This is a genomic window from Paradesulfitobacterium ferrireducens, assembly GCF_017310645.1.
Classification (GTDB): Bacteria; Bacillota; Desulfitobacteriia; order Desulfitobacteriales; family Desulfitobacteriaceae; genus Paradesulfitobacterium; species Paradesulfitobacterium ferrireducens.
Map to the genome: position 1 here is coordinate 1 of NZ_JAFLRH010000025.1, position 57671 is coordinate 57671.

55 protein-coding genes and 1 pseudogene (1 of these 56 running past the window's edge) are annotated in these 57671 nt (G+C 49.9%); 3 read left to right on the plus strand and 53 right to left on the minus strand.

The genetic code is table 11. The features are described from left to right. Window positions 1-274 precede the first annotated feature (274 nt). The 8 genes and pseudogenes from J0X21_RS09865 to J0X21_RS09900 form a co-directional block, all read right to left on the minus strand. A pseudogene (locus J0X21_RS09865) lies at window positions 275-1168 on the minus strand (IS3 family transposase); the annotation flags it as partial. A 20-nt stretch (window positions 1169-1188) separates the two neighbouring features. Then, window positions 1189-1476, minus strand: coding sequence for a transposase (locus J0X21_RS09870; protein ID WP_206812040.1), 288 nt, complete (start codon window positions 1474-1476; stop codon window positions 1189-1191). 156 nt (window positions 1477-1632) lie between these two features. Beyond that, the gene (locus tag J0X21_RS09875; RefSeq protein ID WP_206812041.1) at window positions 1633-2871 is read right to left on the minus strand and encodes a multidrug effflux MFS transporter; all 1239 of its coding nucleotides are present in this window, start codon (window positions 2869-2871) and stop codon (window positions 1633-1635) included. A 13-nt stretch (window positions 2872-2884) separates the two neighbouring features. Further along, window positions 2885-4717, minus strand: a complete 1833-nt coding sequence (locus J0X21_RS09880) for an ASKHA domain-containing protein (RefSeq protein WP_206812042.1) — start codon at window positions 4715-4717, stop codon at window positions 2885-2887. Window positions 4718-4790: 73 nt separating this feature from the next. Then, window positions 4791-5342, minus strand: coding sequence for a DUF2284 domain-containing protein (locus J0X21_RS09885; RefSeq protein WP_206812043.1), 552 nt, complete (start codon window positions 5340-5342; stop codon window positions 4791-4793). 129 nt (window positions 5343-5471) lie between these two features. Next, on the minus strand, window positions 5472-6449 hold the full coding sequence (locus tag J0X21_RS09890; protein ID WP_206812044.1) for a uroporphyrinogen decarboxylase family protein: 978 nt from the start codon (window positions 6447-6449) through the stop codon (window positions 5472-5474). Between the two features lie 33 nt (window positions 6450-6482). Further along, window positions 6483-7115 (minus strand): corrinoid protein, encoded by a 633-nt coding sequence (locus tag J0X21_RS09895; protein WP_206812045.1) that lies wholly within the window; start codon window positions 7113-7115, stop codon window positions 6483-6485. 36 nt (window positions 7116-7151) lie between these two features. After that, the gene (locus J0X21_RS09900) at window positions 7152-7955 is read right to left on the minus strand and encodes a methyltetrahydrofolate cobalamin methyltransferase (protein WP_206812046.1); all 804 of its coding nucleotides are present in this window, start codon (window positions 7953-7955) and stop codon (window positions 7152-7154) included. 233 nt (window positions 7956-8188) lie between these two features. On the opposite strand from J0X21_RS09900, the gene J0X21_RS09905 reads away from it, so the two are divergent. Beyond that, window positions 8189-9448, plus strand: a complete 1260-nt coding sequence (locus J0X21_RS09905) for a PucR family transcriptional regulator (RefSeq protein WP_206812047.1) — start codon at window positions 8189-8191, stop codon at window positions 9446-9448. 221 nt (window positions 9449-9669) lie between these two features. Here the strand turns inward: J0X21_RS09905 and ppdK are convergent, their stop codons facing one another. The 6 genes from ppdK to J0X21_RS09935 all read right to left on the minus strand — a co-directional run bounded on the left by ppdK (window position 9670) and on the right by J0X21_RS09935 (window position 17841). Then, a complete protein-coding gene (gene ppdK / locus J0X21_RS09910) occupies window positions 9670-12318 on the minus strand; it encodes a pyruvate, phosphate dikinase (RefSeq protein ID WP_206812048.1) in 2649 nt (882 codons plus the stop codon). Beyond that, complete coding sequence (locus J0X21_RS09915; protein WP_206812049.1) at window positions 12311-13132, minus strand: pyruvate, water dikinase regulatory protein; 822 nt, start codon at window positions 13130-13132, stop codon at window positions 12311-12313. Before J0X21_RS09915 ends, ppdK begins: the two co-directional genes overlap by 8 nt. 103 nt (window positions 13133-13235) lie before the next feature. Continuing rightward, the gene (locus J0X21_RS09920; protein WP_328812680.1) at window positions 13236-13871 is read right to left on the minus strand and encodes a helix-turn-helix transcriptional regulator; all 636 of its coding nucleotides are present in this window, start codon (window positions 13869-13871) and stop codon (window positions 13236-13238) included. Between the two features lie 491 nt (window positions 13872-14362). Next, the gene (gene glyS / locus J0X21_RS09925; RefSeq protein ID WP_206812050.1) at window positions 14363-16441 is read right to left on the minus strand and encodes a glycine--tRNA ligase subunit beta; all 2079 of its coding nucleotides are present in this window, start codon (window positions 16439-16441) and stop codon (window positions 14363-14365) included. Between the two features lies 1 nt (window position 16442). Then, the gene (glyQ, locus tag J0X21_RS09930; RefSeq protein ID WP_206812051.1) at window positions 16443-17333 is read right to left on the minus strand and encodes a glycine--tRNA ligase subunit alpha; all 891 of its coding nucleotides are present in this window, start codon (window positions 17331-17333) and stop codon (window positions 16443-16445) included. A 331-nt stretch (window positions 17334-17664) separates the two neighbouring features. Beyond that, window positions 17665-17841 (minus strand): Spo0E family sporulation regulatory protein-aspartic acid phosphatase, encoded by a 177-nt coding sequence (locus J0X21_RS09935; protein ID WP_206812052.1) that lies wholly within the window; start codon window positions 17839-17841, stop codon window positions 17665-17667. A 149-nt stretch (window positions 17842-17990) separates the two neighbouring features. On the opposite strand from J0X21_RS09935, the gene J0X21_RS09940 reads away from it, so the two are divergent. Continuing rightward, entirely contained in the window at window positions 17991-18431 is a 441-nt protein-coding gene (locus J0X21_RS09940) for a helix-turn-helix domain-containing protein (protein WP_206812053.1), read from the plus strand. A 112-nt stretch (window positions 18432-18543) separates the two neighbouring features. Here the strand turns inward: J0X21_RS09940 and J0X21_RS09945 are convergent, their stop codons facing one another. The 26 genes from J0X21_RS09945 to J0X21_RS10070 all read right to left on the minus strand — a co-directional run bounded on the left by J0X21_RS09945 (window position 18544) and on the right by J0X21_RS10070 (window position 43869). After that, entirely contained in the window at window positions 18544-19023 is a 480-nt protein-coding gene (locus J0X21_RS09945) for a DUF4342 domain-containing protein (protein WP_206812054.1), read from the minus strand. Window positions 19024-19030: 7 nt separating this feature from the next. Continuing rightward, the gene (gene recO, locus J0X21_RS09950) at window positions 19031-19798 is read right to left on the minus strand and encodes a DNA repair protein RecO (RefSeq protein ID WP_206812055.1); all 768 of its coding nucleotides are present in this window, start codon (window positions 19796-19798) and stop codon (window positions 19031-19033) included. 83 nt (window positions 19799-19881) lie between these two features. Beyond that, window positions 19882-20535, minus strand: coding sequence for a deoxyribose-phosphate aldolase (gene deoC / locus J0X21_RS09955; protein WP_206812056.1), 654 nt, complete (start codon window positions 20533-20535; stop codon window positions 19882-19884). 55 nt (window positions 20536-20590) lie between these two features. Continuing rightward, window positions 20591-21496, minus strand: a complete 906-nt coding sequence (gene era, locus J0X21_RS09960) for a GTPase Era (RefSeq protein WP_206812057.1) — start codon at window positions 21494-21496, stop codon at window positions 20591-20593. 356 nt (window positions 21497-21852) lie between these two features. Beyond that, window positions 21853-22290: a cytidine deaminase gene (locus J0X21_RS09965; RefSeq protein WP_206812058.1), complete on the minus strand. Its 438-nt coding sequence runs from the start codon at window positions 22288-22290 to the stop codon at window positions 21853-21855. 43 nt (window positions 22291-22333) lie between these two features. After that, a complete protein-coding gene (locus tag J0X21_RS09970) occupies window positions 22334-22720 on the minus strand; it encodes a diacylglycerol kinase family protein (RefSeq protein WP_206812059.1) in 387 nt (128 codons plus the stop codon). Between the two features lie 6 nt (window positions 22721-22726). After that, the gene (gene ybeY, locus J0X21_RS09975) at window positions 22727-23215 is read right to left on the minus strand and encodes an rRNA maturation RNase YbeY (protein WP_206812060.1); all 489 of its coding nucleotides are present in this window, start codon (window positions 23213-23215) and stop codon (window positions 22727-22729) included. Window positions 23216-23232: 17 nt separating this feature from the next. After that, on the minus strand, window positions 23233-25461 hold the full coding sequence (locus tag J0X21_RS09980; protein WP_206812061.1) for an HD family phosphohydrolase: 2229 nt from the start codon (window positions 25459-25461) through the stop codon (window positions 23233-23235). Window positions 25462-25495: 34 nt separating this feature from the next. After that, window positions 25496-26494 (minus strand): PhoH family protein, encoded by a 999-nt coding sequence (locus tag J0X21_RS09985; RefSeq protein WP_407947643.1) that lies wholly within the window; start codon window positions 26492-26494, stop codon window positions 25496-25498. Next, a complete protein-coding gene (yqfD, locus tag J0X21_RS09990) occupies window positions 26481-27659 on the minus strand; it encodes a sporulation protein YqfD (RefSeq protein WP_206812063.1) in 1179 nt (392 codons plus the stop codon). Before yqfD ends, J0X21_RS09985 begins: the two co-directional genes overlap by 14 nt. Beyond that, entirely contained in the window at window positions 27652-27939 is a 288-nt protein-coding gene (locus J0X21_RS09995; protein WP_206812064.1) for a YabP/YqfC family sporulation protein, read from the minus strand. Before J0X21_RS09995 ends, yqfD begins: the two co-directional genes overlap by 8 nt. A 202-nt stretch (window positions 27940-28141) precedes the next feature. Then, the gene (locus J0X21_RS10000) at window positions 28142-28594 is read right to left on the minus strand and encodes a GatB/YqeY domain-containing protein (RefSeq protein ID WP_206812065.1); all 453 of its coding nucleotides are present in this window, start codon (window positions 28592-28594) and stop codon (window positions 28142-28144) included. A gap of 14 nt (window positions 28595-28608) precedes the next feature. Next, window positions 28609-28785: a 30S ribosomal protein S21 gene (gene rpsU, locus J0X21_RS10005; protein ID WP_206812066.1), complete on the minus strand. Its 177-nt coding sequence runs from the start codon at window positions 28783-28785 to the stop codon at window positions 28609-28611. Between the two features lie 74 nt (window positions 28786-28859). Beyond that, complete coding sequence (locus J0X21_RS10010) at window positions 28860-29204, minus strand: histidine triad nucleotide-binding protein (RefSeq protein WP_206812067.1); 345 nt, start codon at window positions 29202-29204, stop codon at window positions 28860-28862. Between the two features lie 69 nt (window positions 29205-29273). Continuing rightward, entirely contained in the window at window positions 29274-30632 is a 1359-nt protein-coding gene (gene mtaB, locus J0X21_RS10015) for a tRNA (N(6)-L-threonylcarbamoyladenosine(37)-C(2))-methylthiotransferase MtaB (protein ID WP_206812068.1), read from the minus strand. Window positions 30633-30928: 296 nt separating this feature from the next. Further along, complete coding sequence (locus tag J0X21_RS10020) at window positions 30929-31666, minus strand: RsmE family RNA methyltransferase (RefSeq protein WP_206812069.1); 738 nt, start codon at window positions 31664-31666, stop codon at window positions 30929-30931. A gap of 1 nt (window position 31667) precedes the next feature. Then, window positions 31668-32594, minus strand: a complete 927-nt coding sequence (prmA, locus tag J0X21_RS10025) for a 50S ribosomal protein L11 methyltransferase (protein WP_206812070.1) — start codon at window positions 32592-32594, stop codon at window positions 31668-31670. 8 nt (window positions 32595-32602) lie between these two features. Next, the gene (gene dnaJ, locus J0X21_RS10030) at window positions 32603-33739 is read right to left on the minus strand and encodes a molecular chaperone DnaJ (protein ID WP_206812071.1); all 1137 of its coding nucleotides are present in this window, start codon (window positions 33737-33739) and stop codon (window positions 32603-32605) included. A 114-nt stretch (window positions 33740-33853) separates the two neighbouring features. Next, a complete protein-coding gene (gene dnaK, locus J0X21_RS10035; RefSeq protein WP_206812072.1) occupies window positions 33854-35692 on the minus strand; it encodes a molecular chaperone DnaK in 1839 nt (612 codons plus the stop codon). 26 nt (window positions 35693-35718) lie between these two features. Further along, complete coding sequence (gene grpE, locus J0X21_RS10040; RefSeq protein ID WP_206812073.1) at window positions 35719-36351, minus strand: nucleotide exchange factor GrpE; 633 nt, start codon at window positions 36349-36351, stop codon at window positions 35719-35721. A 43-nt stretch (window positions 36352-36394) separates the two neighbouring features. Next, the gene (gene hrcA / locus J0X21_RS10045; RefSeq protein WP_206812074.1) at window positions 36395-37432 is read right to left on the minus strand and encodes a heat-inducible transcriptional repressor HrcA; all 1038 of its coding nucleotides are present in this window, start codon (window positions 37430-37432) and stop codon (window positions 36395-36397) included. Between the two features lie 86 nt (window positions 37433-37518). Continuing rightward, window positions 37519-38727: a radical SAM family heme chaperone HemW gene (gene hemW, locus J0X21_RS10050; RefSeq protein WP_206812075.1), complete on the minus strand. Its 1209-nt coding sequence runs from the start codon at window positions 38725-38727 to the stop codon at window positions 37519-37521. 9 nt (window positions 38728-38736) lie between these two features. Continuing rightward, window positions 38737-40542, minus strand: a complete 1806-nt coding sequence (gene lepA / locus J0X21_RS10055) for a translation elongation factor 4 (RefSeq protein WP_206812076.1) — start codon at window positions 40540-40542, stop codon at window positions 38737-38739. A gap of 72 nt (window positions 40543-40614) precedes the next feature. Continuing rightward, window positions 40615-42177, minus strand: coding sequence for a murein biosynthesis integral membrane protein MurJ (gene murJ, locus J0X21_RS10060; protein ID WP_206812077.1), 1563 nt, complete (start codon window positions 42175-42177; stop codon window positions 40615-40617). A gap of 106 nt (window positions 42178-42283) precedes the next feature. Then, the gene (spoIIP, locus tag J0X21_RS10065; RefSeq protein ID WP_236006199.1) at window positions 42284-43369 is read right to left on the minus strand and encodes a stage II sporulation protein P; all 1086 of its coding nucleotides are present in this window, start codon (window positions 43367-43369) and stop codon (window positions 42284-42286) included. 167 nt (window positions 43370-43536) lie between these two features. Then, complete coding sequence (locus J0X21_RS10070) at window positions 43537-43869, minus strand: phage holin family protein (RefSeq protein ID WP_206812078.1); 333 nt, start codon at window positions 43867-43869, stop codon at window positions 43537-43539. A 223-nt stretch (window positions 43870-44092) separates the two neighbouring features. On the opposite strand from J0X21_RS10070, the gene rpsT reads away from it, so the two are divergent. Next, window positions 44093-44365 carry a 30S ribosomal protein S20 gene (rpsT, locus tag J0X21_RS10075; RefSeq protein ID WP_206812079.1) on the plus strand — a complete coding sequence of 91 codons (273 nt, stop codon included), beginning with the start codon at window positions 44093-44095 and terminating at the stop codon, window positions 44363-44365. Between the two features lie 254 nt (window positions 44366-44619). Here the strand turns inward: rpsT and holA are convergent, their stop codons facing one another. The 13 genes from holA to J0X21_RS10145 all read right to left on the minus strand — a co-directional run. Beyond that, window positions 44620-45627 (minus strand): DNA polymerase III subunit delta, encoded by a 1008-nt coding sequence (gene holA, locus J0X21_RS10080; RefSeq protein ID WP_206812080.1) that lies wholly within the window; start codon window positions 45625-45627, stop codon window positions 44620-44622. Window positions 45628-45938: 311 nt separating this feature from the next. Next, window positions 45939-46370 carry a DUF488 domain-containing protein gene (locus J0X21_RS10085; RefSeq protein WP_206812081.1) on the minus strand — a complete coding sequence of 144 codons (432 nt, stop codon included), beginning with the start codon at window positions 46368-46370 and terminating at the stop codon, window positions 45939-45941. A 131-nt stretch (window positions 46371-46501) separates the two neighbouring features. Beyond that, a complete protein-coding gene (locus tag J0X21_RS10090; protein ID WP_206812082.1) occupies window positions 46502-46828 on the minus strand; it encodes a nucleotidyltransferase family protein in 327 nt (108 codons plus the stop codon). After that, window positions 46825-47259 (minus strand): nucleotidyltransferase substrate binding protein, encoded by a 435-nt coding sequence (locus J0X21_RS10095; RefSeq protein ID WP_206812083.1) that lies wholly within the window; start codon window positions 47257-47259, stop codon window positions 46825-46827. Before J0X21_RS10095 ends, J0X21_RS10090 begins: the two co-directional genes overlap by 4 nt. Window positions 47260-47334: 75 nt before the next feature. After that, window positions 47335-49767 (minus strand): DNA internalization-related competence protein ComEC/Rec2, encoded by a 2433-nt coding sequence (locus J0X21_RS10100; RefSeq protein ID WP_206812084.1) that lies wholly within the window; start codon window positions 49765-49767, stop codon window positions 47335-47337. Then, on the minus strand, window positions 49764-50435 hold the full coding sequence (locus tag J0X21_RS10105) for a helix-hairpin-helix domain-containing protein (protein ID WP_206812085.1): 672 nt from the start codon (window positions 50433-50435) through the stop codon (window positions 49764-49766). The genes J0X21_RS10100 and J0X21_RS10105 overlap by 4 nt, the downstream gene beginning before the upstream one ends. A gap of 89 nt (window positions 50436-50524) precedes the next feature. Next, window positions 50525-51808: an NPN-dependent 2-hydroxyacid racemase, LarAH10 family gene (gene larAH10, locus J0X21_RS10110; RefSeq protein WP_206812086.1), complete on the minus strand. Its 1284-nt coding sequence runs from the start codon at window positions 51806-51808 to the stop codon at window positions 50525-50527. 312 nt (window positions 51809-52120) lie between these two features. Next, window positions 52121-53563 carry a (Fe-S)-binding protein gene (locus J0X21_RS15730; protein ID WP_236006200.1) on the minus strand — a complete coding sequence of 481 codons (1443 nt, stop codon included), beginning with the start codon at window positions 53561-53563 and terminating at the stop codon, window positions 52121-52123. 4 nt (window positions 53564-53567) lie between these two features. Further along, the gene (locus J0X21_RS10125) at window positions 53568-54956 is read right to left on the minus strand and encodes an FAD-binding oxidoreductase (protein WP_206812087.1); all 1389 of its coding nucleotides are present in this window, start codon (window positions 54954-54956) and stop codon (window positions 53568-53570) included. Between the two features lie 89 nt (window positions 54957-55045). Continuing rightward, window positions 55046-55744 (minus strand): ABC transporter ATP-binding protein, encoded by a 699-nt coding sequence (locus J0X21_RS10130; protein WP_206812088.1) that lies wholly within the window; start codon window positions 55742-55744, stop codon window positions 55046-55048. Beyond that, window positions 55744-56481, minus strand: coding sequence for an ABC transporter ATP-binding protein (locus J0X21_RS10135; protein ID WP_206812089.1), 738 nt, complete (start codon window positions 56479-56481; stop codon window positions 55744-55746). The genes J0X21_RS10130 and J0X21_RS10135 overlap by 1 nt, the downstream gene beginning before the upstream one ends. Continuing rightward, window positions 56468-57424, minus strand: a complete 957-nt coding sequence (locus tag J0X21_RS10140) for a branched-chain amino acid ABC transporter permease (RefSeq protein WP_206812090.1) — start codon at window positions 57422-57424, stop codon at window positions 56468-56470. Before J0X21_RS10140 ends, J0X21_RS10135 begins: the two co-directional genes overlap by 14 nt. Before the next feature lie 13 nt (window positions 57425-57437). Continuing rightward, window positions 57438-57671, minus strand: the final stretch of a protein-coding gene (locus tag J0X21_RS10145; RefSeq protein ID WP_206812091.1) for a branched-chain amino acid ABC transporter permease. Its footprint extends 648 nt past the window's final position; only the last 234 of its 882 coding nucleotides appear in the window; its start codon lies off the right edge, out of view; it ends in the stop codon at window positions 57438-57440.

Below are 57671 nucleotides of genomic sequence, written 5' to 3' on the forward strand. Positions count from 1 at the left end.
AGTAGAATACAATATTCCGATTCTTTTAATCGAAAGGATAGTGACGGTGTTGCATCTACAAAATACTCAGCATGGTTTGAAAAATAATCGGAATACATCAAATAACGGAATATGCCCTAAAATTCCGATATCGGAATTTTAGGGCTCTGCTGGAGAGCAACCTGAGCGCCCAACTGGTTTCTGCCGGAGGAAGGGAACGGATGTTTTTCTTCCTCTCCTTCCTTACGGGCAGAACCAAAGCGATAAACTCCAGGGGCAAAGCCCCTGCCATTTACTAAGATGCTTTCAGATTACCTGAGGCAAGTAACTGTTCTCGGTAATAGTTTGAGCGCTTGATTAAGGGAGGGTAACCACCGTTGGTGGTGTAAATTCGTTTCCTGTTATAGTAGATTTCAATAAATCGAAACACCATGCTTTTTACAGTCTCCATCCTCAGAGTTTCTGTTTTGACCTTATGGATGAGTTCTTTCTTGAGGGTTGCAAAAAAGGACTCCATCCGGGCGTTATCGTAGCATTTTCCTGTACCGCTCATGCTCTGTATCGCTCCATACTTGGCCAATGTTTCACGGTAAGCCCTACTGGTATATTGGCTTCCCCTATTACTATGGAACAGCATTCCAAAGGCTTGATACTTCTTAGCTGCTGAAGTGAAAGCATCGACACAAAGTTCTGCCCTCATATGGTTTGCCATTTTTAATCCAACAATCGCTCCGTCAAAGCAATCTAGAATGCCGGCTAAATAAAGCTTGCCATCAGCTGTTGGGATTTCAGTGATGTCACCAAGCCATTTTTGATTGGGTGATGAGGCGCTAAAATCCTGTTGAATTAGGTTCTCACTGGCTTGTGCTGCGGGATCTGCCTTAGTAATTCCTTTGGCATGGAACTTTTTCCTGAACATGAGATGATGCTCTTTGCAAAGCTTAAGAACCAAATAATAGCTCCTGGTATAGCCATGGAAAAGCTTCAAATCCAAATAGATTCGATAGGGTCCATAGTCCTCATTTTCTGCACGAATCTCACGGATCTTAGCCAAAAGCTCATCATATTTATAGGGGCGGTCTTGGAGTCTAAGCCATTTGTAATATCCTGCTTCACTAACCTTTAGTACCTTACACAATTCTTTAACGCTATGCTCAGCTGGAATTTTTGTCTTTTGGGCCCTTATAAACCTAAAAAGTTCTCGTGCAGCTACTTCTTTTGGCTCTCGGTGAAAAAAGCTAAAGCTTTTTTAAGAATATCATTCGCTGATTCCAGTTCCTTGATCTTTTTCTCTAACGTTCTCATTTCCGCAGTTTTAGGGTCTAGACGGGGATGTCCGCTGCCAACAAATGCGATGGCTCCATGTTTTTTGACTTTGCCCCGCCATGTGTACAGCGTCGTTAGAGGTATGCCTAACTGCTCTGAGGCCTTTGTGGGTCCTATTTCGTAGGACAATTTGATGGCTTCTTCTTTGAAGTCTTTGTCATAATCTCGCAATCTGGATCCCTTCCCTTCTAGTGGTTATTATTTCCAGAATTACGAGTTTCCTGACTCAACTAAAATGATACTGCTTCATAACGAAAATGGGGATCCTTTAGGCGGTCCCCATTTTCGTTACTTTCTTTTGAGCTAGTTATTATTTACATTGTATCCCTATAATGTCGCCTTGTCGTGTTTCACTTGTACAATATGTGGCCCTTTAGAAACCAACTGCCAAAGGATGAAACTTAAAAGTCCGAAGATAAAATTTAGGACTCCCAGAACCAAGATCCGATTGGTCCAGTTAAAGGAAATAAGCATCATACCCACACTTCCCATAACTGTAATAGAGCTGTTCATCAAGGAAGAGGCTGATCCCGTATCCTCCTGTTGCTGTTCAAGCATTAGATTGGCACTGGGCGGACCGATAAGACTTCCTGCCAATGTGGACGGAAGGAGCGAAACGGCAAACCACCACGGACTAAGATTTCCAAAGGTGCCAACTAGCAACCCGCTTAGGGATAGTACCAAGTAACACGCACTTATAATTGTTCCGCTTTTAAATCGGCCGGAAAGCCTCATATAAAGCATCGGGCCTACGACCATGAACACAGCGTTACCTGCAAAGAAATAGCTAAACATTTTTTCACTCAAGCCGAATTGATCGATATAGATATACGACGACGATGAGATGAAAGCCATCAAAGGTATTGACCGAAGGGCAAAAGTCACTAACAATAAGGTAAATCCGGGATTCTTTAGTACTACCCCGAGCCGGGAAACCGACTGTAGAATGTTTCCCGTGTTGCGATGTTGAATGGTTTCTTCCATGGCAATCGCACCCGCAAGCGCCAGAATCCCTGCGCCGGACAAAACCCAAAAAATTCCTCGCCAGGATGATACACTTAAAACAAATGCACCGATTACCGGCGCTACAATTGGGGCAATCATCATCATTGAAAAGACAAGCGCCAAAGCAGTTTCCCGCTTCCGGCCCTCATAAACATCCTTAACAACAGCTGAACCCACAGAGGTGACAGCCCCACTGGCGACTGCCTGAAAAACCCGAAAGCCGATAAGTTGGTAAACATTCGTAGACAAAGCACATAAGACACTGGCAGTTGTATATAGAATCAAGCCGATCAGTAAAATGGGCCTACGGCCATACTTATCACTTAGAGGACCCCAAAACAAGGTCGCTGCGGCATAAAAAATAAAAAATAGCGTTAAAGTAAGGTTAATGAGGCTGGCAGGAACCTGGAAGTTATCTGCCATGTGTGGTAGGGCTGGGAGGTATAAATCAGTGGACAGAGGAATATAGGCGCTTAGGAAGCCTATTAAAGCGAGGAGTCCTTTCTCGCCCAGATATTTCTGTCCACTCAGTTTCGATCCGTCAGGTTTACTTGTTTCCATTATCATATTCCCCTCAATCAAGACGTTCGAGATACATACTATCCGTGAAATAATCAGAAAAAGTAACACTGCCGCCCAGCTCGATATGGCGTATCTTGCGGTATAACTCTTCCGCAAAAGCTAACTCACGATCATCAAGAAGCGCCCGAATTGCACCCATATGGGCAGCATTGCCAACGGCCTTTATTCTTTCCGGCGGAATATTGGGAACTAGGCCGATATTCAAGATATTTTCAGCCTTAAGATACGTGGCAAACGTACCGGCTAAAATCACTGAATCAAGGTCGGATACCGCTAATCCTGCCATCTCCACCAAGGTTTTAATCCCTGCGCACACTGCCCCTTTCGCATATTGAAAGGCTGCGATATCTTTTTGGGTGATGGTAATATCCCGTCCTTGATCCAAGCCATAGGCAAGGACAAACTCATTGCCTTTTTCAGTCCCCCGGATTCGACGTTGAAGCTCTATAGGAAGGTTTGAAATTGCTTCAGGGTCCCCAATCCTTCCTTGAGCATTGATTACCCCGGTCCGTCTCATCTCGTCAATTCCTTCAATCAGGCCGGAGCCGCAAATTCCGATTGGGGTCTGGCCGCCGATGACTCGACAACTCACCCCTTGCTCAGAGAGTGTTATGCTTTCTATAGCGCCCTTCCTTGCCCTCATGCCATTCGTGATGCCTGCTCCTTCAAACGCCGGACCGGCTGCAGTGGAACAAGCCACCATGGTATCGTTCGTTTTCAAGAACAACTCACAATTGGTGCCGAGATCGATTAACAGATGGTTCCCAGGTTCCAATACTTCCGGCGCGCCGAGAACAGCTCCTAAAGTATCTCCCCCCACAAAGCTTCCGATATTCGGGAGCAGGAATACTTTAGCTTGAGGATTTACGTCCAGGCTCAACTCATGTGCTGAAAATTGTAACGGACGATTGCAGACAGAAACAAAGGGAGCAACTGCAAGGTGTGAAACGTCAAGCCCGGTGAAAAGGTGATGCATTGTTGTATTGCCAACAATGGTCATTTTAATAATATCCTTAAGATTTACGTTTGTTTTAAGGTTAAGTTCATTAAGCAAACGATTAATGGTTCTCCGAATTGCATTTTGCAATAAGACAGCATTCTGCCTGCTTTCACTGGCAAACGAAATACGGGAAATGACATCAGCCCCATAAGCAGTTTGTTCGTTTTCAGTTGATACAACCTTCAGAACCGTTCCCTGCAAAAGATCAACTAAGGCGACAGCTACACTTGTTGTTCCAATATCGACAGCTGCCCCAAACAACGTTGACCTTGTATCGCCTGCTTCTATATCAAGAATTTCACGGTCTGTGACTGTAGCGGTCAGTGTATAGTTGTCAGCACGGATAACTTCAGGAGCCTTGCCGATAACATTTAAACTGGAAGCAACGATATTTTTTCCGGTGACGTTGATTAATTCGTCCACCGTACGGTCCCAGTCTCCCCGTTCATCGGCTAATGTCGGCTTGCTGAGGGTAAGGAAAACCTTCTTGACTCCAGGGTCCAAGGTTGCAGCCTTCATCCCTAAGAGCGCAGCTTCCTTCCGATCCAGCTTATCCACAACATCAAGTTCAATGATCATACCGTTTTCCGGAATTACTGCACAGGCTAGACGAATTCCAGCCGCAAGTTCTGTTTCATTCAAATGCTTTCGATCACGTTCAGTAGGCTGGGGAACCCTTCCTGATATGCGAACTTTGCATTTACCACAGGTTCCTTTGCCATTGCAAACATTCTGAACAGAAAGGCGATGGCGAACTAATGCGTCCATTAACGTTTCATCTGAATCGGCAGTAATCGTTAAATCCGGGAGTACCTTTATCTCCATAACGCCCTCCTGTTAATCTGATTGTTAATCTGATTAATTAAACCATCCTCTTGCTCTCTACTTTATCGTTTTACTATTTGAACAATATCAATCCTACATATGAAACGGTATTAGGGCCATTTGAATAGGGTATTTCATAATGTTTCAGCAGGTTCATGACGTCAATTCCATACGCTTCCACAGATGATATTGCTTTGTCGGGAAAAAAGCATTTCTCCCCCGTGAGATAGGCGCATTTTGCACAATACATACAGGGACCTGCGTTTAATGGTAGGATTTGTGCAAAGATATCCTCATGCTTTACATGCTCGAGTAGTTTCCTGAATACCTTTTCGTGATTGGCTTGTCCCTCTTGCATGCCTTCCCAATCATAAGAATCTTCCAACTGATGGACTGTCTGAAACAAAAGACCCTGTTTAAAGCTCAAAGCCCGCCTAATCAAATCACTGACCGTCCCAACCGCAGGAGGACACATCCAGTTTTTATCGTAGCATCCACATGAATTCTGTTCACATTGTTTTCTGAAGTCTTCGCTAAACGGAATTTTAGCCACTTCAACAATCGAAGCATGTGTGGCGTTTAATTCAAGGGCCTCTTTTACTAAATCGTTTAGAACCGTTTTCATATGATTGCTCCTTTTCAAAAGAGAGAGCCACCGCAGGCTCTCTCTTCAATGTAGAGCAAAAGTTAGTTTACCTACTCCTTAGCATAACTTCTGCTTAAGCCTCAATTATACATTCAAAAGGCAGTCGGGTTAGAACATTTCTTTACTCATTCTGTCGATCGCTTCACTGACTGAATCATATACACCCGGAAATGCACTCCAATTTCCTCCCATGGTTAAACAAGGGATAAAGTATAACTTGCCGCAATTCTTGCAAGCTCTCTCGACTTCTCTGGCAGCTATTTCAGGTGTCCAGGCCGGAAAATCAACCACACCGCTGTCAATATCACCCATAAAGCTGATTTTGCCCCCATATTGTTTAATAAGCTCAGGCGTGTTGTTCGTTGTCATGACACCCTGCCAGATATCGACTCCCATTTCGATCATATAGGGAACCAGATTTGCGGCATAGGAATCACTGTGATGCACGATGAGTTCAACCCCATTGGCCTTATAGAAACCGTAGATTTTCTTGTAGGCCGGCAAGTAGAACTCTTCAAACATCTCCGGGGATATGAAAGAGTTTTTTTGGCTGCCCCAATCGTCATGATGGAAAAGACAATCCGGGTGGATTTTGTCGATCAAGACTCTGGCAAAGGCTAACTCACGCTCAGTAAGATAATCAATCAACTCATGCATAGCCTCGGGTTCTTCATACAAAGCCATTAAGGCATCTTCCATGCTCATAAGATGATGGGTCATCTCAAAGACGCCGGGTGCCACAAACGGTGTGACAAATTCCTCGTTACGGTCAACCGAATTTGCGTGAGCCACAGCCGCGGCCCATGCTTCATCCGATGTTTCAATAGCGGGTGCCTTAACGTATTTTCTCCATTCAGTGATATCTTTCAATACCTTGTGTTCATCATCATGCACAGGGAACATGCCAATTTGGCCTTCCGGCCACTGCCATGTAATGCCCCATTGGTCTTTCCAAGTCTTACCGTAATTCATCTCTAATCCTGTCGGAACTTCCATGATGAAATGCATAAACTCATACTGCTTAACAAATCGATCCGGATTTCCACCTTTAATCGTTTCTAATAAGTTCTGTCTTTTGGTTAACATAAACCCTCGCCCTCCTTATACTTCCAGCTTGTTTCAAGCTTTTACTAATTCTTTGGCTTTAACAACAGCCATGCCGGCATCGGGAGCAAAACCGTCAGCGCCGATACTATCAGCCATCTCTTGGGTTACAGGTGCACCGCCGACGATAACCTTGAATCCAGTCAAGCCGCTGCCTTTAAGGGTTTGCACAGTTTCCTTCATGGCCGGCATCGTTGTTGTCAGAAGTCCTGAACAGGCCACTAAAGTAACGTTTTGATTTTCTTTAATAGCCTCAACGAATTTGTCTGCGGCTACGTCAACGCCGAGGTCAACCACACTAAACCCGGCACTTTCAAGCATCATCGCAACGAGGTTTTTGCCGATGTCATGGAGATCGCCCTGAACTGTTCCGATAACACATGTCCCCAATGACGATGTGCTCTCAACGGCGAGAAGAGGTTTGAGTACGTCAACACCCTTGGACATGGCTTTAGCAGCCATTAGCATTTCAGGAACATAAGCCTCCCCTTTGGAGAATTTGTCACCAACAACCTCCATAGAGTCAATCATAGCTTGAAGAATATCACCTGCTGCGTTTCCTTCATTCAATGCTTCCTGGACCAAGCCTGGAACGAGCTTGGCTTTTCCTACTTCTACCATAGCTTTTACTTCTTGGATTTTAGACATTTCTGTAGCCCTCCTTATAAATCTAGATAACATGTCTTATTTTTTTTGGCCGAATAAACCTTCTCTAAATGCTTCGATGTATTCCATGCAGTATTCATCTTTTCCTAACAGTGCTTCCGTTGCGTAGATCATACCCATCAAATCCTGATTGGTCGGACTGAGAATACCGCTGTCCATACCTGCACTCATCATCAGTACAGTAAAAGCCTGATTAACGAGTCTTCGCGCAGGAAGATTGAAAGAAACATTACTCAAACCACCTGTCACATGGATCTCCGGATACCGTGCTTTAATTTCTTTGATGACGTCAACGATCATATTAATGCCATCTTCCGAGGTACAGAGCATTTCGACCAGCGGATCGATGTGAAGGCGCGAGGGGGCAATCTTAAATTCCTCAGCTCTTTTCATGATGTGGGCAAACACATCCAGACGTTTTTGGGCTGTCTTAGGAATCCCGCTGTCGTCGCAAAGAAGGGCCACACATTCCCACTTTGTATCTGCAATGACAGGGAAGATAACATCAATCTTGTCTCCTTCACCGGATACAGAATTAATTAGCCCCGGCTGTTTGCAGAACGGAATCGCTTCGACAATAGCCTGGGCATGCGGGCTGTCGATAGCGATCGGCGTGTCTGTAACCTCCTGGACCAGGCCGATCAGCCACTTCAGAGTTTCAACCTCAATGCTGACATCCGTGGAGGCACACACATCAATAAAGTTTGCTCCAGCATCGGCCTGGATTTTAGCGAGATTGCGGATTAAGTCCGCGTCTTTTTCGGCAATTGCCTTAGCTACAGAAGGAATTGCACCGTTGATTTTTTCACCGATAATAATCAATAAATCTCTCTCCTTTTTCTGCTTTTTGCATTCACCTTGGCTGAAGTTTATAATTAATCAGATAAAAAACACCTTCCTTTTACTTTTCTAAATTAACTGATAAAGTTTAGAGTGATTATAAGTGAATATATTTTAAATTTCGATTTTATAACCTGTAAGCCTTTGTATATACATCTGAAATAATTAAGGATATTTCGTTCACATTGCACGATACTAGTGAGGGAGGTATTTAGATGGAACAATCGAAACCCACTCTAAATAATAATCACTTTCTAGCACAAAACTCGCTTAAACTCTTGGATGCTCTTGCAGGGGAAGGCAGCTTGCAACAATTAGTTGAAATTGGGTATGAAATGTTTGGGAACCCAATCTTGGTTATCGATATGAGTTTAAAAACCATCGCCTACTCATCTAATTCAAAAATCAATGACGACCCCGTATGGAATGAATACGTCAATTCCGGTTATCCATCATTAAGTTTAGTAAATTATTACGCATCGAATAAACTCAGCCAGCTCGTTAACCGGAGCGAATCCCCTTTTTTCTGGACTGATCCTTATTCAAAATATCCCCGGATTATGAGTAAAGTAGCATTCGGCGGCAAACCAATTGCTGTTTTAAGTATTATTGCTCATGATAAGCCCCTTCAAGATTCAGATCTTGAGCTTGCTGCCCTCTTATCTAAAGCTATCTCCATTGAGCTGCAAAAAAATCAATTCATTCACTATTCACGAGGATTAGTACATGAAAACTTTATTAAAGAGCTTTTAGACGGAAAGTTCAAGGATGGGAAAATCATTGATGAACGGATTAAAGTCTTAAATCTAACCTTCAGGAAAAATCTTTACACTCTCACGCTTGATATCAGCCGTTTTGATAATACAAAAACGTCCTTGACTTATTTGCGCAATGAACTTGAACAAAAGATACCCCACAGCAAGGCCGTCGTTTATGATGATAAGATCGTTTTAATCATGAGTTATGAGGATGACCAATTCTATAAATCCGAGATTAAGAAGTTAAAGATGTTTTTGAAAACCTACCATTTATATGCCGGTATTAGCCGTTGTTTTCATCATTTGGAAGACGTACATGAACATTATTTCCAATCATTGGATGCCTTACGATTGGGCATGATGCTTAATAAGGAAGAATATTTTTACCCATATGATGAATATGCCATCTATCACTTTGCAGAATCGTGTTCCGGTGTTGAAGATCTCAAGAAGAATTGTCATCCTTCTCTTTTGAAACTGATCGAGTACGATAAGGAGAATAATACCGACTATACCCGCAGCCTCTATACCTATATTATTCATTCCAAAAACATTACCGATTCTGCCAAAGCCTTGAATATCCACCGAAATACGATGTTCTACCGGCTTGAGAAAATCGAAGTCATTATGGATATCGATATCAATAACAGTAATACATTCCTTCATTTGCATTTATCGTTCAAAATTCTGGAATTGTTGAAAATAAATTTGCCGTAACGGAAATTTCCATCCTCCATTTAGGTGGTAGGATGGAATTGTATTTGTAATGGAAAACCTCGTGTCGTTTTATGTACCACAAAAATGGAACACTAAAAATAGGGTACTGCCTCTTAAAATCACTAAGAGACAATACCCCATTTCTTTATAGTACAGTTACCTTCCAACTCTTGGTATACAAGGGCTTTGAGAGCTTTATCTAAACTATTTCTTGCTTCAATTTATTGACCCTTATTGCTTATCGCAGCCTGAGCCGCGGCCAGGCGGGCGATCGGCACCCTAAACGGGGAGCAGGAAACGTAATCCAAACCGATCAGGTGGCAGAACTCGATCGAAGACGGTTCCCCGCCGTGTTCCCCGCAAATTCCCAGCTCGATACCCGGATTGGCTTCGCGGCCGAGTTGAACCCCCATCTTCATCAATTTGCCAACCCCTTCGCGGTCAAGCACAGCAAACGGGTTGTTTTCCAGGATGTCCTTTTCCAGATAGGCCGGGAGGAATTTCCCTTCCGCATCGTCGCGCGAGAAGCCAAAAGTGGTCTGGGTCAAATCATTGGTGCCGAAGGAGAAGAAGTCGGCGACTTTCCCGATCTCGTCGGCCAGCAAGGCCGCCCGCGGGACTTCGATCATGGTGCCCACTTTATAGGCAAAGCGGACATTTTGCTCCTCCATCACAGCTTCTGCGGTATCTTCCGTCAGTTTGCGCAGCATCTGTAATTCCTTGGTGTCAATGATCAGCGGGATCATAACTTCCGGATGGATCTCATACCCTTCCTTAACCAGACGGGCAGAGGCTTGGAAAATGGCCCGGGCCTGCATGGCATAAATTTCAGGGAAGGTAACGGCCAGACGGCAGCCGCGGTGTCCAAGCATGGGATTCAGCTCGGAAAGTGCCCGCACTTTACGCAGGAGTGCCTCTTTTTCCGCTAATTCGTGAGGATTTTCCCCGGTGAGCTTCAGCTTGGTGATTTCGACCACGAGTTCTTCCACATGCGGCAGGAATTCGTGAAGCGGCGGATCGAGCAGGCGGATCACTACCGGCAGTCCGTGCATCACCTTAAGGATGCCGTAAAAGTCTCCTTCCTGCATGGGCAGCAGTTTCGCTAAAGCTGTCTCCCGCTCAGCCAGGCTTTGTGCCAGGATCATTTCCTGGACAATCGGGATGCGGGCAGGATCCATGAACATGTGCTCGGTGCGGCACAGTCCGATTCCTTGAGCGCCGAAGTCGCGGGCGTTTTGGGCGTCATGAGGTGTATCTGCATTGGCTTGGACTTTAAGGACACGGATCTCATCGGCCCACACCAGAAGTTCCTTGAACTCACTGCTCAGTTCGGGGTCAATCATGGGTACAGCGCCTTTAATCACACGCCCGGTAGCCCCATCGATGGAGAAGACCGTACCTTCAGGATAGACCACATCGTCAATGGTCACAGTGTGGTTCGCATAGTCAATTTTCAGGGCTTCACAGCCACAGACGGCAGGCTTGCCCATATGGCGGGCCACCACCGCTGCGTGGCTGGTCATGCCGCCGCGGCTGGTCAAAATTCCTTGCGCGGCCAAGATTCCATGAATATCATCCGGCGTAGTCTCGGTCCGCACTAAAATGACCTTCTCGCCGGCATTGCCGAGCTTCTCAGCCTCATCGGCATCCAGGACGATCTTGCCCGAAGCGGCTCCCGGCGAGGCCGGAAGACCGGTAGCCAGCACATCCAGTTTGGCTGAAGTGTCCATGCGGCGGTGCAAGAGCTGGTCAAGCTGCCCCGGCTCAATGCGGCCGATGGCTTCTTCTTTCGTGATCAAGCCTTCGTGGCAGAGTTCGACCGCCACCCGGATAGCAGCGGCCGCGGTACGCTTGCCGTTGCGGGTTTGCAGGATATAGAGTTTTCCTCTCTCAATCGTGAATTCGATGTCCTGCATATCGCGGTAATGCGCTTCCAAATTGGTGGAAATCTGCACAAACTGGTCGTAAATCGCCTTGTTCTCAGCCGCCAGACTGGCGATCGGCTGAGGAGTGCGAATCCCGGCCACGACGTCCTCACCTTGGGCATTCATCAAATATTCGCCGTAAAGAGCCTTCTCCCCGGTAGAAGGATTGCGGGTAAAAGCCACCCCTGTGCCCGAGTCATTGCCCATATTGCCGAAAACCATGGATTGCACATTGACCGCGGTGCCGATGTTGTCCGGAATATTATTGATCTTGCGGTAAACGATAGCCCGGTCATTGTTCCAGGAGCGGAAAACTGCCCGGATCGCTTCTTCCAGCTGGACCTTGGGGTCAAGCGGAAAAGGTCTGCCGGTCGTGCGCTGAATAAGTTTCTTATATTCCGCAACCATCCATTGAAGGCTCGCCGGGGACAGCTCGGAATCATATTTAACCCCTTGCTTGGCTTTAGCTTGTTCAAGAATAACCTCAAAATGATGATGCTCTACCTCTAACACGACATCCCCGAACATTTGGATGAAGCGGCGGTAGCAGTCAAAGGCGAAGCGTTCATTCTGGGTCGCTTCGACCAACCCCTGAACCGTTTCATCGTTTAAGCCCAGATTAAGTATGGTATCCATCATTCCGGGCATGGAAAACTTGGCTCCGGAACGCACGGATACGAGCAAGGGATTCAGGCGATCCCCAAAGATTTTGCCGGTAGCCCGTTCCACCTCCGCTAAAGACGGCTCGATTTGAGCCCACAAGCCCTCCGGGAACTTCTGACCATTTTCATAGTACTCGTTGCAGGCCTCAGTCGTGATGGTAAACCCCGGAGGCACCGGCAGGCCGATATTAGTCATTTCCGCCAGGTTAGCCCCTTTCCCCCCTAAGAGGTCACGCATCGAAGCCTTTCCTTCCCGAAACAGGTAAACGTACTTCCTAGACATGTCTCTCCCCCTTAAAAATTATTTCTAGTACCAGGCTCGCTGTCTCTTCGACTGCTTTGCCAGTAGCATCAATAATGGGACAGCCAATTCTTTTCATAACCCCGCGGGCATACTCCAGTTCTTGCATGATCCTCTCGAGGCTTGCATAGTCCGCTTTGGCGCCGAGGCCGAGGGTTTTTAGGCGTTCAGTCCGGATTTGATTTAAGACATCAGGCCTTAGCGTGAGCCCGATGACCTTATGCGGGGAGACTTTGAAGAGTTCCTCCGGAGGGTTCACCTCCGGCACCAGCGGGATATTGACCGCCTTGATCCCTTTATGAGCCAGATACATGCTCAGCGGCGTCTTGGAAGTGCGCGAAACCCCGATTAGCACGACATCCGCAAAGAGCGACCCCCGTGGATCTTTGCCGTCGTCATACTTAACCGCAAATTCCACCGCCTCCACTTTGCGGAAGTACTGTTCGTCAAGGCGGTGCGTGATATTCGGAATATGGCTGGGAGTCAGTCCGGTCTGGGTGGACAGGGCGCCGATCAACGGTCCCAAAATATCTATCGTCTGCAGATTATACTCTGCTGCTTTATGTTCAAGATAAGTGCGCAGGTTAGTCAGAACAAGCGTATAAGCGAGAATGGCTTGCTCTTTCGCCGCTTCCTCGATGATCTCATCCAGATGGGATTCATCCCGCACATATGGCACACGCCGGATACGGGTACGCACTCCGTTAAACTGAGCGGCGGCAGCCCTGCTTACAAATTCCGCGGTCTCGCCCAGAGCATCGGAAATCACATAAATCACAGGTCTCTCAATTGGCAAATCAACACCCCCAGCTATTCAGGGATTCAGAATTCAGGAGTCAGTAGTCAGAATAGCTCAGAATATGTTTCCAGCTAATGCTCCTGACTCCTGACTACTAACCCTACATCTTCGCAATTTCCACAAACAGCTTCGCTACATTCGTCTTGGTAAAGCGTCCGACGACTTCAAACTGAGACGCCCCGTTTTCATCAATAAATTCCTCAACCACCGGCAGGCTGTCAACCTGGTGCTGCACCAGCTTTTTCGCCGCATCCAGAACCGGTTCGTCCGCAGCCGTCATAATAATGTTCGGCATCCGGGTCATAATGACTCCGATCGGCACTTGTTGGATATCGGTTTTACCCAAGGCAGCTTTCAGCAAATCTTTGCGTGAAACCATTCCTAAAAGTACCCGGTCTTCATCCACCACACTGAGACTCCCGACATTCTGGGTAAACATGCCCACAATGGCCTCATACACACTGGCATTCTCTTTCACAACGGCAGCCATTGACTTAAAATCCCCAACACGCAATTGCCTGAGCTTTTCTGCAAACGGAGAGAGTTCCGCTTTACCCCGGTAAAAATACCCGACTCGGGGACGAGCGTCTAAGACACCGGCCATCGTCAAAATCGTCAGATCCGGACGCAAAGTTGCCCGTGTCAAATCCAGCTTGGCCGCAATCTGTTCTCCTGTGATGGGACTGGACTTCTTAACGATTTCCACAATGCGCGCTTGACGTTCTGTGAGTTCCACCCTTATCACCGCCATTTTCCCGAAGCTTTAGAAATTAGAAATCAGGAGGTGTGAATTCCCTCAAACACCTCCTATTTTAACATATAAATTGAAAATGTGTTATACTAATTGCAATTTTTTCGTTCAAAATTACTAATTATTTATTACCAGTAAGGTATCAGAATTCAGTAGTCAGAAGTCAGAAGTCAGAATACCACTAGATCCCGGCTCTCTTCTCCTGTCTCCTGACTCCTGCCCTGAAAATAGACGAGGGGCAATTACTTAGCGAACCGTAGAGCAGAGGAGCGTCGAGAGCGTAGTTGATTCAGCGTTAAGCAGCGTCACGGTTCACTTCAGGTATTACCCTAAGGTTTGGCGCTGTAGCTGAATCAACAAGCGAACAGCTCCGGCGCGTGGTGAGCGGGTAATGCACCTTGGCTATTTTCATCCATCAGTGGTGCCGCATAGCGGCATGGGAGTCTGACTCCTGTCTACTGAGTACTTACCGCACCCTATGCGCTTAGCAGGCTTAAATCCCCCAGGCAGCCGAGCATTTCCACACACTGTCCGAGCAGAGCCAAGCGCGCCGCCCTCAGGTTCTCATCTTCCACCATAATCATGACCGCTAGGAACAGCTTCTCAATAGAGGGCACCAGTTCAGCAGCGACTTTATACGCCTGTTCGTATTCAGCCGCCTCAAGCAGATTGTCAAAGCGCTCCCGGCGCAAGAACAGCTCTTCAGCCAGCTTAATTTCGGCCGGGTCCTCCAGAACCTTTTCATCAAACCCTTTAAGCTCTGCCTTTTTGCTTAAGTTATAACAGCGGACATAAGCCTGCACATACTCTGCAAATCCGGAATCATCCCGCTTGGCATGCAGTACCAGGGCTTTTTGAGCGGTGCGGAAGAGCTTGTCGCTTCCCTGGGCCAAGACCGCATCCACCGTATCATAACGTAATCCTTGATCCTGGAGGATATAACGGAGGCGTTGCTGGAAGAAATCCTGCAAGAGCGGAAGAATCTCGTTTAACGGTAGAATTTGGACTCCCTGCTCCCCAAACAACCGGTGAGACTCACTGACCAACTGTGCGAGAGAGAGATCCCATTCTGCTTTCAGCAAAATGCCGACAATTCCCTGAGCCTGACGTCTCAAAGCATACGGATCTTGGGAGCCGGTCGGCTGAATGCCGATACCGAAAGCTCCGACAATGGCATCCAGTTTATCCGCGATACTGACTATCCGGCCTGCTAAGGACTCAGGCAGGGCATCTCCGGCAAAACGGGGCTGGTAATGCTCCACGATTCCTTGGCACACTTCCGGGCTTTCCTGGCTTAACTTCGCATATTCCGCCCCCATAATGCCCTGCAGCTCCGGAAAATCGTACACCATTAGGGTGGCCAGGTCGGCCTTGGCCAGAAAAGCAGTGCGGTCCACCAGCTCTTGTTTTTCCGTGCCCAGACCCAGGCTGCGGACGATAAACCCGGAAAGGGAGCGCAAGCGCTCGACCCTGGCCCTCACCGTACCCAGTTTTTCGTGGTAGACGATTTTTTCCAGTTTCCGGACAAAGTCTGAAAGCGGAACCTTAGAGTCTTCCCGGTAATAAAAAGCGGCGTCTTCAAGGCGGGCCTTCAGGACTTTTTCATTGCCTGCTTTCACTTTCTCCAGGGCTGTTTCATCTCCGTTGCGCACGGTGATGAAGTAAGGAAGGAGCTTTCCGGCAGCGGAACGGACCGGGAAATAGCGTTGATGTTCCCGCATCGGGGTGGTAATGACTGCTTCCGGTAGTTCCATGTAGCGTGCCGGAACTTCTCCCAACAGGGCAGTGGGATATTCTACAATGTGTATAACCTCGTCCAGCAGTTCCTCATCCTCCGCGACTACCCCTCCGGCTTTTCCAGCCAAAGCCTGAATCTGGTGCCAGACATTGATTTTTCTTTCCTTTGAATCGACCAGAACATAGCCCTGGCGCAATTTATCCTTGTACTCAGCCGGCTCCTGCAAAACTATCGGTTCTTGAGCCAGGGTGCGGTGCCCTTGAGAAACCCGCCCGGCTTTAAGCCTGACAAATTCAAACTCCAGGATTTCCTCCCCATACATGGCCACCAGCCAGCGAATCGGGCGGGCAAAACGGAAGTCCAAATCCCCCCAGCGCATGGGTTTGGGGAAATGGAGAGAGGTGATCAAGTCACGGCAGAGTCCCGGAAGCAGAGATTTGCAATCCTTTCCGGTCTCCGACTTTTGGGCAAAGACATAGGGCACTCCGTTCACTTCCTGGGTAAATAGGGAATCTACACTCACCCCCTGGGAACGGGCAAACCCTTCGGCGGCTTTGGTCGGTTTTCCGTCCGGACTATAAGCCGCTTTCACAGCAGGCCCTTTTACTTCCGTGTTCAGGTCTTTTTGTTTCTCAGCCAGTTCCTTCACCAGGAGCGCCAGCCGCCTGGGAGTAGCATATGAGTTTACCTCCGCAAAGTCTAACCGCATCTCCTGCAGCCGTTTGTGCGCCAGTTCTTCCAGCTGGGCCATGGCTCCCGGAATAAACTTGGCCGGGATTTCTTCCGTTCCAATTTCTAAGAGAAAGTCTTTACTCATCTCATCCCACCTCCTTGACACTTGTGCCTTTGAGCAAAGGAAAACCGAGTTTCTCGCGCTGTTCAACATAGGCTTGAGCGCACAGGCGGGCCAAGGCCCGGACGCGGGCAATATAGGAAGTACGCTCGGTAACGCTGATCGCCCCTCTGGCCTCCAGCAGATTAAAGGTGTGGGAGCACTTTAAGACATAATCATAGGCAGGAACCACCAAACCCTTTTCTACAGTACGCTTGGCCTCGCGTTCATACATGTCGAACCAGATCTGGAGGGCTTCAATGTCGGCAGCCTCAAAATTATAGTGGGAGTAGTCGATTTCGTTTTGGAGATAAATATCTCCGTAGGTCACATCGCCCACCCACTCGATCTCATACACGCTGTCCTTGTTTTGAATAAACATGGCCAAACGTTCCAGACCATAGGTGATTTCCGCACTCACCGGCTGGCAGTCAATGCCGCCGCACTGCTGAAAATACGTAAATTGAGTCACTTCCATACCATCCAGCCAAACTTCCCAGCCTAGGCCCCACGCACCCAAGGTCGGAGACTCCCAGTTGTCTTCCACAAACCGGATGTCATGTTCTTTGGAATTAATTCCGAGCCGTTCCAAGCTTTGCAGGTATAATTCCTGGACATTGGCCGGAGAAGGCTTGAGAATCACCTGGTATTGGAAATAATGCTGAAGACGGTTGGGGTTTTCCCCGTAGCGCCCATCAGTCGGACGGCGTGAGGGTTCAACATAAGCCACATTCCACGGTTCCGGTCCCAGAGCCCTCAGAAAAGTGGCCGGGTTCATCGTGCCCGCCCCTTTCTCCACATCATAGGGCTGGGCAATGATACACCCTTGTTCACCCCAGAATTGGTTGAGGAATAAAATCATATCCTGAAATTTCATGTTAGGCCTCCCTTTATCGATGTTCGATGTCGATGTTCGTGGTTCGTGTTTCGATGTTTGATAAAAATAAAAACTCCCACCCCCGCAGCTTCCGCTGCAGGGACGAGAGTTATTCCCGCGGTTCCACCCTGCTTGATCCTTTCGGATCCACCTTCGTTTTCGATGTGCTCCGAGGCCCCACACTTGCCGCTTCCATCCGGCTTCCACCCTTCCGGACTCGCTTCAGGGAAGTTTAAGCAAGCTTATTCTCTTCATGGCACAAGAGGAATATATTTGCAAGTTATTATATGCAATGGACAGGCTCTTGTCAATCTGGTTACCCATTTTCTGGTTACCCATTTTCCAAGTTATCAAGAGCATTCTTTTGTATTCCAATGCTGCGATAGTATTCGATAATGTATTGATCCACTTTTTGACTGAGCTTAAGAAGCATTTCTTTACTTACATTCATGTTTCCCGCGTTATTGAGAATTGCTCTGGCAATCTCCATTTTATCTGTTACATGCATCTTTTTCACTCCGCATATTACTTGTAGTATTTCTTAGTCATTATTTTACATTAAGTGTTTGCTGATTGCAAATATTAAATACATGCAGCTTGCAAGTTCTGATACCCTGCAAAGTCAGCTAAAGTTATCATCAGTGAGGGGTGAAGTATGTGGAAATAAAGGATGCAATTGATAACAGGTCTATTGGGCAAAGAATCCGGCAAGAAAGAGACAAGCTTAAACTTTCGCGAGAAGAGTTTGCTGAAATTCTAGGACTTTCAGAATACTATATTGGGCAACTCGAACGAGGAGAGCGGCAAATGAGCCTCCCTGTATTGGTTAGAGTCTCTCACTGTTTACATTTGTCTTTGGATTACCTAATCCTGGGGAAGAATGTTGCCAGTCCTTCTTATCTAAACGATAGTCTTAATAATTACGATACTTGTGATACACCCGACATCACTGGGATATCAGACTCCTCCGCTATTATTAATACCTCTATTAGTGACGAAGAATCCAAAAGGATTATTAATGAATTGATCAACAAGTGCTCATCAAAGGAATTAGATTTAATCAGAAAACTAATTATAACGATTCTCCCCTACATGTAGGCTTAAAACGGGGAAGTAATTGTCTTGATCAAAATCTCTAAAAGAGAAACCTTGATTCAGCTTGAACTGGAATCAAGGTTTCCTTTTTCCTTTGGCATATCAGAAGCTAGGGTTAAATCCCGATTGGCTCAGAATCATTTTCATCTTCAACTTCCCTGATAATGACTGTATCCGTAACCACCACCGGCTCTGCCACCGGGGTTTTGTCAACTTCCAATTCATAATGGGCCAAAGCTGCTCCGGCTGCACCCAATAGACCTAAAAGCCGCAGCCCGGGACGCCGCCAAAAAGTATAGGCCAAGGCTGCCCCTAAAGGGGCGGAAACGCTCAAGAGGGTCTTGTCCCGGCGTTTTAAATTCACCTTGGTTTGATTCAGAGCTTCCATCTTGTCTTTTACATCTTCCCAGACTTCCCGGCCCCGGTTCTTCCACGTCCCGGTCATGGCTTTTTGCTCTGATTCAAGATCAGCCAAAGCCCTAATCACATCTCCCCCAGCGGCTTTCAGTGCTTTGCTGGCCTCATCATACCCTACTCCCATACGTTCCCGAAGGATGTCTATCTTTTCCAGTTCGCTCCACATTTCTTCATTCATTGCGGCTTCACCCTTCCCGTTGATTGTTGATGCCTTCTCCTCCGATTTCATTGCCCATTCGCCAGGAGCGCAGGTTATGTTCAAACTTCTCTTCACAATATTGTTGGAGTGCTCTACGTACTTCCTGCTCCATCCAAACTGGCCAGCGCAAGCGCTTTACTTTCGCCCACTCGGCCTGAGCGAGCCGGCGCATAAAGGCCAAGGTACCCTGGCTGAGTGTTCTGCCGCTTAAAGTTCCACGGCACGAGGAGCAGACAGTCCCACCCGCCTCCGGACTGAAAAATACCCTTTCTCCTTGGATTAGCGCTCCGCATTCCGCACATTCCTCCAAGCGCGGGGAATATCCCAGAATCTCCAGCAAACGCAAGGCAAACAGGCTCTGGACAAGAAAAGGATGTACCTCAGCTAACATAAAGAAACAAGTTAATGTTAGAGTAAATAAATGGGGCTGGGGCTCTTCCCTCACGGTCGCCGCGTCCAAAAGTTCTGCAATGGCCGTGGCCGCCAAGGTTCGGTCTAAGTCATTCCACAGATGGGGAAAGCTTTCTCTGGGGCTGGCTTGAGTTACAGTGTCCAAGGTACGCCCCCGGTGCAGGAGGAAGTCGGCATATGTAAATAATTGCGCCCCGGCGCGCTGGCGGCTGGTCGGTTTGCGTACTCCTTTGGCCACGGCCTGCAGTTTGCCGGATTCCCGGGCAAAAAGAGTAAGCAAGCGGTCAGACTCACCGTACTCGCGGCTGCGGATCACTAAGGCATCCGCCTGATAAACTGCCACGCGCGGCCACCCTTTCTATTTTTTGTCTCCCCGCATCCTAATATGCATAAATGGATGGTCGTTAGGAAAGTAAATTTGAGGGTTCAGGAGTCAGGAGTCAGGAGCGCTATCGAAGCGCTCGTGCCTAAACGATCTGCCCCTGCTTCCACCAGTTGCAGGGCTAATTCACGGGTGCGCACGCCGCCTGCGGCTTTGACTTTGACCCCCGCTCCGACCCAGGCCTTGAGCTTTTGCACATCGGCTACAGTCGCTCCACTGCTGGCAAACCCGGTCGAAGTCTTGATAAACTCCGCCCCCGAGGTACGCACCAGCTCCGCTGCCTGCTTTTTCTCTTCCTCGGTCAAAAGCGCGGTCTCAATAATTACTTTCACAACCAGGCCGCAGCTATGAGCTGCTTCCACGACCCGGTTGAGATCCCGTGCCGCCGCATCCCAGTTGCCTGCTTTCATACAGCCGATATTCATCACCATATCTATTTCTCTCGCTCCCAGAGCTTTAACGGCAAAGACTTCCTGAACCTTTATTTCCGTTAGCGTAGCCCCCAGCGGAAAGCCGATTACCGCACTGACACCGATGCCGGTGCCATGGAGCAGTTTAGCGCAGGTACGGACATGCACCGGATTGACACAGACTGTGGCAAACTTATATTTCTGTGCTTCATGGCACAGATTGACGATATCCTTTTCCGTGGCATCCGCTTTGAGTAAAGTGTGGTCAATCATGGCCGCTAAGTTCATAGAGATCCCCTTCCTATCTATTCAGGTGTTTCAAATATGGCAGCATGCCCGCATATTACTCACGAGAGTCATACCCCAGCTCACGCAGGGATTGCTGGCGGTTGCGCCAGTCTTTTTTTACTTTTACCCACAGTTCCAGAAACACTTTGCTTCCTAAGAACTTCTCTATATCTTCGCGGGCCAGGCGGCCAATTTCTTTGAGCAATCGGCCCCCGCCCCCGATGATAATCCCTTTTTGTGAGTCCCTCTCCACAATGATTAAGGCACGTACTTTCACTAAAGTCTGCTTCTCCTGAACTTCCTCGACCACGACCGCGATTGAGTGGGGCACTTCATCCCGGGTTAAGGCAAGCACCTTCTCCCGGATTAACTCTGCCATGATGAAGCGTTCAGGCTGGTCAGTCACCTCATCTTCTGGATAGTAGAGCGGCCCCTCTTCTAAGTGGTCAAAGATAACTTTCAAAAGCTCATCCGTATTATCCCCGGTCCTGGCCGAGATCGGCACCACCGCCCTGAAATCAGCTAACCCGGCATACTGCTCGACCAGAGCGATCAGCTGCTCCGTGCTTAACAAATCAATTTTATTTAAAGCCAGAATACAAGGGGTACCGGCTTCCTTAATCAGATGAATAATATATTCTTCCCCGCTGCCATACTTCTCCGAAGCATCCACTACATACACCAGGACATCCACATCCCTGAGGGAATTCCTGGCTGCGTCAACCATGTATTCCCCCAGCTTATGCTTCGGTTTATGAATCCCCGGGGTATCTAAAAAAATAATCTGTCCCCGCTCTTCCGTAAGTATGCACTGGATCTTATTTCTGGTCGTCTGGGGCTTATCCGACATGATTAAGACTTTTTGCCCCAGCAAATGGTTGAGCAAGGTTGATTTCCCGGCATTCGGACGGCCGATAACCGCCGCAAACCCGGAACGGAACCCCTTAGACTTATTCGACATAGAAATTCTCCTGTCTTCTGCCCTGTAAATATCGGCAAGGTAGCTTGCCTGTTACATTCATCAGTGGTGCTGCGTAGCAGCATGGGAGTCTGACTCCTGACTCCTGACTCCTGACTCCTGACTCCTGCCCTGAAAATAGACGAGGGGCAATTACTTAGCGAACCGTAGAGCAGAGGAGCGTCGAGAGCGCAGTTGATTCAGCGTTAAGCAGCGTCACGGTTCACTTCAGGTATTACCCTAAGGTTTGGCGCTGTAGCTGAATCAACAAGCGAACAGCTCCGGCGCGTGGTGAGCGGGTAATGCACCTTGGCTATTTTCATCCATCAGTGGTGCCGCATAGCGGCATGGGAGTCTGACTACTGACTCCCGACTCCTGTCTGGATGTACTCCGGCCCGAATGAAAACGGCAACAGTTCCTGCAAAGAGGTCTCTTTAACACGGCCCTGCCCATTTACAAGCAGAATCCGGCAATTCCCGGCAAACTCCCGCATGACCTGGCGGCAAGCTCCGCAGGGAGACGGGAATTCTTCCGTCGGCACCGCAATCGCAATACTTGTCAGTTCCCTTTCCCCGGCAGCCGCGGCTTGAAAAATGGCGGTGCGTTCTGCACATACGGTCAGGCCATAACTGGCGTTCTCGACATTCGCACCGGTATATATTTTTCCGGATGAAAAACGGGCGGCCGCACCCACGGGGTAGTTGGAATACGGTACATAAGCCTTTGTATAGGCTTCCCGAGCCAGGCGGATTAAATCCGCGTCCGCTGCATTTTTCGTGTAATTATCTTCGGTCACAGGACTTTCACCTCAATTCCCGCCCCTGCTTGGTTTTTCATGTTCACCATATCTGTTCCAGCCAACGCCAAAGCGGAGGCCCGAAAAGGAAAATCCCGATCACCACGGATTGCAGAGCTGTCACCAGAACTGCCCCCGCTGCGACATCCTTAGCCATACCGGCCAGAGGATGAAATTTAGGCTGGGCTAAATCAACCACCAGTTCAATCGCCGTATTCATCACTTCAGCGGTGATAACACTCCCAATCGCATAAATCACCAGCACCCATTCCCATCGGCTCAGGCGCACCCACCAAGCTGCCCCAAGCACCAGGATAGCCGCTATGGCATGAAACTGCAGGTGTCCTTGGGTTTTCCAGCTGTACATCAAGCCGCGCCAGGCTAAAGCCAAACTGCGGGTAAAGCCGGCCGGTTTCTGGTACTTGGTCATCTCTGTCTACTCCCTCTCAAGCCCAAGCCGGGCCATCACTTCTTCTTCCTTAAGTCTCATCGCCCGGCGCTCTTCGTCCTGTTCATGATCATAGCCCATCAAATGCAGGGTTCCGTGCACTGCCAAGTACACCAGCTCACGGGCCAGGGAATGCCCGTACTCCATGGCCTGTTCCCGGGCCCGCGGTACAGAAATGATAATATCCCCCAGTAAATCATCCGTCAGCTCAAATTCCCCGGTACTGATTTCCGGTTCCTCCTCGCTCTCCTCCCGGAGCGCAAACGAGAGCACATCCGTCGGGCTGTCAACGCCCCGGTATTCCCGGTTTAACTCATGGATCCGTTCATCATCAACCAGACTAAGGCTTACTTCACTGTCCTCCGAACCCCCCGCCAGGAGCAGCGCCTGTTCAACTCCCTGACTTAACAGCCGGGTTAAATGCTCCTTTTCCTCCGGGGAAAAACTTTCTTCTTCCCATAAAATATCTAGATTCAATCCGATTCGGTCCTTTCCTAAGCTTCTTTGGAATCTGATGCTTCATAGGCTTCAACGGGAGCGCCGGAAGCCTTCGCATCCTCGGAGGTTGTTCCCTCCGCCGCATTACTGGCATGATTCCCGCCCCGGGTCGGTAAATCCGGATATTCCACCCGGGAGTGAAAGATTCCGGTTAAGACCCGGACAAAAGCCATCGCAATCCGGTCTAAATCCTGAAACGTCAGATCACACTGGTCCAGCTGCCCGTCGTTCAGTTTATCCTTAATAATTTTCCGGACTAACCCCTCAATCCGCCCTGGGGTGGGCTGTTTCATCGAACGCACCGCAGCCTCCACACTGTCGGCAAGGCAGACCAAGGCTGCCTCTTTGCTCTGCGGCCGCGGCCCATCGTACTGAAAGGCTTCTTCCGGAACATCCTCATTCTCTTCTTTCGCTTTATGGTAAAAGAAGCTGACCAGGCTGTCCCCATGATGCTGCGCAATAATATCCATAATCGGCTGAGGAAGCTTGTTTTCCTTGCCTAACTCCAAACCGTCTTTCACATGGGAAGTGATAATAAGTGCGCTTAAAGTGGGCGCAATCTTATCGTGAGGATTATCCTGAGCGAATTGATTTTCAATAAAGAAATAGGGGCGTTTTAATTTCCCAATGTCATGGTACATCGATCCAACCCGCACCAAAGCCGCATCGGCATTTACAACCTCGGCTGCAGATTCCGCCAAATTCCCGACTAAGATACTGTGGTGATACGTCCCCGGAGCTTCCATCAGCAAACGCTTTAAGAGCGGGCGATTGGGATTGGACAGTTCGAGCAGCCTGACCGCCGAAGTAATGTTAAACCCTGACTCAAACCAGTGCAATGTGCCCACGGTAAAGACGGAAGAAGCAAGGCCGTTGACAATTCCGAGTAAGACACCGACCGCCCACACGGTGAGCCGCATTCCGGACATAAGCGCGATGCCGCTCACTGTCAGCACATTTACCGCGGAAATATAGAGCCCGGCTCTGGCTAAGTCCGAGCGCTGGCTTAAGTGGCTGACGCTGTGCACCCCCACCAGTCCGCCAAATAGGGCTACCAGCCCCACTTGAATGCCTGACGACATCGCTAAGGTAGGATCTCCCAGCAAAGCTACAAAGACCGCCAGCACGACGGAGCCCAACAGTGCCGCTTCCACATCCACCAAGATGGCTATGGACATCGTGGCCCAGGCCACCGGGATCAGCATCCCGGCCAAGGCGTTATATTCCGCCCCCCCAAGATTTAGGGCAATAATCCCTTTGCCCGTAATCAGCACTAAGGCCATGGTGAGACCGATTAAAACCATCTTTTTGAATTCCAGATTCGCCCGTTTGTACTGTAGGACGTAAACCGCGATCGCCGCCATTCCCCCCAGCACGATCAGAGCAATCCCGGCGGTGGAACGCCAGGGCGTGCGGTTGTCGATCAAGCCGTAAGCAGCCAGTACCGCATACGTGCTTTCATCGATAATATCTCCAATGCCTACGATTTTCTGACCTGCTTTATACCGGTGCACCTCAAGCTTGACTTCGGCACGCGCCTGATTGCGTAGTTTCTCCGTAGCCTGTTCATCCAGAAGCAGGGTCGGGCGGTTCACTTTAGCATTTATAAATGTCTGGACAAATTTCTTTAGTGGATCAGAAAGGGCACTTTGTTCAGTGTCCTTCATAATTTTCCCTTTTAAGGCAGCCACATCAGCCTGAGTGCGGGCACCGGAATCGAGATTACGCGCCCTGCCGATAATAATCGCAGTTACCGTATCCTCCGCACTATTCAAATCTTCCGCAGGAGTGCGCATGAGTGCCGACAAATCCCCCTCTGCCATCAAAGCGAAAGGCTGGGTCTGCTTTAATTTGGCCAGACGCGTGTCTTGGGCCGAATTCATGGCATCATGCAGGGCAGTAAACGCCTGGCTTAAATCCTGGGCCAAACTTGAAATGTAGTCCTCATCCGGATTATAGACCGGTTGGACAGCTTTGGCTGCCTCCTCCTGATCCCGGTGATATTTTTCAATATCTTCAATGTTTTTATCCCAGGGTGCGGGGATATATTGGGGACTGGGATCACCGACTTCAATATTAAGTTTCGACACAAACAAATTAGAAGCAATTAAAAAGGTAAACAACAGAAAATACACCACGGCAATAATAACCCTTTGCCACGTGGTGCCTTGCACAAAACGTGTGAAAGAACTTGTCCAAATCTTGCGTAAATCCAACCTCATCATCCTTTTATTAGCCGTTCACGATATCCAGTCTCGTTCAATTGGGCTTACCCCCCGGCTTTTCCCGCTTTTCATAGGCTTGAATAATCCGCTGCACCAAAGGGTTGCGCACCACATCAGCCGCCGAGAAATAATGAAAAGAAATCCCGGAAATCCCGCCCAGGATATGCTGCACTTCAATCAAGCCGGAATACTGTCCGCGGGGTAAGTCGACCTGGGTCACATCACCGGTGACAACCGCCTGTGATCCAAATCCCAGCCGTGTCAGAAACATCTTCATCTGCTCCGGAGTGGTATTTTGCGCCTCATCTAAAATGATGAAAGAATCATCAAGGGTACGGCCGCGCATATACGCCAGAGGGGCAATTTCGATCGCACCCTTTTCCAGGTAACGGGCCGTTGTCTCCGGGCCAAACAAATCATAGAGTGCGTCATAGAGCGGGCGCAGATAGGGATCAACTTTCTCCTGCACATCCCCGGGAAGGAAGCCCAGCTTCTCCCCTGCTTCAACCGCCGGACGGGTGAGTACGATTCGACTCACTTCCTTGGCCCTGAGAGCCCGAGCAGCCATGACCACCGCCAGATAGGTTTTGCCGGTACCCGCTGGGCCGACTCCGAAAACAATTGGGTTTTGTTCAATCGCCTTAATATAATCAGCCTGGCCTAAGGTCTTGGGTTTAATCATACGGCCGCGATGGGTCGTGGCAATCACTTTGCCTAAAATATCGGCAACTCCGGTGAAATTCCCTTCTTCAACCTGGGAAATCACATACGACACATCCGCCGGGGTTAGCCCATGGCCATTCCGGACCATGGCAAGTAATTCGCTGATCGCAGCCTCAGTCCGTTCCACTTCGGACGGATTGCCGCTGACAATGAGTTCCTCCCCCCGTACCACACATTTTCCACCCAAACGATCTTCCAACATTTTAACATGAGCATCCTCAAGTCCTAACAAACCCATGGCTTCTGCAGAATTATTCAGTACAAACTTGGCTTCTGTACGCAATCTTTCGCCTCCATTAAGGATTGGCATAAACCGCTATATCCTCGTAGGTTTCCACCTCTACTCGAACGCGTTCCGCCCCGCTCTCTGCGGGCAGAACTTTGACCGCTTCCTCAATCACCTGCGCGCCGGGCATAATCTTCGCGTAAACCTGGTTCCGCGCCCGCTCCTCGGCTTCAGCCCTCGCTTCCGCAACAGCCCGTTCATAAGTATTCTGCACTAATTCTTTGTACTTTACAGATATAAGTTCGACAGGAAAACGCCAATTCCTCCAGGCCAAAAGCGGTCTGCTTTCCACTTCTTTATCCGCTTGGGCATACGGTGACTCAGGTGTCGTTACCATTATGACTCGGGAACCAAATTTTATACCAAAGCCTTCGGCTATATTCCCGCTCTCTTCAACCTTTGTTTCTGCAAGCGGTACTTTTTCTTCGGCACTATACCATACCCTTCCCCTGACAAATCCTTTGGCTGCTGTTTTCTGGGCACTTGCCGGAATGCCGGGTCCAGCCGGTACCGGAGCTTGAACAATGAGAACTTGTCCTGCTCTTACTGTTTCCCCTTCATGAACTTGCGGCACTCCCTGAATCACCATAATCTCACGGATCAATCCCGCTTTGGCTGCGACCAAATTCCCGGCTTCTTTCGGTACAACCGGGCGGATCTTTTCCACAATGCTAATGTTCACATGGGTTCCGTGGCGTTCGATCCCTATCCAGGCAGCGTCAGGCGTTTGTTCCTGCAAAGCCTTGGCGATCGCGTTAAGATCCAAGCTTCGATGCCAGATCCACTTCTTGAGCCCAAGAGTTTCCGCTTGTTGAATGAGCATGTCCCCGGGAACATTGTTATTGCCGCTGACTGTAACCGACAGTACCATCTGAGATAAGACACTGACCGTAATCACGATCAACGCCGCCCCAGCCAATAAACCTTTGCGCCGCCACCAGCGCCTGAAAATAAAGGGCAGGCCGTATTTGGCCATAATGCGTACTCTGGTATGGCTTACCCTCGCCGGACGCCGCAGTTTGGGAAAGTCCTCCAGTTTAATCCGGCCTTTCAGCCCTCGCTCCGACCTCTGGGCGTGGTACAAGACAACTTTTTCTTTGACAGCCTCGTTAATAAAACGGGAAATGTCATTTCCCTGCGCCAAAAAGTATAATTGTCCATACAAAAAAGCGCGCATCTTCTTAACCATTACCCGCTTCACCTCCGACATAGGTAAGAGAGATCAGCTTGCCTTCGATGTGTAGTTCCGTCGCTAAAATCGTTTTGAGCACGAATTTCCGTCCGTTCATGCTAAGTTCCCCTATCGAAGTATCAAGCTTAATCTCATCCGGGGTAAACACAATAATTGCTCCATAGTTTTCAACCAAAATCTGTTCCCGGCCGGTAATCGTAATTTTCGGTCCCTCTGCAACGACATCAGGCGGAAATTCCAAAGCATCCCCCACGCTTTTAGAAAGCTTATCTAACATCCTCATATTCCTCCCTCGCTTTAACTGGTGGACTTTCGGAAATATGTCAAACCCAAGAGAGGAAAAAAAACCCTCCCTTGATTACATGTTTATGAAGGGAGGGGTGGGATTAGTACAAGCCTAAATTAAAGACCCGGCCAGATAAATCCGGCCGGATCCCTTTCCTGCAGAAAATTAAGTTGAAGCCAAAACATATCCTAGGCTAGCTGCCAAGCAGTTCACGCACAATTTGGTTTACAAGCTTGCCATCGGCGCGACCCTTGGTCTTGGGAGTCAAAGCTCCCATCACTTTGCCCAAATCTTTGGGGCCTTGGGCCCCTACACTTTGAATGGTTTCTTGGGCAAGCCGGCGAATTTCCCCTTCCGAAAGCTGTTGAGGAAGATATTCCATCAGGACTGCAATTTCTTCTTCCAATTCTTTCACTTTCTCGGGGCGCTCAGCCTTCGTAAATTCGGCGATAGCATCACGGCGCATCTTCACTTCGCGTGCCAAAACCTCAATCACTTGCTCATCATTAAATTCTTGCTTTTTATCTATTTCTGAGTTCTTGATGGCAGCCCGAGCCATGCGGATTACGGAAAGCCTTACCTTCCCCTCCTCTTTGGCCTTCATGGCAGCCTTCATATCCTCAACAAGTCGATCTTTAAGGGACAATCGTGAGCCACTCCTTACTTGAACTTGCGTTTACGCGCAGCTTCGGATTTTTTCTTGCGGCGTACACTCGGTTTTTCGTAATGTTCATGTTTACGAGCTTCCGATAAAACACCCGAACGCTGACAAGTACGCTTGAACCGGCGGAGTGCGCTATCCAGGGATTCGTTCTTACCGACCTTGATCTCACTCATTCTTATCCCTCCCTCCACTGGCTCGTCAAAAGTACACATTTTTGATTATACTGGATGAACTTGGTTGAGTCAAGTTATCCTAGCTTCGTACCCAGCTTTTGCCCTCCTAATAAGTGAAAATGCAAATGCGGCACCACTTGACCTCCATCTGAACCGATATTCGTAATTACTCTGTACCCTGATTCGGCCACTCCGTGTTCAGCTGCTAGTTTTTTGACAACGCTTAGCAAGCGGCCCATTAAACCTTCGTCTTCAACAGCAACTTCATTTAAGTCTTTAATATGTTTTTTAGGAATAACCAGTAAATGTACCGGAGCTAAAGGGGCAATATCTTTGAAGGCAATCAGGTCTTGGTCTTCATATACCACCTCGCTTGGAATCTCATGGTTTACGATTTTACAGAAAATACAGTCTGACACTTTGATTATTCCCCTTTCTATGTATATTACAGACACCTTTGCTTGGTGCCCGCGCTTGGTTATTCGTCTTTAAGAGTTAATTTCCTCCTTGAGATGATCCCTGTCCAAAATAATCTGCACGAGTTCCCCGCTGCGCCAGGACTGCCCGTTGGCGCGTGGCGGCAAATACACGTCCAGATAGTTGCCGGTATGGCCGGAGGCAATGCCTTGTTCATCCACGCGTTCGATCAAAACCTCGGCTTCGCGACCGAGAAAGCGCTTGACATAGGTCTCATGGCTTGCCTTAGCGACAGTGAGCATTGCTTTCACCCGTTCTTCCTTCACGCGGTTCGGAATTTGGTCGGGATAGCCTGCCGCCGGAGTCCCTTCTCTCCGGGAATAAGGAAAAACGTGGATATTGGCAAAACCGCAACTCTCGACAAAAGCTAGGGCCTCCCGGTGATCCCGCTCACTCTCTCCCGGAAAACCGACAATGACATCCGTAGTTACTGCCACATCGGGAATATGCTGAAACAGCTTATCCAGCAACTCCTTGTATTCGCCCAGGGTATACGGGCGCTGCATACGGGCAAGTACGGCATCACTGCCGCTCTGTAAGGGGATATGCAAGTGCGGGCACACCACCGGAGAAGAAAATATGCTTTCCAGCAAGGCCGGGGTAAATTCCATCGGCTCGATTGAACTCAGGCGCAGCCTTTTTAAGCCTTTAATCTGCACCAGTTCCCGCACCAGGCGCGCTAAATTCCAGTTCCCGTCCAAATCCTGGCCATAGGCACCGGTGTGGATTCCAGTGAGCACAATCTCCTTATACCCGGCTTGAACCAGCTTCTCAGCCTCCGCCAGGGCATTTTGGGGGAGACGGCTGCGCACAGGCCCGCGGGCATAGGGTATAATGCAGTAGGTACAGAATTGATTGCACCCTTCCTGAATCTTAAGCATGGCCCGGGTGCGGCTTTCTCCTTCCAGCATCGGCAGCTCTTCAAACTCCTTGACCTGCCAGATATCGCGTACTGCGCTGTAAGGCCGGCGTGGCCGGTTTGATGCCGGGTCTTCACGCTCTTGGCGCACCTCTTCTATCAAATCGAGAATCCGGTTCCGGTCCTGGGTGCCGATCACCAGATCCACACCCTCAATCTTCAGAACCTCCCCGGGGGCAGTCTGGGCATAGCAGCCCATCACCACGACGAAGCTGTCCGGATGAGCCTTAATCATACGGCGAATCACTTGGCGGGACTTGCTGCCCCCGGTGTTGGTCACGGTGCAGGTATTAACTACCACCACATCCGCCCGCCCCGCACTCTCCACCACCTCATACCCGGCTGTGCGAAACAACTGGGCCAAGGCCTCGCTTTCAACCTGATTCACTTTGCAGCCCAGCGTCACAAAAGACACGGAAGGGCGAGCCCGTGCTCCTTCGTTATCTTCCAAGTTGATTCAACCCTCGCATTCAAACAAACTGTTTTCTCTGGTGTTAAGGTACTCAGAATTCAGAAGTCAGGAGTCAGAATTATAGTACTCCGGGTTCTTTCATACAGCTCCATCTGGCCGAAAGAATTGCTCTGTAGGTTGGCCGAACAGCGTCAGTCATCCTCGAACGGCAAGTAGCATCTGTGGAATCGCCCTCGGCGATGATATCCCCCGGAGATCATCGTCACCGAAGAATTTCGACACCGAAGACTGTCGTTCCTGACTCCTGTCTCCTGTCTCCTGACTCCTGATTACTTCTACCCCAAGTCTTCCCACTGCACCAGGGCAATAGTCAAGGCGGCCAAAGCTGCTGTCTCCGCGCGCAGGATGCGCGGGCCTAAGGTTACAGCCCGGGCCGCAAGATACTCCGAAGCCCAGGTGACTTCCTCCGGCTCAAAGCCCCCCTCCGGCCCAATCAATAGTGCGAGCGGCAGATTCCGGTCCAATTCTGTCATGACCTGGGTCAAATGGCGCGCTTGTTCAGCCTCGTACGGAATCAGCCACTGGGTTCTTTCCGGCAACACTGCCTTTAGCTCTGCCCAGTTACTCACCGGGTAAATGACCGGTTCACGCACACGCCGGGACTGTTTGGCCGCTTCAGCCGCGATCTTCTCCCAGCGCTTGACCCGCTCCCGGGCTTTCTCCCCTTCCAGGCGCATCACGGAGCGTTTGGCGCGCAGGGGTATCAGGCCGGCCATCCCTAATTCCGTCCCTTTCTGCACCACCCATTCCAGCTTGTCCCCTTTGGCCAGGCCGGTTACCAAGTACACCGCGGTCTTGGCTTCAACCTCCGGGTAGTGTTCTCCCAGTATCCGGACACTCACGCTTTCGGGGTAAATCCGCTCCACCTGGCCCAGCCATTCCCCGCCGCTGTTGTCAAAGCCGATTACCTGATCCCCGGGGCCGAGGCGCAGCACCCGGACCAAGTGCTCTCTTTCCTCGCCCTGGAGCCAGAACAGATGGCGGCCGCGCTCCCTGATTTTGAAACGGTGCATCCTATGCCCACCTCGCCCGGTAAAGTATCCAGCCCGAATCTTCCGCCCGCTCCACGATCTCTAGTCCGGCGGCCTTGAGCTCTGCTTCCACCTCATCCGCGCGCGTGTCAATTATCCCAGACGCCAGGAACTCTCCGGCCGGAGCCAGGAGTTGCCGAAGCTCAGGCAAAAGCCTGATAATCACATCCGCAATAATATTGGCCACCACCAGATCAGCCTGCCCGTCAAGTACCTGGCCCAGATCGCCCCATTCCACTTTCACCGACTCGCCGACCCCGTTTAAGGCCACATTTTCCCGCGCCACTTCGACCGCGACTTTATCGAGATCGACCGCCTCAACCCGTGCACCCAGCTTGGCCGCGGCAATCGCCAGAATTCCGGAACCTGTGCCCAAGTCAAAGACGCGCTGGCCCGGACGCACGATTTTTTCCAGCATCTCCAGGCAGAGCGTAGTCGTCGGGTGCGTACCGGTGCCAAAGGCCATTCCGGGATCCAGTTCGAGCACGATATCCCCGGCCTCTGCCGGAGCTTCCTCCCAGGTCGGTTTTATAACGAAGTGTTTCCCTATCCGGGCCGGCTTATAATAAGCCTTCCAGGCCGTGGCCCAGTCTTCTTCCCGTAAGGTCATTCCTTTAACCTGAACCACCCAGTGCGGAAAGTCTTCCAGCAAATGCCGCAAGTCTTGGTCCAGCCGCTTGAGCTTGTCCGCCAAATCTTCGTTTTCCGGCAGGTACCCCTTGACCACTGACGTCCCGGTTAAAGCCACTTCCCCAAAGGTATGGTAATCCCAAAGACCTGACTCGATATAATTTTGCAAAAGCTCCGGATCTTCCACACTCACTCCGGGGCAGCCTAATTCATAAAAAAGATCGGCAACAGCTTCCTCCCCTTCGGCTGAAACTGTTACCGCCACTTCATGCCAGTTCATACCCGCTTTCACCCCATCGCATCGCGTAGGTTTTCTTTAAACTTATCGAACAAGGATTTCTTGCCCATTTGCTGGGTTTCGCTCGTCACCTCACCAAATTCTTTCAGCAGCTGTTTTTGCTTATCCGTGAGTTTGGTCGGTGTGCTGACAATCACTCGCACATGCTGGTCGCCGCGCCCGCTGCCGCGGCGGTATGGAATCCCATGTCCTTTGAGCCGGAAGATGGTAGAAGTCTGGGTGCCTTCCGGAACCTTCATTTTGACATTGCCGTCAAGCGTGGGCACTTCCACTTCCGCTCCCAGGGCGGCCTGCACAAAGGTAATCGGGATTTCGCAATACACATCATTGCCGTCCCGCTCAAAGAACTTATGCGGCTTGACATGGAGCACAATATACAGGTCTCCGGGCGGTCCTCCGCGGTGCCCGGCCTCTCCGTCCCCGCTCAGGCGCAGGTTCAGCCCGTCTTCGGAGCCTGCGGGCACATTGATCTTGATATTCTTAACCTTGCGCACGTTTCCCTGCCCGTTGCAGGTGCGGCAAGGACTGGCAATTGTTTTCCCTTCCCCATGACAGGTAGGACAGGTGCGTGCAGTCTGGATCTGCCCAAACGGGGTGCGCTGGGTTACTCTTACCTGCCCGCTGCCGCCGCACTGGCTGCACGTGCTCGGGTGCGTTCCGGGGGCGGCGCCTGAGCCCTGACAATCAGGGCAGGTTTCCGCCCGCGGGATTTGAACCTCTTTTTCCACCCCGAATACCGCTTCTTCAAAGGTGACACTCATATCATAGCGCAAATCCGCTCCCCGCTGCGGGCCGTTGCGGCGTCCGCCGCCGCCCCCGCCGAAGAAAGCGTCAAAAATATCTCCGAAACCGAAATCCCCGAAGCCCCCGCCGCCGAAGCCGCCAAAACCTCCGGCTTGGTTGGGGTCCGTGCCGGCATGCCCGAATTGGTCGTAACGCGCTTTCTTTTCTGCGTCACTTAAAACATCATACGCCTCGGAAATCTCTTTGAATTTTTCTTCAGCCTCTTTATTGCCCGGGTTGACATCCGGATGGTACTGGCGCGCCAGCTTGCGGTAGGCTTGCTTGATCTCTTGTTCGCTGGCACCCTTGCTTACCCCTAGAACTTCATAATAATCCCGTTTCATACTCATCCTCCATCACCGGCCCTCAAAGAAAAAACATCTTGTCTAGCATAAAGAAAACTGGGTTTACCCCAAAAAGAGGGGGCACAAAGGATCTTCCTCTGCACCCTGCCCGTTTTATTTATCTTTATCTACTTCAGTATATTCAGCATCGACCACATTGTCGTCTGCTTTGCCGCTTGCGGAAGCGGGTTCACCGGGGTTGGGGGGTTGTCCCGGGGCGCCGTGCTGCTGGTACATCTTCTCAATGAACGGATGCAGAACCTTGTTCAAAGCTTCCGATTTGGCGTTAATGGCCGCCACGTCTTCCCCGGCAGCCGCTGCTTTAAGCTCTTCGACTGCTTTCTTAATGCTCTCGACTTCAGCGGCATCTCCTTTGCCTTCAAAGTCTTTTAAGGTCTTCTCCGTCTGATAGGCCAGTGAATCTGCCTGGTTCTTGGCATCAATCAATTCTTTGCGCTTGCGGTCTTCCTCGGCATGAGCCTCGGCATCCTGGCGCATCTTCTCAATTTCGTCTTTGGAAAGCCCGGTAGAAGAAGTGATGGTTACCTTCTGCTCATTGCCCGTGGCCATATCCTTGGCCGAGACGTGCACTATCCCGTTGACGTCAATGTCAAACTTGACTTCAATCTGCGGGATTCCCCGGGGCGCCGGCGGAATTCCGGTCAGTTGGAAGCGGCCTAAGGTCTTGTTATAGGCTGCCATTTCCCGTTCCCCTTGGAGGACATGGATGTCCACCGATGTTTGGTTGTCGGCCGCCGTGGAGAAAATCTGGCTCTTGGTCGTCGGAATGGTGGTATTGCGGTCAATGATGCGGGTGAACACGCCGCCCAAGGTCTCAATTCCCAGGGACAGCGGCGTGACGTCCACCAGGATGATGTCTTTCATTTCCCCGGTTAGCACTCCGCCTTGGATCGCCGCTCCCAGGGCCACAACCTCGTCCGGGTTAACTCCTTTGTGCGGCTCTTTGCCGCTGACACGCTTGATCGCTTCCTGCACCGCCGGAATCCGGGTGGAACCGCCGACCAAAATTACCTGATGCAGCTGATTCCAGCTCAGTTTCGCGTCTTCCATCGCCTGGCGGGTGGGGCCCATGGTCGCTTCCACCAAATCCGCCACCAGTTCTTCAAATTTGGCGCGGGTAATGTTCATATCCAAGTGGGCCGGCCCTTCGGCGGTCATGGTAATAAACGGAAGGTTTACATTGGTGGTGGTGACCCCGGAAAGCTCGATTTTCGCCTTTTCCGCGGCCTCCTTCAGGCGCTGGAGGGCCACCCGGTCCTTAGACAAATCCACTCCCTGGGATTTTTTAAATTCCGCCACCATATAATCGATCAGGCGCTGGTCAAAGTCGTCTCCGCCCAAATGGTTGTTGCCGCTGGTGGCTTTGACCTCGACCATGCCCTGGCTCAGTTCCAGAATGGAGACGTCAAAGGTTCCGCCCCCTAAGTCGAAGACCAGCACGGTCTGATCCTGCTGTTTATCCAGGCCGTAGGCCAAAGCGGCAGCCGTCGGCTCGTTGATGATCCGCAGAACCTCCAGGCCGGCAATGGTGCCGGCATCCTTGGTTGCCTGGCGCTGCGCGTCTGTAAAATACGCGGGAACGGTGATCACCGCCTGGCTTACCGTCTGGCCCAAATACGCTTCGGCATCGGTTTTCAACTTTTGCAGAATCATAGCCGAGATTTCCTGCGGGCTATAATTCTTGCCGTCAATATTTACTTTATGGTCGGAACCCATATGCCTCTTAATAGAAATAACGGTTTTATCCGGATTGGACACGGCCTGTCTTTTGGCGACTTGGCCGACAAGGCGTTCACCGGTTTTAGAAAAGCCGACGACGGAAGGGGTAATGCGGCTGCCCTCCGCGTTCGGGATCACGACGGCTTCCCCGCCCTCCATCACAGCCACGCACGAGTTGGTGGTCCCTAAATCAATTCCTATCACTTTACCCATTGTTTTCTTCCTCCTTAACCTGTACCCTAGCCGGAGACTTTGACCATGCTCGGGCGCAAAACTTTATCTTTCAGATAATATCCTTTTTGAACTTCTTCAACGACCGTATTGGCCGGATGTTCCTCAGACTCCACTTGCATAATGGCTTCATGAAGGTTCGGGTCAAAGGCCTGACCCACGGCTTCAATGGGGGCGAGTCCTTCCTTGCCTAAGACATTGTTCAGCTGGCGGAAAATCATCTCTACACCCTGAGCCAGAGGAGAGATATCCTGGCTGTTTTTCGCTGCCTCAAGTGCGCGCTCGAAGTTGTCGATAACCGGCAGCAGCTCAGCCACTACCCGCTCCGAAGCGTACTTGACGAGTTCTTCCTTTTCCTTAAGGGTTCGCTTGCGGAAGTTGTCAAACTCTGCCTGCAAGCGCTGCAGCCGGTTATAATAATCTTCCGCCTGAGCTTTGGCTTCTTTCAGCTCGGCTTCAAGCGTCAACGTTCTTTCAAGTGCTTGCTCTCCCTCTTGACCACCTTGTTCTTGTCTGAGATCCTCTGCGATTTCTTCCCCCGCCGTCTCAGCCTGTACATTTTTCTCCGAATTCTCAGCTTCCGTACTTTCCGGCTGAACTCTCGGGTTAGACTCCTCTGTTTCCCCGTTCCTAAACCTCATTCATTTAACAACTCCGTTTCTTTAAGAAAACTAAGCTTCCCGGTCACGTTCGCTTTCGGCCCTTGGTTAGGAGGTCGGTGAGGCTTCGCGTCATGAAATCCACAATCCCCATGGATTTGGCATAATCCATGCGCGTCGGCCCCAGCACTCCGATCGAACCGATGACCTCTCCATTTAAGCGGTAAGTTGCCGAAATAACACTGCAGTCTTGAAACTCTTCCAGTTTATTTTCTCCCCCGATGGTGACACTTACTCCTTCTTGGGTCGGATAGAGCAACTTTTTCAAACGCCCGTCTTCCTCAAAGGCCCTAAATAAGTTTTTCACCTTGTCGAAGTCCCGGAATTCCGGCTGGTTCAGCATGTTGAGGGTGCCGCCCAGGTAAACTTTTTCTTCATTCCTGTCATCGTCCAGCACCGCCCCTAACATAGAAAGGGCATTATCCAGAAGATGGCGCTGTTTCGTCAATTCACTGTAAATCTCGTGCAGCAGGGTCTTTTTCACCTGCGCCAGCGAGTACCCCTTAAGCTTATTATTGAATACTGTGGCGACTTGTTGCAGCTCTTCGGCCGTTACATGATTCCCAATATCTACAATATGATTCTCCACCGCTCCATTCTCTTTTACAACCACCATAATAGCCTGGCCAGGCTGATACGGCAGAAAGTACATCTGCCCGAAAGGGCTCCTGCCCTTCTGTGGTCCCATCACAATACTAGTCAAGCTTGTGAGCTGAGATAGGAGCTTGGCCGTATGGGAAATGACTTCCTCGATCTCACTGATGCGCTTGGCAGTCTCAATTTCAATGAGATTTTTGTCTTCCGTGCTCAGCTTGGGAGTATCCATGAGACAGTCGACATAATAACGGTAACCGGCATCCGAGGGAATTCGTCCGGCTGAGGTATGAGGCTGTTCGATAAACCCCAACTCTTCCAGATCAGCCATCTCATTACGAATCGTTGCCGGGGAAACCCCGAGGTTAAACTTACGGGCAATCGTACGGGAACCCACCGGTTCCGCAGTCGCGATATAATCCTGAACAATGGCACGCAGAATTTTTTGTTTACGTTCATCCATTTGCATTTTGCCCCAACCTTTCTTAAAAAAACCACTTTGGGCAAGCAACAGCCGGAAATTTGTTAGCACTCTCGTTTGATGAGTGCTAACATTTATGCCATCACATTACCACGGCCTTTCCCTTTTGTCAAGGGAGAAAATTCATGCAAAATGCTATTGGCGATGAAACAATAATCCGGATTGAGCTTTAAATATCCTTTTTCTCTCTTCAGTATTCCCTGCTTTTCATATTTTTCTAACACCCGGGCATAAATATCTTCAACCTTGACCCCAAAATCCCGGGTAAACGCTTTCAGTTCCAAACCCTCTGCCAAACGCAAGCCCAACATTACCCGCTCAAACATTAGATCTTGCTTTGAAAGCTCTTCTCGTTCCGCCACTGCTTGCGCACCTGTGTTTGCCATCTCCCGGTATTTACGAAGATCTTCGATGTTTTTTATGCGCGCCCGGCCTTGAAAAGACACAGCACCCGGCCCTAAGCCCAGATATTCCTCTCCGTGCCAGTAAGCCAGATTATGCCGGCATTCATAGCCGGGTCTGGCGAAGTTCGAGGTCTCATACCGTTTATATCCCGCCTGTTCCAGCCGCACCACCGCCCATTCATACATATCGGCCTGGAGATCGTCATCAGGAAGCCTCCCAAGCGTTATATCATTTTCAGCCCGATAAAGCGGCGTCCCTTCTTCAAGCATCAACCCATAGAGAGACAAGTGTTCCGGCTGCCAGGCTAACGCTTCTTCCACCGTTTTTCGCCAAGCAGCCAGATCTTGTCCGGGAAGACCGAACATCAAATCCAAGTTAAGATTTCGAAAACCAGAGTTTCTCAGTGCTTGAATACCGCGGCGCGCATCGTCTGCGCTGTGGATTCTTCCCACCCGGCGCAAAAGCCCATCATCAAAAGACTGCACCCCCAGAGAAAAACGGTTGATCCCGTAAGCATGCAAAAGCGAGAGCTTTTCCGGAGTCAAGGTTCCGGGGTTTCCCTCGACCGTTTTCTCAGGAATTCCTGCTTCAAATCTGAAATAGTTGTGGATGCCTTTCAGTAATTCTTCCAATCCCGCTTCCGTAAGAGCGGTTGGCGTCCCCCCGCCAATAAAAAGAGAAGATACCCCTGAAGGGGCATCCTTTTGCCGCCGGTGCATCTCTGCCGCCAAGCCTTCAAGGTAAATTTTCACCAAACTACGGTTCTGATTACCCGCAGGAAGGGAGTAAAAGGCACAGTAGTCACACTTTTTGATACAGAATGGCACATGGACATAAAGGGCCGGTCGCCGCTCAATCTTGTCAGCCGAAGCGTTCATGGTCTCACCTTACTCTTCAAGTTCAAGCACGGCCATAAAGGCATCTTGCGGAATCTCGACATTGCCGACCTGTTTCATCCGTTTCTTGCCTTCTTTTTGTTTCTCCAAAAGCTTGCGCTTGCGGGAGATATCGCCCCCATAGCACTTAGCCAGCACATCTTTACGCATAGCCCTAATGGTTTCACGGGCAATAACCCTTGACCCAATCACCGCTTGAATCGGCACTTCGAACATTTGGCGCGGAATAATCTCCCGCAGTTTCTCCGCCATTTTACGGCCGCGCACATAGGCCTTATCTTTGTGCACAATAAAGGACAAAGCGTCCACAATGTCTCCGCCCACTAAAATATCCAGTTTCACCAGGTCAGCTTCCTTATACCCCGCCAGCTCATAATCCAAGGAAGCATAGCCCTTGGTTCGGGATTTTAACTGGTCAAAATAATCGTACACGATTTCACTTAGAGGCAATTCATAAATCAGGCTCACCCGGTTCACGGACAAATATTCCATATTGACATAGCTGCCGCGCTTTTCCTGGTTTAATTCCATGATCGCGCCCACAAATTCGGACGGAGTCATGATCGTGGCTTTCACAACCGGCTCGGCAATGCTCTCAATCTCAGCAGCAGGGGGTAAATTTGCCGGATTATCCACTTTGAGCATTTCCCCGTCGGTCTTCTGCACCTGGTAAATAACACTCGGGGCCGTGGTAATCAGGTTCAGGTCATACTCACGCTCCAGCCGCTCCTGAATAATCTCCATGTGCAAAAGCCCGAGGAACCCGCAGCGGTAGCCAAAACCGAGCGCTGCAGAGGTCTCCGGTTCAAACACTAAACTGGCGTCATTTAAATGCAGCTTCTCCAAGGCGTCGCGCAGGCGGTCATAATCACCGGAGTCAACCGGGTAGAGGCCGCAGAACACCATGGGCGTGGCTTTACGGTAACCCGGCAGGGGAAAGAGCGCCGGACGTTCCGCATCCGTAATCGTATCTCCGACCTGAGTGTCTTTGACATTTTTAATGCTGGCGGCGATGAAACCAACCTGTCCGGCTTTTAGTTCATCCACTATCCGCATCGCGGGAGCAAAGACCCCCACTTCGGTCACTTCAAACACTTTGTTGGTGGACATCATTTTAATTTGAGTGCCCTTGGCGACGCGACCCTCCATCACCCGCACATAGGAAATGGCCCCTTTGTACGCATCAAAATGGGAATCGAAAATAAGCGCCTTCAAAGGAGAACTGTCATCCCCGCTCGGAGGCGGCATTTTGGTCACGATGGCCTCCAGAATTTCCGCCACCCCGATCCCGGTTTTGGCTGACGCTAAAATGGCCTCACTGGCATCAAGCCCGATCACATCTTCGATTTCTTGTTTCACCCGTTCCGGTTCCGCGCTCGGGAGATCAATCTTATTGATAACCGGCACAATCTCTAAGTTATTTTCCAAAGCCAGGTAGACATTAGCCAAGGTCTGGGCTTCGATGCCCTGTGCCGCATCCACTACCAGGAGCGCGCCTTCACAGGCAGCCAAGCTGCGTGAAACCTCATACGTAAAATCTACGTGCCCCGGCGTATCGATTAAGTTCAGCTCATACACCTCTCCGTCCTGAGCCCGGTAGCTCAGGCGCACCGCCTGGAGCTTGATGGTTATTCCCCGTTCCCGCTCCAAATCCATGGAATCCAGCACTTGTGCTTCCATTTCGCGGGCAGAAAGAGCCCCCGTATATTCAATCAGGCGGTCAGCCAAAGTAGATTTCCCATGGTCAATATGGGCGATAATTGAAAAGTTGCGAATGCGTTTTGAGGCCTGTGCCACGATGTTCCCCCTCAATTACTTCGTTGAATTTTTATTATACCAATTGAAGGCCCAATGAGCAACCGCAAAAGCCTAGCGCCCAAACCTTTTGCGTACAAGTCCTGCCGCCTGGCTCATTTCTTCCAGCCCGAGCAACCGGGCGGCCCCAGCGAAGACCAAAACGCCTAGTCCCGTCCCCGATAAAAGCACTACCAGTGCCGACAGCTTGCTTACCCCTATCAACCCGGTCAAAAAGGCACTCCAACCCGTAATCACGATTCCCATTACTATCGATGCCACGGCAGTCCGGATCCAAGCAGAGAGAATCCGCCTGCCGTCGATCCCGCCCAAGCGCTTGCGCAACAGATAAAAGAGAATAAACATATTCAGAAAAGCGGAAATCGAGGTGGCCAAGGCAACCCCGCCCTGGACCAGCGGCTTTAATAAAAGAAACATGGCGCCGATATTGACGGCCATGGACAATATCCCTACCAATACCGGAGTCCAGGTATCCTGCAGGGCATAAAAAGCTCGGGGCAGGACCTGGATGACAGCCTGGGCAAAAATCCCAAGTGCAAAGAAAAGCAAAGGGACAGCTGTCGCAGCAGTGTCAGCTGCCGTAAATGCCCCGTGTTCGAATAATACCTGCAGGAGCGGGTAGCGCAGTACAATCATGCCCACGGAAACCGGCACGGTCAATAAGATAATCATGCGCACCGCACTCGAATTAATTTCTTTAAACCTCTGCCAATTCTTTAATGCTGCTTCTTCTGACAACGTCGGAAAAGAGGCTACCGCCACAGCCAAAGCGAAAATCCCGACCGGCAGGAGGTACAAGCGGTATGACCACTGAATCGCCGTGATGCTCCCTTGAGAAAGGGAAGAGGCCAGATTGGAGCTTACAATCACCTGAAGCTGGTTGATGGTGTAACTGATGACAATGGGCAAAGCTAAGGCAGCAATCTTGCGCACCCCCGGATGCTGCCAATCAATGAGCGGATAATATTTAATGCCGATTTTCCTTAAGGCCGGAATTTGAACGGCAAAGTTTACGGCCGCTCCGACAACCACCCCAAAGGCAAATCCGGAAATACTACCAGGCCGGCTGGGGTCGGAAAAGATGATGCCAAATACAATAATACTGACATTATAGAGAACAGTTCCCAAAGCTGATGGCCAAAAAATCTTATATGAATTCAAAACTCCCATCGTCAGCCCACTCATGGCTAAAAGCAGAGGCTGAATCAGGAGAATCCGGGTTAAGCCGGTAGCCAGAGCCAGGTTTTCACGGTTAAATCCCGGAACTTGAATCTTAACAAAAGCCGGGGTGAAAATCAGCCCCATAATAATGAGAACGCTGATACTTAGAAATAAGATATTAACCACTGAACTGACAATTCTCCATGCTTCTTCTTCTTTCTCTTTGGCCAGGTATTCTGACAGCACAGGAATAAAGGCAGCGCTTAACACGCCGCCCACTAACAGCCAATAGATCAAATCCGGCAGATTGAACGCTGCAATATAGGCATCGGTTGCCCCTGATTTGCCGAAATAATTAGCAATTAATGATTCACGTAAAAATCCCAAAACCCTGGACAGCAAATTTGCAATCATCAGGAAACCGGCTGCTCTTGCGACCGAACGGGAAATTGACATGCCTTTTTTCCTTCCCCGAAAATCATCATGGCATGGACCGTGCCCTGCCCGTCCGCATTATAACATGTTTCGGCCGGGCGGGAAAGCTTGGCTTGCATTTTGATCCTTAAGGCTTATTGGTTAGTTCCTTTGACTTCAGCCACTCGGCTAATACATCCGCCACCAGTTCGGCTGACCCCTCAGCTTCTTGCAAGGTATTCTGTTGGCTTCCGAATTCGAGCAGAAGACCTCCTTCAGAAAGATGCTGATTGTAACGGGCATCTGCCGCATAGCTAATCACGGGCACAAACAGTCCGGGGTATTTTTTATTGGCTTGTTCAATGAGTTCTTGGGCAAGGGCTTCATTTTTCTGCCACTGCGGGTTCTTTTTCCCAATCACGATGAGCACCTTGCTGACTTCACGCCCGCCAATAGTGACTGTTGATTTGCTTATTCCGGGCGGAACCCCATCGCGGTGAATATCAAGGAGCAGCTTTATGGTCGGATAGTCTGCCAGCAAAGCCTTGCCTGTATTTACCGACACACCGTACGCTTTCATAAAATCCGGGGTATCATGCCTTCGTTCGGAATGAACCGCCCCGATCCCTTTCTTCTCGAGGGCCTTGGCTAAAGCAGCTCCTACCCGGACTACTTCTCCGTTACTATCCGTTTCATGGTCACTCCCCCCATCCCCGCTGTAGCTCTCAGAATTGTGGGTATGATAGATCCCGACCAAAACTTTGTCAGGATCTTGGTGTTGGGGGGAGCTTATAGAAGGAGGCTTTATTTCCTCGTCCAAAGGCTCTAAAATAATAGGACCTTCCTGTTCAGGATCATCCGGGTGATAAGCCCAGCCTAGCCAGGCGGGTCCTTGAGGCGGGGGAGAAAAATAACTGAGAAAGAAGGTGCGGGCATCCGCAATATTCACTCCGGTGAGCAGAAACATCCCCAGAGATACCCCCTGGGCCCGGGACTGCTCCAACCGTTCCCGCTCCGGTTGAGAAAATCCGGCTCCCCCTTCTAAAAGGATCACTTCTAAAGGAAACTTTTGTTTCAGAAGCAAAGAAGTTAAATACCGGGAACTCCCATGATTTAGAGCATAGAGCATGGAAAAAACAAAAAGCATGATTACAAGAAATCCGGCAAGCCGGCGGGGCCAGATCCCTGATGGCCAAAGTTTCCAAGTCCGATGCCGATAGTGTTCGTTTAACAAGAACTTGTCCCCCTTTCTTATTAAAGAAATATGTGGGACAAGTTGGGTGTAGAACTATTAATGAATCACCAGCTAAAAGAAGAAACCTGCCTCAATGTCATCTGCCGCCCTGATCCTAGGTATCCGCTGGGCTAGATGGATATTGAGGCAGGTTTTCAAACCTAAACTTAACGAAGCTCTGTAGGCACGAAGCTGTCAATAATACCAATCACTAAGGAGGCCAGCAAGGCGCCGATGATACTGACCCTGATTGATCCGGGAACAATAAACTGGCTTAGGTAAATAACCACAGCCGCTGTCAAAAAGCCTACCGTTCCACGTCCCCATCGGGACATTTTGTTTTTGCCAAAGGCAAGCTCAATCACGTAGCCCAAAGCAGCAATGACAACGGCTGCAATGAGTGCCCCTGTAAAACCGGCAACCTGCAGTCCAGGCACAATGTAACTTACCAGCAGCAACACAATGGCCGAGACAATAAACCTAACAATTACTCCTAACATGGATCTACCCCTCCTATCATTTGATGCAATAACCAAATTAACATGAACTTACACTGCTAGTTTGGACAGCTTAAGCTTATTTTATTTATGTGCTAATTTGTTCCAATTATTCATGGTCTTTAATTTATTCTTCCACTTTTTCCTTGCTAAATTTACAAACGAATGATAAAATATACGTTGCGTACCAATAGCGGGATTTCTTGACCAAAGGGGGTGACCACCAGTGCCAAATATTAAGTCAGCCATTAAAAGAGTAGAACTGGCAAAAGTTCGCACGATTAAAAATGCTGCTGCTAAGTCCACCTTAAAAACAGCCATCCGGCGTTTTGAGGAATCCTTGACTTCAGATCAGGAAGCGGCAACTCTGGCTTTGCGTAAAGCAAGTCGTGCTTTGGATAAAGCCTCCGCTAAAGGATTAATCCATAAGAACAAGGCTGCCCGTAAAAAGTCCCGTCTTACAAAAAAGTTTGCCAAAGTTTTTACTAAGGTGAGCTAATTAGTTAGGAATCAGGAATCAGGAGTCAAGAGTCGAAGCTGGATTCCCTCGTATTTATATCGATGAATTTCTGTCTGCTGAGTACTTGAATACTCAAAAATCGGTACGTAAGAATAATAGTAATAAAAGCAAGGGGTTGTCTCAGGTTCACTGTGAACTGAGGCAGCCCTTTTAACTTGTTTGACTTTTTCTTTAGATGCCCCGAAACTACATGTTTAACTCAGGCAGTCTTAAAAGATTAGTTACATCTGATTTTATTTTGAAGTGCACAGATTTACGATCAGCAGCTCAAGCAGAAAAACCGGGTCACCCCCGCCGCTCTTGAGTGCGATCTCCGTTTCCAGACAATTAGCCATCCCTGCAGCCAAGGCTTTGAAAGAAAGCTTTTCACTCTGCTGCCAGATCTTACGGGCGGCATAAGGGCTTTTTACTCCAACCGCACCCCCGAAATCGGAGAGCTTGCCCCCACGTTCACGCCAGCTCCGGGCAGCAAGCAAGAGTCTGACTTGGCGGACAATCATCGTTTGAACCTTGAGGTAGTGTTCTTCTTTTAGTACTTCATGCAGCTTGGTGAGGGCATCCCGGACCGAACGGACGGCAATCGCATCCACTAATTCAAACACCGTTGCTTCCACGGTGCGATTCACAACCGCTCGAATATCTTCTTTTCCGATCTCTTTCCGCTCACCGGCATAAGCTGCCACCTTATCCAGCTCCCGGCTGAGAATTCCGGAATTATGCCCTGCCCACTCCAGCAAAAACTGCATATTCTCGGAATTCATCTTCTTACCTCGCATGCTCACAGCATCTTTTAACCACATCATCCAATCCTGGGGGCTATTGGGCACAGCAAATTCAAGGATAACCCCGTGCTGCTCCATGAGCTTATAGAGCTTGCGGCCCCTGTGTACATTTTCCGCCAGCAAGAGCAGGCATGTATCCGGATTCGGATTCTCTAGATACTCATAAAGAGGCGCTAAATCAATCCCGGAGTTATCCTGAAAATACGGAATATCTTCAATAATGAGAAGGCGTTTGGCAAAGAAGGAAACGGTATTGGCATACTCTATCACCTGTGAAAGAGGTGCATCTTTCCCGGGCAAAGTCTCAATTCCACTCCCGGATGGGTCCAAGGAAAGATAGTAGCTTTTTAGAACCTGTACCGCTTCTCTCAGCAAATACTTATCTTCCCCGTGCCATAAGTAGACGGGCGCTATCTTTCCGCTCGCCACAACCTCACGTACACGCTCAATTTCCAACATGCCTTTACCCCTCCCTTTGTACATTTTAGCGATAAAGGAGAGAAAAAGCCAGTTACAAAAATTCGTGCAAAAGAAAAAGCCCCCCCACTTAAGTGAGGAGGTCAAAGAAAGAGGAGGAGAAAAGAGATGTTCCCTCCTATTCTTTCCACAAATCTGATCTCTATACATATTTTCCTTAAAATAGCGAAACTTTTCTGCGATGATCCCCGGGCTCAAGGTTGCCCCACGAGAAGCCTCAGCTACCAAATCTAGCTAAACCGGCCCTTAGGTCCATGCCTTAGAACCTGATTACTTCCTCATTCTCCCAACTCTTATATATGGATTATCTCAATTTTCTCCTGGGGGTTTACCTCTTGGATATATTCCGCAACCAATCTTCTGTGACAGTGGTCTGGTTTATCTTCGCTGCACAAAAGACAAGCTTCATCAAACAACTTAATATCATTTAAAATTTTAGGATCACGTTGTTTCAGTAAAGCCAAAAAATTAGTTTCGTACTGTTCCCAACTAATTGCTTTGTCTTTATAGCCATCCAGAATTTCTTTATTCGGGGCAAGCTGAGTATCGTGATAATATTCAATACCCAAAATCCTTTTCAGGAAAAAGTATCGAATACTCTCCTGCTCGACCCGTTTCCGGTGCTTTAGCAGCTCCGCAATAACCGAATACCAGGCTGCATAACCGGGATCAGAGAGTAACTGTCGGAGTTTCTTGGCTTGCTCCTCGAATGCCTCCGTAATCAATATCTCCCCATTGATAAATGGCTTCGACTGCGTTGTGCGTCTTGTGCTGCTCATGATCCTCTAGAAATTGCGCTTTGGGCCAAAAAGTGCGGTGGAACACCTTTTAACGAACTTTTTTGTTACATTTATTGTTACTTAGCCGTTACTCGGTCACCCTTAACAAAAATGGGCACTCCCACCCGGTCGATATGTTTCCTAAGCTCATCATGGTTTAAGTGGGAATAATCGACGATATCAAAGAAATAAGGCATAGGGCTCTCCTCTTCCAGCATGGCATGCAGGCGCGAGACGGTTGAGAAGGTGATAGAGTCCCCCCAGATGGCAATATCAACATCCGATCCTGATTTGTACGTTCCTTTAGCCCGCGAACCGAAAATAGCCGCCTTTTTAATCTCAGGAAATTGCTGCAAGCTCTTGATAATATAACTTAAATCCTCGTTGAGAAGTCCAAAACTCATCCTGCTTCCTCCAAGTAAGAGTTGAACTCACAAAGCATTGGGTAATAGTTACTACGAATAAGCCGTTCTGCTTCATTCGCGAAATTTTCGTCGTAGGTATGCGCCATGAGATTCCTCTTTTCCAATGCATCGATCCATACATGTCCATCTTGAATGATTTGCATTTGAAAGCCTGTTTGGATGGCCATCCGTGGGCTTTTAACCATAAAGCCCTGAAATTCCAAATAGTCTTTCATGGTCTTCCAGGCCAGCTCAAATGTATACTCGAAGCATTGGATAAGCCCTTGCTTTTCAAATTTATTGAGGTCCGGTTTTTCTATAAACTCTGTTAATTGATTAAGGGCTTTATGAAAGTTTGCCAATCTCTGATGCCATCGTATATTCTCTATGTGTTCCACGGTTTTATCACCACCGCCTTTCCAAGTCCCCATTTCCTATATATACCATATCACAATCTTTAACGATGTACAATTAGGTCTTTTCTCCATGCAATCATCACTCAGCTTTTACCGAACGGAAGAAACCTCAGCCCCCTTATCATCTAAATGTAAAGTAATACTCCCGTCTTCATCCGTGCGATATACCGGCACCTGGCGTTCCTGCCAATAGCGCAGGACCTCGGGGGCGGGATGGCCGAAGGAATTTTTCCCTACAGAAATAATCACCGCCTGAGGATGCACTTGCTCTAGCCAACTCTCATCCAGCGAATATTTGCTGCCATGATGAGGCTGCTTGAAGAAGGTGCTGTCAAAACTCTGACCCGTCTCGGCAATCTCCTTCATTTCTTCTGTTTCCATATCCCCGGTGAGAAGGACACTCTCTCCTTGATAATTAAGCTTAAGCACCAGGGAATTATTATTGGGATCCGAGCGGGTGTTGGCGAGTGTCTCTGCAGGAGCCAGCACTTCTAAGAAAGCGCCGGAGTCAAGCTCAATCTTGTCCCCCGACTGCAGCCTATACACTTCCTTCCCTTCCTGAGCAAAACTTAATAGATTTTCCTGCCAGTCCCGGCTTTCTAATCGTTCTCCAACATCCGGCACCCCGATCCAGCCTACCGGAATACTGTTAAGCACAGCTTTGGCTCCTCCGATATGATCCTCATGCTCGTGCGTAATCATCAGGGCATCCAGCTTGCCTATCCCTTCATTGAGCAGGTAAGGAACAATGATTCTCTCCCCGCTGTCGAAGCGCTCCGTTTGCGGACCGCTGTCAATCAGAAAGGTATGATCCTCCGGGGTGCGGATAATAATGGCGTCCCCTTGCCCCACATCAAGGAAAGTGACCTCCAGCCCGTGCTGCCGAACCCACGGGCTCGAAAGCAAAAGCGCGCCCGCAATGATTACTGCCCAGCGCAGCCTCCACTTCCCAGGAACCCGCTTCCAGTGCAAGACCAAGGCTCCCCACTTTGATTTCGCAGCTAGCCAATATAAACGCTTAAGCTGGACCCGAAAGATGAAAACAGCTCTCTTATGCCCCCACAGCCAAATTCCTATCCCTCCATACCAGAGAAGCCAGAAAAGAATGGATGGCCGCAATACCAGAACTTCAGCCCACGGCCAAGCTGCCAGCCAGGCCAAAAAACGGTCAACTCCATGCAAGAGCCAGAAACTTGCCTGAAAAAAGGGAGCAGCAAGCACAGGGCTAAATGAGAACATTACCCCGATTATTCCTAGTTCAAACACGGCCCCGACCGCAAACAGCACTCCTAAGTTGGCGAACAAGCCCACAAGGGATAGCCGGTGAAAAACCGTCATTAGAATTGGCAGAGTAGCAATCTGAGCGGCTAAAGTACTCGCGGCAGCCGTTCGAATAATTGACGGCATTTTGAGGAACGCTTTCAGTCCCGCCAGCCGGGGGCTGAGGACAATGATGCCCCAGGCCGCCGCAAAAGACAACTGAAAACCCACATCTTTCAAAACCAGCGGATTATGTACAAAAAGTATTCCGGCAGCCAGGTAAAGAAAACGCGAGCTTAGTACCCTGCCTTTGCCGAAATAACCGAAAAGTGCAGCGATGCCAAGAACGCTGGCCCTTACGACCGGAAGGCTGCCCCCACAGAGTACCGCATAGAAAACAAGGGTGGAGGCACTAAGTCCGATTCTCAAGGCTAAGGGAAAAAACCGGGTGATTCCCCACACCAAGACCAGGACAAAGGCCACATTTGATCCGGAAGCAGCGAAGATGTGCAGTACCCCGGTTTTGCGGTAGCGTTCCTGAACCTCAGCTTCAATCCCTCCGGAATCTCCGAACAGAATTCCTTCCAAAACGGCACTGTCTTGAGTTTCCCAGTTGGATAACACCTGTTTGACCTGCCGGCGCAAGCGCCAAGCAGCGGGTGGATTTCCAGTTGCTGCGAATTGAACATCGCCTTTGGCTGTAATGCTCCCGCTTAAGCCACGCACGGCATAATAAAGCTGGCGGTCAAACCCGCCCTTAACCCCCGACGGCTGGGGCTGCTCCAGACGTGCGCTCAAGAAAAGTTCGTCTCCGGGCTGAACGCGCTTCCAACCTTCCGGATAATTTCCATCTGCGCCTGGATACACCTTTAAGACATATTTACGGCCTTCAATGCCGGCAGAGCTAATCTCTAAATCTCCTTCGACTTGAACGACTCTTACGATTCCGGTAAGATAATCCTTCCCTTGCCGCCAATCTTCGAGAGCAACGGTGAGGGACACTCGATCCAGACTTAAAGGCCTGGGCAGATGAAGATCAGAGGTCAGGCCGTAAACAAATCCGGCCACAACCCCTGCAGCAAGCAATAAAATTTCCGGCTTGTGCAAGCGCCCGCTAAAATCCTGCGGCCGCCACAGCCACAATCTTAGCAGGAGAAGAATGATCAGCCCCAACACCCAAATCCTGGCCGCCGGCGGCAGAAAGACCGCTCCCGCCCCGCCCAGGATCACACTGAGATATCTCTTAGACCATAAATCTCTCATGGGCCGACTGTCACCATGGAACTCATCTTTTCAAAGGTCTTGGGGCCGATCCCCGAAACATCCATCAGATCTTCGGGCTGCATAAACGGACCGTGCTCGTCCCGGTATTGAATAATGCGTTCAGCCAATGCCGGCCCGATCCCCGGAAGCTTATCCAGCTCCGACGGTCCGGCCGTGTTAATATTGATTAAGGTGGATGAAGCAGAATCTGCAGGTATTGGGACATTTCCCGCGCTTGCGGCACTCCCTGAAGCACCTGCGGTTCCGGCAGATCCGTTGATTCCCGCCGCTCCTGTAGCTCCTGCCATATCTGAAGTTCCCAAGGTGCCGGGCACTCCTTGAGCTGAACCCGCCTTATACGGAACGCTGATCTTCTGCCCGTCTTTGAGGCGCTGGGCCGGATTGATCTGCTCAAGATTCGCTTCCGGCAAAGGCTCGGCTTCTTTCAAGGCATCATCCAGGCGGGCATCCAAAGGTAAACGCACCAGCCCCGGCTTTGCAACCGCCCCGGTGACATACACAACCAGCTGACGCTCCTCTGAGGCCACAAGTCCCGGCTTAGAAGCGGAACCCGACCCCGAACCAGGTATGATAAACATCTTCCAGGCTGCCCAGAAAACCAGTATCACCAAAGCAGTCCACCAGACCATGCGAAATCTGCGTTCCATTCGCCCCGCCCCCAGGAAAGAATCTGTTTTTGCACCATCCTTTTCAATTCGCTCTTATCTTTCCTTTTCCTTCCGCGAAAAAAGGATGATTATGTCAAAATAGGCACCGTACTCCCCCCATGCGGCATGACGTAAACAAATTCCGGTTCGGACCCGAGAATTTTAGCGGCTAGCGCCATTGCTTCCTCAGGGGAATGGGCCGGAATCATCTTCATTGCTTTCACATCCTTATCCGCGACAGAACTGATTAGAATGACCGGAGATCTTCGGCAAATACTCGCTGTCCTTAAGCTCACAAACCCCGGCATCGTAAAATCCGCATGAAGCTTGGCATTCATCTCCTCCAGATTGCCATGCTTAAAAAACTCCTGAAAAGGCCTGGAGCCGATTCCATCCGAGCATTCACTTATCAGGATAATCACTCCACCCTCCCTAACCGCGCCGGCCGCATTATCCAGAGCTTTCATGGCTTGGTAAAGCTGAATATCTTTGGGATAGCCGCCGCTTGAGACGATCACCAGATCGGCCTGTTCTTGAATCTCTATTTCAAAAATTTCCGCTGCGGCCTGACATCCCCCCAAATGGGCCTGTTCCAGCTCTCCCGCGGCGATATACACAAACTCCTTCTTCTCATTGACCACGACATTGATCATGAAATCCGCCCCGACTGTGCGCGCGATCTCCATCATGTCGGCGGCAACCGGATTCTCTTTCATATTTCCGGCCTTAACATTTGGATTAATTCCGGAGAGTCCTCCGTCTTTAAACGCCAGCCGGTGGTTTTGCTGGATGGTCTCGTAGCCGCAAACTCCGGGGGCAATCGATTTGCGTCCACCACCAAATCCTGCCAGCAGGTGATGAGTAATCCCCCCGGTAAGAATCACTCTATCCGCTTCCCAGACCCGGCGGTTGACTTTAATTCTGGTTCCCTGGGATGAGAAGCCTAAATCAACCAAATCCTCAGCCTTACAATCATGATCGATGATCCGGACTCTCTGCAAAACCCCTTCTCCACCGATTGCAATCATTTCTTCCCTCGTGTGAGGTCTATGATCCCCACCCGCAATCATAATGGTCATATCTTGATCCGGCACGCCGGCACTGTTTAAGACATCGAGCAAGACAGGCAATATCATATCCGTCTGCACCCAAAGCCGGGTAATATCACTCACGATGATAACCACTTTTTCCCCCGGTTGTACCACTTCCGCCAACGGAGCCGTTCCTATGGGATGCTCCAAGGCCCGCCGGAGAGCCTGCCCCACATCGGCAATCCCCTGACTGGCCTTGGCTTTAATCTCCATAACCCTCTGTGAGGGCGCAAGCTCGAATGCTAATTTATCCTTACCGTAAGGAAGTTCAACAACAGTCATATTTTCCATCGCCTCCCAAAGCGTAGTTCTAATACTAGGGTAACTACTCAAGTCAAGTAGTCAGGAACGTAAGTCTCCGGTGACGATGACATCCGGTGAATGTCATCGCCGAGGGCGAGCCCCTAAAGAAGGCTTACCGCCCGAGGATGACTTACGCCGTGAGGCCAAGCCATTGACAACTGCTTATGGCCGAACGGAGCAGAAGACAGGAGTCAGGATAAGGATCCGCCGATATAAACTATCGAAATTTAAGAGTTTGAAAAGCTCTATATATTCTGAATTCTGGCTCCTGAATCCTGAATACCTGAATACTTACCGGTCGACCTCATAAGCCATCTCCAAAAGCTGAACCGTATGCATAACCTTTACCCCGGCATGCTGACGGCTCAAGCCGTCCGCAATATGCATGCGGCAGGCGGAGCACCCGGTCACTAAAACCTCGGCGCCGGTTTGCTTAATATCCTCAATCTTATGGTCGTTAATTTTGGCGGAAATGTTATAGTGGTAGAGGCTGAATGAGCCCCCGCTTCCACAACAGGTATCCGGCTTAGCCATTTCTACGAATTCGACGCCCGGGATGCTCCGGATGATTTGCCGGGGCTGCTCTTTCACCTTGAGCCCGCGGACAAGGTGGCAGGGATCATGGTAAGTAACTTTGAACGAGACTTCATTCAGAGGGGGATTCAACCCCCTCTGAATGTTAGTCGAGTCCATACTGGACTTAACCGCCCTTTGGCGCCCGCCGCCTATAGAGGCGGGGGACTTAGGGCGGCTTAGTTCAGTGTTGAACGGCAAGCCCTTACCTTGAGTCCCATCCAGCAGCTTATCCTGAAACTCATCTTGAATCTTATCCCGGAACCCGTCCAGGGAGACCAGCACTTCAGTGATATCTTGGACCTTGGCCCCGAGCTTTTTGGCTTTCTCAGCGTAAACCGGGTCATCAGCGAGCAATTCGGCATACTCTTCCTTAAGGGTCAGACCACAAGTTCCACAGGCTACGACCACCGTATCAACTTGTTCTCTTAAAAATACATTAATATTGGCTCTGGCCATGTCCCGGGCAGACTCGTAATCCCCGTTGATGCGGACAGGAGCGCCGCAGCAGTTTTGGAGCGCAGGGATCACAACCTCTATCCCGTTGCGCTTAAGCACATTGACAACAGCCCTCCCTGTATCCGTATAAATATAGTTGATCATGCATCCTGTAAAAAAGGCGACTCTCTTTTTAGCATCTTCGACTTTCACGACCTCAGGATACTGAGATCGGAATGATTGGGGAGCAAGTGGCGCCAGAAGCCTCCTCCGGTCAAGCCCCAAGGGCATTCGCGGCAACATTCCCTGCCCGTGCGGGCCCTTGCGGAATACCAGCCCTTGGAAAGCGCTTCCCATCCGCATTGCGAAATTGAAGACCCACCGGTTTTTAAGAACGAACCGGAAAATCAACCTTTTAAGGAAGGGCAGTCCTTGCTTGCGCACGATTTCCGCGCGCGCAGCTTCCACCACTTTATCCACTTTGACCCCGCTGGGACAGTTGGCCACACAGGCCTTGCACATCAGGCACAATGACATCTTCTCGCGAAAACCATCGGTTAAGTCCGAGTCCTTATTAATCACAGCCCGGATCAGCATGACCCTGCCCCGGGCTACTGATGCTTCAGCCTGCAGCTCCTTAAAAACCGGGCACACACTTTGACAGGCGCCGCAGCGAATGCAGCGGATAACTTCTTTTTCCCAAGACGCAAGTGTTTGTTTCATAGCATCACTTCCCGAACATGACGCCGGGATTCAAAATGTTGTTTGGATCCAGCACTTGCTTAATCCGGCGTTGTATTTCCAGTCCGGCTTCTCCGGTCTGCAAGGTAATGAACTTAGATTTTACCCGGCCGATTCCGTGTTCGCCGCTTAAAGTTCCATCAAGTTTTACCGCCGCAATAAACAGTTCATCAATTGCCTTTTCCACCCGCGACCATTCCTCCCGGTCTGTTTCATCCGTGAGGATCGTGGCGTGCAGGTTGCCGTCCCCGGCATGGCCCAGAACCGCAATTATCACCTTATATTTGGCCGCTATGGCGCGAATCTGCTTGACCATTGCCGGAATATTGCTGCGTGGAACGGTCACATCCTCTCCAATAATCGTAGGCCGGACTCTGGAGACGGCGGGAAAGGCAGAGCGCCGTGCCCGCCACAACTCCTCCGCTTCCGCCGGGGTTTGGGCAATGCGAATTTGGATCGCACCGCTTTGCTTGCAAATCTCTTCGATCTTGTCAATTTGTTTGGCGAGGATTTGTCTATCCCCATCGACCTCAATTAAGAGAACGGCCTCAGCATCTGTGGGCAGCCCAACCTTGGCATATTCCTCGATGTTCCTGATATAAATATTGTCCAATAGTTCTAAAGTGGCAGGCACGACTCCCTTGGCAATGATTTCGGATACCGCCTCGCTCGCCTGCTCAAGCTCAGAAAAAACCGCCAGCATCGTATTTTTCGCTTCGGGCTTTGGGATTAGTTTAAGTATAATTTTGGTGATTACCCCCAACGTCCCCTCTGACCCGGTGAAAAGCTTGGTCATATCATAGCCGGTTACATTCTTGATGGTCTTGCCACCGGTGTTTATCACTTCCCCGCTCGCAAGCACGACTTCCAAGCCAAGCACATAGTCCCGGGTGACTCCGTATTTCACCCCGCGCGGCCCCCCGGCGCATTCCGCGACATTGCCGCCAATAGTTGACACGGCCAAGCTCGCCGGATCAGGGGGATAGAACAGTCCCAAGCGCTCAACTTCGCTCTGCAGGTAACCTGTAACCACTCCCGGCTCTACTACGGCAATCAAATTTTTGCGGTCGAGTTCCAGGATTTTGTTCATCCTCTTTAGCACAAGGATAATGGAATCCCCTACTGAAATCGTTCCTCCGCTGACATTTGTGCCCGCCCCCCTCGGAATGACCGGGATTTTCTCCTCATTGGCCAGTTTCAGAATCTTGGCTGTTTCTTCGGCATTACCCGGATAGACTGCAATTCCTGCTAAATCTTTCTTATTTGACTTTACAAACGAGGCATCATACGAATAACAATATAAATCCTCCAATGAAGTATACACATTGTCCTGACCAACGATTTCTGTGAGCCGTTGAATTATCTCTTGTTTCAAAAGAATTTCGCCTCCCTGATATGCAGGAAAAATCCAGTCAGGGTGAACCCGGGCTGGATTTCTTGCATGGCACCGCCAAGTGGCGGCCCTTAGACCGACAAATATTTGCGGCGTACTTCTTCATTCTCCTGCAATTCCTCAACCGTACCCGTGAATTGCACCCGTCCCTTCTCCAGGATGTAACAGCGGTCGGCTAAAGTAAGCGCTGATTTGAGGTTTTGCTCTGCCAGCAGAATAGAAATCCCGGATGCTTTCAGCTTTAGGATCTGCTCCTCTAATTCCTTAACAATCAAAGGAGCCAGTCCTTCGGTCGGCTCATCCAGAATGAGAAGTCGGGGATCTCCCAAGAGCGCGCGGGCAATGCTGAGCATCTGCTGCTCGCCCCCGCTTAAGTTCCCGCCGCGCCGGTTTCCGTATTTCTTTAGCACCGGAAACAATTCATACACCCGCTCCAAGGTCCAGCTGCCCCGCGCAGGCACGCCGGCCTGGGCTACTTCCAGGTTCTCCCTTACTGTTAAATCGGCAAAGATGCGGCGATCATCAGGAACAAACCGTATCCCTTGGGCCACCATCTTGCGGGTGGGCATCTTTGAGATGTCCTGCCCCCGATAGAGAATCTGCCCGCTTTGAGGCGGGGTCAACCCTACAATGCTCTTTAGGGTCGTGGTCTTGCCCACGCCGTTGCGTCCCAACAGGCAAACGGCTTCCCCTTGCTTCAGGCGGATGGATACGCCGAACAGAACATGGCTTAGCCCGTAGTACGTGTGGATATCCTTCACTTCCAACATCAGCCTGTCTCCCCTAAATAAGCATTTTGTACCGCCTTATCCCGTCGCACCTCATCTGGTGGTCCTTCGGCAATTGTCTGCCCTTGATGCAAAACCATCAAGCGTTCGGCCACGTCAAAGACTAAATCCATGTCATGCTCCGTAAGCAAAATTGTCAATCCTTCATTTTGGACTAAATTCTTAATGAGTTTCACAATTGTGCGTGTTTCCTCAGGCGACATCCCTGCGGTTGGTTCATCCAAAAGCAGAATTTCCGGCTGGTTTCCCAAAGCAATGGCCAGCTCCAACACTTTTTGATCCCCATAGGATAGGGCGTTGCACAAACGTTCACGATACGGGTAGAGATCCAACTTGTTTAAAACCTCGTTCGTCTCTTCGACCACTAATTTGCGTGCCGGGGTGAATAATTTATTGCTTTGACGGTAGCGGGCCAAGACAGCAACCTGCACGTTTTCAAAGGTATTTAGCTGGGGAAAAATGTTGATCAATTGAAAGGATCTGGCCACTCCTTTGCGGCAGATCGCATGGGGCGGAAGCCCGCCGATCTCTTCCCCCTTAAACAGGATCTGGCCTTTGTCCGGGCGCAGGTGGCCGGTAATCAGGTTAAACAGGGTGCTCTTGCCCGCTCCGTTCGGACCGATCACAGCCGTCACCTGTCCTTTGGTTACCGTGAGATTAGCCCTGGCAATGGCCTGAAAACCTGAAAAAGCCTTGGCAACTTGTTTAACCTGAAGCATTTGCTCCCCACCCTTCCTTGCTGACGGCGCGCCCTTTGAATAATTTGTCTTGCACAAAGCCTAAAATGCCCTGGGGCAAGACCAAGACCAGAATTAAAAGGGTTATCCCCAGTACCAACATCCAATATTCCGTGTAAGTACCGACTTTCATGGATAAAAACACAATGATCCCCGCTCCCAAAGCCGGGCCGTAAAAAGCGGTCAATCCTCCTAACAGGCACATGATCATGATTTCGGCAGACTCGCCCCAGGAAAGAATGGACGGGGATACCGATTTTTCCACGATCACAAAGAGCACCCCGGCAATCCCGGCAAAAAGCCCCGAAATGACAAAGGCGGCCAAACGGTGGCGCCGGATATTAATCCCCACGCTTTCACTGCGCACGGGGTTATCCCGTATGGCCATCAAAGTTAGGCCGAAGGGAGATTTCAGGATTAAATAAAGAATTGCCATACACACTGTTAAAACAGCCAAGGTTAAATAATAAGCAGCCTTGAGTGAGCTTAAACTTTCAGGCAAAGGTATGCCGTGCAAGCCGTCATCTCCCCCGGTGAGAGCAGACCAGCGGTAGATTATGGCCCAGACCAACTGACCGAGAGCCAAAGTAAGCATACCGAAATAAAGACCGCGCAAGCGTACACAAAACCAGCCAATCAGCACAGCAATTACGGCTGCAGCGACTGGAGCAGCCATTAGAGCCACAACGAACGGGACCGAGGTTTTATATAAAAGAATGGAAAATGTGTAAGCACCCACACCAAAAAATACTGCATGGTGCAACTGTAAGAGCCCGCCGAAACCCAGGATAAAATTGAGGCTGGTGGCAAGCAGGGCTGTTACAAAGATACTTGCGAGCAGGTACAAGTAATAGCGGGGCAACACCGGCGGCAGTGCAAGCAGTACGGCCAGCACGATGAATGGAATAATGCTGCGAAACTTCATGGGCTCCCCTCCCTTACCACACGGATTTAAGCAGGCCTGACGGCCTAATAATTAAGAGAAAACCAATGACTACATAAGGAACGACAATGGCAAAATTAGGCAAGAACAAGACGCCAAGAGCTTCTGCCACCCCCAAAATCAAGGCGCTGATCAGGGTTCCCCATATGTTGCCCAGTCCCCCTACGACTACCACCAGAAAGGCATAAACTACCATGCTGGCATCCATACCTAAACCGATGTTAACCAT

Bases quoted from the DNA above. Each gene is read 5' to 3' on its own strand.
- deoC (WP_206812056.1), bottom strand. From the start codon at position 20,535: ATGAACTTAGCGGCCATGATTGACCACACTTTACTCAAAGCGGATGCC.
- J0X21_RS09880 (WP_206812042.1), bottom strand. From the start codon at position 4,717: ATGGAGATAAAGGTACTCCCGGATTTAACGATTACTGCCGATTCAGAT.
- J0X21_RS09995 (WP_206812064.1), bottom strand. From the start codon at position 27,939: ATGTTAGATAAGCTTTCTAAAAGCGTGGGGGATGCTTTGGAATTTCCG.
- hemW (WP_206812075.1), bottom strand. From the start codon at position 38,727: ATGAACGCTTCGGCTGACAAGATTGAGCGGCGACCGGCCCTTTATGTC.
- glyS (WP_206812050.1), bottom strand. From the start codon at position 16,441: ATGAGTAAAGACTTTCTCTTAGAAATTGGAACGGAAGAAATCCCGGCC.
- J0X21_RS10140 (WP_206812090.1), bottom strand. From the start codon at position 57,424: ATGAAGTTTCGCAGCATTATTCCATTCATCGTGCTGGCCGTACTGCTT.
- J0X21_RS10105 (WP_206812085.1), bottom strand. From the start codon at position 50,435: ATGGAACGCAGATTTCGCATGGTCTGGTGGACTGCTTTGGTGATACTG.
- grpE (WP_206812073.1), bottom strand. From the start codon at position 36,351: ATGAGGTTTAGGAACGGGGAAACAGAGGAGTCTAACCCGAGAGTTCAG.
- rpsU (WP_206812066.1), bottom strand. From the start codon at position 28,785: ATGAGTGAGATCAAGGTCGGTAAGAACGAATCCCTGGATAGCGCACTC.
- J0X21_RS09885 (WP_206812043.1), bottom strand. From the start codon at position 5,342: ATGAAAACGGTTCTAAACGATTTAGTAAAAGAGGCCCTTGAATTAAAC.
- J0X21_RS09970 (WP_206812059.1), bottom strand. From the start codon at position 22,720: ATGACCAAGTACCAGAAACCGGCCGGCTTTACCCGCAGTTTGGCTTTA.
- J0X21_RS10090 (WP_206812082.1), bottom strand. From the start codon at position 46,828: ATGAGTTTTGGACTTCTCAACGAGGATTTAAGTTATATTATCAAGAGC.
- hrcA (WP_206812074.1), bottom strand. From the start codon at position 37,432: ATGCAAATGGATGAACGTAAACAAAAAATTCTGCGTGCCATTGTTCAG.
- ppdK (WP_206812048.1), bottom strand. From the start codon at position 12,318: ATGTCTAGGAAGTACGTTTACCTGTTTCGGGAAGGAAAGGCTTCGATG.
- J0X21_RS09985 (WP_407947643.1), bottom strand. From the start codon at position 26,494: ATGCCAATCCTTAATGGAGGCGAAAGATTGCGTACAGAAGCCAAGTTT.
- holA (WP_206812080.1), bottom strand. From the start codon at position 45,627: ATGTTGGAAATTGAGCGTGTACGTGAGGTTGTGGCGAGCGGAAAGATA.
- J0X21_RS15730 (WP_236006200.1), bottom strand. From the start codon at position 53,563: ATGAAACAAACACTTGCGTCTTGGGAAAAAGAAGTTATCCGCTGCATT.
- J0X21_RS09980 (WP_206812061.1), bottom strand. From the start codon at position 25,461: ATGATGAGGTTGGATTTACGCAAGATTTGGACAAGTTCTTTCACACGT.
- J0X21_RS10070 (WP_206812078.1), bottom strand. From the start codon at position 43,869: ATGTTAGGAGTAATTGTTAGGTTTATTGTCTCGGCCATTGTGTTGCTG.
- dnaJ (WP_206812071.1), bottom strand. From the start codon at position 33,739: ATGAAACGGGATTATTATGAAGTTCTAGGGGTAAGCAAGGGTGCCAGC.
- J0X21_RS09905 (WP_206812047.1), top strand. From the start codon at position 8,189: ATGGAACAATCGAAACCCACTCTAAATAATAATCACTTTCTAGCACAA.
- J0X21_RS09875 (WP_206812041.1), bottom strand. From the start codon at position 2,871: ATGGAAACAAGTAAACCTGACGGATCGAAACTGAGTGGACAGAAATAT.
- J0X21_RS10135 (WP_206812089.1), bottom strand. From the start codon at position 56,481: ATGCTTCAGGTTAAACAAGTTGCCAAGGCTTTTTCAGGTTTTCAGGCC.
- J0X21_RS10020 (WP_206812069.1), bottom strand. From the start codon at position 31,666: ATGCACCGTTTCAAAATCAGGGAGCGCGGCCGCCATCTGTTCTGGCTC.
- J0X21_RS09895 (WP_206812045.1), bottom strand. From the start codon at position 7,115: ATGTCTAAAATCCAAGAAGTAAAAGCTATGGTAGAAGTAGGAAAAGCC.
- larAH10 (WP_206812086.1), bottom strand. From the start codon at position 51,808: ATGACTGTTGTTGAACTTCCTTACGGTAAGGATAAATTAGCATTCGAG.
- yqfD (WP_206812063.1), bottom strand. From the start codon at position 27,659: ATGGTTAAGAAGATGCGCGCTTTTTTGTATGGACAATTATACTTTTTG.
- prmA (WP_206812070.1), bottom strand. From the start codon at position 32,594: ATGAACTGGCATGAAGTGGCGGTAACAGTTTCAGCCGAAGGGGAGGAA.
- era (WP_206812057.1), bottom strand. From the start codon at position 21,496: ATGTCGAATAAGTCTAAGGGGTTCCGTTCCGGGTTTGCGGCGGTTATC.
- dnaK (WP_206812072.1), bottom strand. From the start codon at position 35,692: ATGGGTAAAGTGATAGGAATTGATTTAGGGACCACCAACTCGTGCGTG.
- J0X21_RS09945 (WP_206812054.1), bottom strand. From the start codon at position 19,023: ATGAATGAAGAAATGTGGAGCGAACTGGAAAAGATAGACATCCTTCGG.
- glyQ (WP_206812051.1), bottom strand. From the start codon at position 17,333: ATGAAATTTCAGGATATGATTTTATTCCTCAACCAATTCTGGGGTGAA.
- murJ (WP_206812077.1), bottom strand. From the start codon at position 42,177: ATGTCAATTTCCCGTTCGGTCGCAAGAGCAGCCGGTTTCCTGATGATT.
- J0X21_RS10095 (WP_206812083.1), bottom strand. From the start codon at position 47,259: ATGGGGACTTGGAAAGGCGGTGGTGATAAAACCGTGGAACACATAGAG.
- J0X21_RS10100 (WP_206812084.1), bottom strand. From the start codon at position 49,767: ATGAGAGATTTATGGTCTAAGAGATATCTCAGTGTGATCCTGGGCGGG.
- J0X21_RS09935 (WP_206812052.1), bottom strand. From the start codon at position 17,841: ATGCATGTAACAGATAAAATGGAGATTGCCAGAGCAATTCTCAATAAC.
- J0X21_RS09890 (WP_206812044.1), bottom strand. From the start codon at position 6,449: ATGTTAACCAAAAGACAGAACTTATTAGAAACGATTAAAGGTGGAAAT.
- J0X21_RS10130 (WP_206812088.1), bottom strand. From the start codon at position 55,744: ATGTTGGAAGTGAAGGATATCCACACGTACTACGGGCTAAGCCATGTT.